The 56,947-nt window shown below is 69.4% G+C and carries 55 protein-coding genes and 1 riboswitch (2 of these 56 only partly in view); of the genes, 22 read left to right on the plus strand and 33 right to left on the minus strand.

Annotated features, from left to right (window positions below; all coding sequences use genetic code 11):
• From IJ15_RS0112135 to IJ15_RS0112145, 3 genes are all read left to right on the plus strand, one after another.
• A protein-coding gene (locus IJ15_RS0112135; RefSeq protein WP_031938605.1) for a phospho-sugar mutase crosses the window boundary here: on the plus strand, positions 1-1,326 show its 3' portion. It extends 180 nt beyond the left edge of the window; 1,326 of the gene's 1,506 nt are visible here — the last part of the coding sequence; its start codon lies beyond the left edge, outside the window; it ends in the stop codon at positions 1,324-1,326.
• 92 nt (positions 1,327-1,418) lie between these two features.
• The gene (locus tag IJ15_RS0112140) at positions 1,419-1,985 is read left to right on the plus strand and encodes a PepSY domain-containing protein (RefSeq protein ID WP_231569514.1); all 567 of its coding nucleotides are present in this window, start codon (positions 1,419-1,421) and stop codon (positions 1,983-1,985) included.
• Between the two features lie 98 nt (positions 1,986-2,083).
• Positions 2,084-2,761, plus strand: a complete 678-nt coding sequence (locus IJ15_RS0112145; RefSeq protein WP_031938607.1) for a PepSY domain-containing protein — start codon at positions 2,084-2,086, stop codon at positions 2,759-2,761.
• Here the strand turns inward: IJ15_RS0112145 and upp are convergent.
• A complete protein-coding gene (upp, locus tag IJ15_RS0112150; RefSeq protein WP_031938608.1) occupies positions 2,758-3,381 on the minus strand; it encodes a uracil phosphoribosyltransferase in 624 nt (207 codons plus the stop codon). The genes IJ15_RS0112145 and upp overlap by 4 nt on opposite strands.
• A gap of 129 nt (positions 3,382-3,510) precedes the next feature.
• On the opposite strand from upp, the gene IJ15_RS0112155 reads away from it, so the two are divergent.
• Genes IJ15_RS0112155 through IJ15_RS0112175 form a run of 5 tightly spaced genes read left to right on the plus strand, consistent with a single transcriptional unit; the run spans position 3,511 to position 6,935 of the window.
• Entirely contained in the window at positions 3,511-3,837 is a 327-nt protein-coding gene (locus IJ15_RS0112155; RefSeq protein WP_231569515.1) for a type VII secretion target, read from the plus strand.
• A complete protein-coding gene (locus IJ15_RS0112160) occupies positions 3,834-5,000 on the plus strand; it encodes a C40 family peptidase (RefSeq protein WP_031938610.1) in 1,167 nt (388 codons plus the stop codon). Before IJ15_RS0112155 ends, IJ15_RS0112160 begins: the two co-directional genes overlap by 4 nt.
• Positions 5,001-5,010: 10 nt before the next feature.
• Positions 5,011-5,355, plus strand: a complete 345-nt coding sequence (locus IJ15_RS0112165) for a hypothetical protein (protein WP_031938611.1) — start codon at positions 5,011-5,013, stop codon at positions 5,353-5,355.
• Positions 5,352-5,657, plus strand: coding sequence for a YbaB/EbfC family nucleoid-associated protein (locus IJ15_RS0112170; protein WP_031938612.1), 306 nt, complete (start codon positions 5,352-5,354; stop codon positions 5,655-5,657). Before IJ15_RS0112165 ends, IJ15_RS0112170 begins: the two co-directional genes overlap by 4 nt.
• Before the next feature lie 48 nt (positions 5,658-5,705).
• On the plus strand, positions 5,706-6,935 hold the full coding sequence (locus tag IJ15_RS0112175; protein WP_031938613.1) for a hypothetical protein: 1,230 nt from the start codon (positions 5,706-5,708) through the stop codon (positions 6,933-6,935).
• An 18-nt stretch (positions 6,936-6,953) separates the two neighbouring features.
• Here IJ15_RS0112175 and IJ15_RS0112180 read toward each other — a convergent pair whose 3' ends face one another.
• Positions 6,954-8,042: an adenosine deaminase gene (locus tag IJ15_RS0112180; RefSeq protein ID WP_031938614.1), complete on the minus strand. Its 1,089-nt coding sequence runs from the start codon at positions 8,040-8,042 to the stop codon at positions 6,954-6,956.
• A 555-nt stretch (positions 8,043-8,597) separates the two neighbouring features.
• Here IJ15_RS0112180 and sdhC point away from each other — a divergent pair.
• The 5 genes from sdhC to IJ15_RS0112205 all read left to right on the plus strand — a co-directional run bounded on the left by sdhC (position 8,598) and on the right by IJ15_RS0112205 (position 13,440).
• Complete coding sequence (gene sdhC, locus IJ15_RS0112185) at positions 8,598-9,002, plus strand: succinate dehydrogenase, cytochrome b556 subunit (protein WP_081880709.1); 405 nt, start codon at positions 8,598-8,600, stop codon at positions 9,000-9,002.
• A gap of 1 nt (position 9,003) precedes the next feature.
• A complete protein-coding gene (locus IJ15_RS0112190) occupies positions 9,004-9,447 on the plus strand; it encodes a succinate dehydrogenase hydrophobic membrane anchor subunit (RefSeq protein WP_031938616.1) in 444 nt (147 codons plus the stop codon).
• Between the two features lie 15 nt (positions 9,448-9,462).
• Positions 9,463-11,214 carry a succinate dehydrogenase flavoprotein subunit gene (gene sdhA / locus IJ15_RS0112195; protein WP_031938617.1) on the plus strand — a complete coding sequence of 584 codons (1,752 nt, stop codon included), beginning with the start codon at positions 9,463-9,465 and terminating at the stop codon, positions 11,212-11,214.
• A complete protein-coding gene (locus IJ15_RS0112200; RefSeq protein WP_031938618.1) occupies positions 11,214-11,990 on the plus strand; it encodes a succinate dehydrogenase iron-sulfur subunit in 777 nt (258 codons plus the stop codon). Before sdhA ends, IJ15_RS0112200 begins: the two co-directional genes overlap by 1 nt.
• A 112-nt stretch (positions 11,991-12,102) precedes the next feature.
• Entirely contained in the window at positions 12,103-13,440 is a 1,338-nt protein-coding gene (locus tag IJ15_RS0112205) for a D-alanyl-D-alanine carboxypeptidase family protein (protein WP_031938619.1), read from the plus strand.
• A gap of 6 nt (positions 13,441-13,446) precedes the next feature.
• On the opposite strand, the gene yhjD is transcribed toward IJ15_RS0112205, so the two are convergent.
• The 8 genes from yhjD to IJ15_RS0112245 form a co-directional block, all read right to left on the minus strand.
• Entirely contained in the window at positions 13,447-14,472 is a 1,026-nt protein-coding gene (gene yhjD / locus IJ15_RS0112210) for an inner membrane protein YhjD (protein WP_031938620.1), read from the minus strand.
• Positions 14,473-14,479: 7 nt separating this feature from the next.
• Positions 14,480-15,523: a tryptophan--tRNA ligase gene (gene trpS / locus IJ15_RS0112215; RefSeq protein WP_031938621.1), complete on the minus strand. Its 1,044-nt coding sequence runs from the start codon at positions 15,521-15,523 to the stop codon at positions 14,480-14,482.
• A gap of 14 nt (positions 15,524-15,537) precedes the next feature.
• Positions 15,538-15,978, minus strand: coding sequence for a barstar family protein (locus IJ15_RS0112220; protein ID WP_031938622.1), 441 nt, complete (start codon positions 15,976-15,978; stop codon positions 15,538-15,540).
• Positions 15,978-16,493 carry a ribonuclease domain-containing protein gene (locus tag IJ15_RS0112225; protein ID WP_031938623.1) on the minus strand — a complete coding sequence of 172 codons (516 nt, stop codon included), beginning with the start codon at positions 16,491-16,493 and terminating at the stop codon, positions 15,978-15,980. The genes IJ15_RS0112220 and IJ15_RS0112225 overlap by 1 nt, the downstream gene beginning before the upstream one ends.
• On the minus strand, positions 16,493-17,296 hold the full coding sequence (locus IJ15_RS0112230) for an exodeoxyribonuclease III (protein WP_031938624.1): 804 nt from the start codon (positions 17,294-17,296) through the stop codon (positions 16,493-16,495). Before IJ15_RS0112230 ends, IJ15_RS0112225 begins: the two co-directional genes overlap by 1 nt.
• Before the next feature lie 29 nt (positions 17,297-17,325).
• Positions 17,326-18,456 carry an MFS transporter gene (locus tag IJ15_RS0112235; protein ID WP_197059812.1) on the minus strand — a complete coding sequence of 377 codons (1,131 nt, stop codon included), beginning with the start codon at positions 18,454-18,456 and terminating at the stop codon, positions 17,326-17,328.
• A 188-nt stretch (positions 18,457-18,644) separates the two neighbouring features.
• Positions 18,645-19,868 (minus strand): NADP-dependent isocitrate dehydrogenase, encoded by a 1,224-nt coding sequence (locus IJ15_RS0112240; protein WP_031938626.1) that lies wholly within the window; start codon positions 19,866-19,868, stop codon positions 18,645-18,647.
• A gap of 189 nt (positions 19,869-20,057) precedes the next feature.
• Positions 20,058-21,449, minus strand: a complete 1,392-nt coding sequence (locus IJ15_RS0112245; RefSeq protein ID WP_031938627.1) for an amino acid permease — start codon at positions 21,447-21,449, stop codon at positions 20,058-20,060.
• A 203-nt stretch (positions 21,450-21,652) separates the two neighbouring features.
• A riboswitch (SAM riboswitch) is annotated at positions 21,653-21,768 on the plus strand.
• 139 nt (positions 21,769-21,907) lie between these two features.
• Between IJ15_RS0112245 and IJ15_RS0112250 the strand changes: the two genes are divergently transcribed.
• On the plus strand, positions 21,908-23,221 hold the full coding sequence (locus tag IJ15_RS0112250; protein WP_051918805.1) for a bifunctional o-acetylhomoserine/o-acetylserine sulfhydrylase: 1,314 nt from the start codon (positions 21,908-21,910) through the stop codon (positions 23,219-23,221).
• Positions 23,218-24,357 carry a homoserine O-acetyltransferase MetX gene (gene metX, locus IJ15_RS0112255; protein ID WP_031938629.1) on the plus strand — a complete coding sequence of 380 codons (1,140 nt, stop codon included), beginning with the start codon at positions 23,218-23,220 and terminating at the stop codon, positions 24,355-24,357. The genes IJ15_RS0112250 and metX overlap by 4 nt, the downstream gene beginning before the upstream one ends.
• Positions 24,358-24,394: 37 nt before the next feature.
• On the opposite strand, the gene IJ15_RS0112260 is transcribed toward metX, so the two are convergent.
• Positions 24,395-24,640, minus strand: a complete 246-nt coding sequence (locus IJ15_RS0112260; RefSeq protein ID WP_051918818.1) for a DUF3017 domain-containing protein — start codon at positions 24,638-24,640, stop codon at positions 24,395-24,397.
• Positions 24,641-24,679: 39 nt separating this feature from the next.
• Positions 24,680-25,540 (minus strand): bifunctional methylenetetrahydrofolate dehydrogenase/methenyltetrahydrofolate cyclohydrolase, encoded by an 861-nt coding sequence (locus tag IJ15_RS0112265; RefSeq protein WP_197059809.1) that lies wholly within the window; start codon positions 25,538-25,540, stop codon positions 24,680-24,682.
• Between the two features lie 31 nt (positions 25,541-25,571).
• Here IJ15_RS0112265 and IJ15_RS0112270 point away from each other — a divergent pair, with 31 nt between their 5' ends.
• Positions 25,572-26,078 carry a GNAT family N-acetyltransferase gene (locus IJ15_RS0112270; RefSeq protein WP_031938632.1) on the plus strand — a complete coding sequence of 169 codons (507 nt, stop codon included), beginning with the start codon at positions 25,572-25,574 and terminating at the stop codon, positions 26,076-26,078.
• Between the two features lie 9 nt (positions 26,079-26,087).
• On the opposite strand, the gene IJ15_RS0112275 is transcribed toward IJ15_RS0112270, so the two are convergent.
• Entirely contained in the window at positions 26,088-26,696 is a 609-nt protein-coding gene (locus IJ15_RS0112275) for a pentapeptide repeat-containing protein (RefSeq protein WP_031938633.1), read from the minus strand.
• A gap of 115 nt (positions 26,697-26,811) precedes the next feature.
• Between IJ15_RS0112275 and IJ15_RS0112280 the strand changes: the two genes are divergently transcribed.
• Positions 26,812-27,276: a tRNA (cytidine(34)-2'-O)-methyltransferase gene (locus tag IJ15_RS0112280; RefSeq protein ID WP_031938634.1), complete on the plus strand. Its 465-nt coding sequence runs from the start codon at positions 26,812-26,814 to the stop codon at positions 27,274-27,276.
• Between the two features lie 12 nt (positions 27,277-27,288).
• Here IJ15_RS0112280 and IJ15_RS0112285 read toward each other — a convergent pair whose 3' ends face one another.
• Positions 27,289-28,182 (minus strand): LysR family transcriptional regulator, encoded by an 894-nt coding sequence (locus IJ15_RS0112285; protein ID WP_031938635.1) that lies wholly within the window; start codon positions 28,180-28,182, stop codon positions 27,289-27,291.
• A 91-nt stretch (positions 28,183-28,273) separates the two neighbouring features.
• On the opposite strand from IJ15_RS0112285, the gene IJ15_RS0112290 reads away from it, so the two are divergent.
• The gene (locus IJ15_RS0112290) at positions 28,274-29,338 is read left to right on the plus strand and encodes a TDT family transporter (RefSeq protein WP_031938636.1); all 1,065 of its coding nucleotides are present in this window, start codon (positions 28,274-28,276) and stop codon (positions 29,336-29,338) included.
• 18 nt (positions 29,339-29,356) lie between these two features.
• Here IJ15_RS0112290 and IJ15_RS0112295 read toward each other — a convergent pair whose 3' ends face one another.
• From IJ15_RS0112295 to IJ15_RS0112330, 8 genes are all read right to left on the minus strand, one after another.
• Positions 29,357-29,743 (minus strand): DUF302 domain-containing protein, encoded by a 387-nt coding sequence (locus IJ15_RS0112295; protein ID WP_031938637.1) that lies wholly within the window; start codon positions 29,741-29,743, stop codon positions 29,357-29,359.
• A 49-nt stretch (positions 29,744-29,792) separates the two neighbouring features.
• On the minus strand, positions 29,793-30,059 hold the full coding sequence (locus IJ15_RS0112300) for a metal-sensitive transcriptional regulator (RefSeq protein WP_031938638.1): 267 nt from the start codon (positions 30,057-30,059) through the stop codon (positions 29,793-29,795).
• Positions 30,060-30,152: 93 nt separating this feature from the next.
• Positions 30,153-32,318, minus strand: coding sequence for an MMPL family transporter (locus tag IJ15_RS0112305; protein WP_031938639.1), 2,166 nt, complete (start codon positions 32,316-32,318; stop codon positions 30,153-30,155).
• Between the two features lie 208 nt (positions 32,319-32,526).
• Positions 32,527-32,835 carry a rhodanese-like domain-containing protein gene (locus tag IJ15_RS0112310; protein ID WP_031938640.1) on the minus strand — a complete coding sequence of 103 codons (309 nt, stop codon included), beginning with the start codon at positions 32,833-32,835 and terminating at the stop codon, positions 32,527-32,529.
• Positions 32,836-32,861: 26 nt separating this feature from the next.
• Positions 32,862-34,505: an FAD-dependent oxidoreductase gene (locus tag IJ15_RS0112315; protein WP_197059813.1), complete on the minus strand. Its 1,644-nt coding sequence runs from the start codon at positions 34,503-34,505 to the stop codon at positions 32,862-32,864.
• A gap of 72 nt (positions 34,506-34,577) precedes the next feature.
• Positions 34,578-37,856: an error-prone DNA polymerase gene (locus tag IJ15_RS0112320; protein WP_031938642.1), complete on the minus strand. Its 3,279-nt coding sequence runs from the start codon at positions 37,854-37,856 to the stop codon at positions 34,578-34,580.
• 121 nt (positions 37,857-37,977) lie between these two features.
• Positions 37,978-38,580 carry a GDSL-type esterase/lipase family protein gene (locus IJ15_RS0112325; RefSeq protein WP_031938643.1) on the minus strand — a complete coding sequence of 201 codons (603 nt, stop codon included), beginning with the start codon at positions 38,578-38,580 and terminating at the stop codon, positions 37,978-37,980.
• A 7-nt stretch (positions 38,581-38,587) separates the two neighbouring features.
• Positions 38,588-39,808, minus strand: a complete 1,221-nt coding sequence (locus IJ15_RS0112330; RefSeq protein WP_231569516.1) for a globin domain-containing protein — start codon at positions 39,806-39,808, stop codon at positions 38,588-38,590.
• Positions 39,809-40,080: 272 nt separating this feature from the next.
• On the opposite strand from IJ15_RS0112330, the gene IJ15_RS0112340 reads away from it, so the two are divergent.
• Positions 40,081-42,081, plus strand: a complete 2,001-nt coding sequence (locus IJ15_RS0112340) for an SDR family oxidoreductase (RefSeq protein WP_031938645.1) — start codon at positions 40,081-40,083, stop codon at positions 42,079-42,081.
• 139 nt (positions 42,082-42,220) lie between these two features.
• Positions 42,221-43,702 carry a flavin-containing monooxygenase gene (locus IJ15_RS0112345; protein ID WP_051918807.1) on the plus strand — a complete coding sequence of 494 codons (1,482 nt, stop codon included), beginning with the start codon at positions 42,221-42,223 and terminating at the stop codon, positions 43,700-43,702.
• A 10-nt stretch (positions 43,703-43,712) separates the two neighbouring features.
• On the opposite strand, the gene IJ15_RS0112350 is transcribed toward IJ15_RS0112345, so the two are convergent.
• From IJ15_RS0112350 to IJ15_RS0112390, 9 genes are all read right to left on the minus strand, one after another.
• Positions 43,713-44,603 (minus strand): sucrase ferredoxin, encoded by an 891-nt coding sequence (locus IJ15_RS0112350; RefSeq protein ID WP_031938647.1) that lies wholly within the window; start codon positions 44,601-44,603, stop codon positions 43,713-43,715.
• A gap of 55 nt (positions 44,604-44,658) precedes the next feature.
• A complete protein-coding gene (locus tag IJ15_RS0112355) occupies positions 44,659-45,723 on the minus strand; it encodes an NAD(P)H-dependent flavin oxidoreductase (protein WP_031938648.1) in 1,065 nt (354 codons plus the stop codon).
• 80 nt (positions 45,724-45,803) lie between these two features.
• Positions 45,804-46,796, minus strand: a complete 993-nt coding sequence (locus tag IJ15_RS0112360; protein ID WP_031938649.1) for a hypothetical protein — start codon at positions 46,794-46,796, stop codon at positions 45,804-45,806.
• Positions 46,793-47,371, minus strand: coding sequence for a YdeI/OmpD-associated family protein (locus IJ15_RS0112365; RefSeq protein ID WP_031938650.1), 579 nt, complete (start codon positions 47,369-47,371; stop codon positions 46,793-46,795). The genes IJ15_RS0112360 and IJ15_RS0112365 overlap by 4 nt, the downstream gene beginning before the upstream one ends.
• Before the next feature lies 1 nt (position 47,372).
• Positions 47,373-47,873, minus strand: coding sequence for a hypothetical protein (locus IJ15_RS0112370; RefSeq protein ID WP_031938651.1), 501 nt, complete (start codon positions 47,871-47,873; stop codon positions 47,373-47,375).
• A 29-nt stretch (positions 47,874-47,902) separates the two neighbouring features.
• A complete protein-coding gene (locus IJ15_RS0112375; protein WP_231569517.1) occupies positions 47,903-48,670 on the minus strand; it encodes an alpha/beta fold hydrolase in 768 nt (255 codons plus the stop codon).
• Positions 48,671-48,672: 2 nt separating this feature from the next.
• Complete coding sequence (locus tag IJ15_RS0112380) at positions 48,673-50,823, minus strand: heavy metal translocating P-type ATPase (protein WP_031938653.1); 2,151 nt, start codon at positions 50,821-50,823, stop codon at positions 48,673-48,675.
• A gap of 61 nt (positions 50,824-50,884) precedes the next feature.
• Positions 50,885-52,441 carry a DNA polymerase Y family protein gene (locus IJ15_RS0112385; protein WP_031938654.1) on the minus strand — a complete coding sequence of 519 codons (1,557 nt, stop codon included), beginning with the start codon at positions 52,439-52,441 and terminating at the stop codon, positions 50,885-50,887.
• Positions 52,438-53,241, minus strand: coding sequence for a hypothetical protein (locus IJ15_RS0112390; protein ID WP_081880713.1), 804 nt, complete (start codon positions 53,239-53,241; stop codon positions 52,438-52,440). Before IJ15_RS0112390 ends, IJ15_RS0112385 begins: the two co-directional genes overlap by 4 nt.
• Positions 53,242-53,470: 229 nt before the next feature.
• Here IJ15_RS0112390 and IJ15_RS0112395 point away from each other — a divergent pair, with 229 nt between their 5' ends.
• Positions 53,471-54,643, plus strand: coding sequence for a serine/threonine-protein kinase (locus IJ15_RS0112395; protein ID WP_197059815.1), 1,173 nt, complete (start codon positions 53,471-53,473; stop codon positions 54,641-54,643).
• 9 nt (positions 54,644-54,652) lie between these two features.
• Here IJ15_RS0112395 and IJ15_RS0112400 read toward each other — a convergent pair whose 3' ends face one another.
• Positions 54,653-55,327 (minus strand): response regulator, encoded by a 675-nt coding sequence (locus IJ15_RS0112400; protein WP_031938657.1) that lies wholly within the window; start codon positions 55,325-55,327, stop codon positions 54,653-54,655.
• A 9-nt stretch (positions 55,328-55,336) separates the two neighbouring features.
• On the minus strand, positions 55,337-56,677 hold the full coding sequence (locus tag IJ15_RS0112405) for an ATP-binding protein (RefSeq protein WP_031938658.1): 1,341 nt from the start codon (positions 56,675-56,677) through the stop codon (positions 55,337-55,339).
• Between the two features lie 103 nt (positions 56,678-56,780).
• Between IJ15_RS0112405 and IJ15_RS0112410 the strand changes: the two genes are divergently transcribed.
• On the plus strand, positions 56,781-56,947 hold the 5' end (the start) of the coding sequence (locus tag IJ15_RS0112410) for a PspC domain-containing protein (protein WP_031938659.1). Its footprint extends 1,156 nt past the window's final position; only the first 167 of its 1,323 coding nucleotides appear in the window; its start codon is at positions 56,781-56,783; the stop codon falls past the right edge of the window.

The following is a 56,947-nucleotide window of genomic DNA, read 5'->3' on the forward strand; positions in this document are numbered from 1 at the left end:
GCGGAGTTCGCCCGCGCCGCCGCGGAGGTCCTGGCCGCGGAGGGGTTCGCGGTGACCCTGCTGCCGCGACCGCTACCCACGCCGCTGGTCGCGTTCGCGGTGCGCCGCCTCGGTGCGGTGGCCGGCGTCCAGATCACCGCGTCGCACAATCCGCCCACCGACAACGGCTACAAGGTGTACCTGTCGGGTGGCGCGCCGCTCGCCGCGCCCGCCGACCGCGAGATCGAGGACGCGATCGGGCGGGTCGAGCAGATCCGGCGCAGCCCGGTCGCACCGGTCGACGACGCACTGCTCGACGACTATCTCGCGCGCGTCGCCACCCTGCCCCGCGGCGACAGCCGAACGATCCGGATCGCACTGACCGCACTGCACGGGGCCGGTGGCGAGACCGCGGTGGCCGCGCTGCGCGCCGCCGGATTCACCGACATCCACACCGTCGCTGCGCAGTTCGAACCCGACCCGGACTTCCCCACCGTCACCTTCCCCAATCCCGAGGAGCCCGGCACGACGGATGCACTGCTGGCCCTGGCCGCCGAGATCGACGCGGACGTCGCGATCGCCCTCGACCCCGACGCCGACCGATGCGCCGTCGGAATCCCCGACGGGGACGGCTGGCGGATGCTCACCGGCGACGAGACCGGCGCCCTGCTCGGGCAGCGGATCCTGCAACACGCCCCGCCCGGATCGCTCGTCGCGACCACGATCGTGTCGTCGACGCTGCTCGGAAAGATCGCGACCGCCCGCGGATTCCGGTCGGCCCGCACCCTGACCGGCTTCAAATGGCTCGTCCGCGCCGGCGACGGCCTGGTCTACGCGTACGAGGAGGCCGTCGGGCACTGCGTGGACCCCGATGTCGTGCGCGACAAGGACGGCATCTCGGCATCGGTCCTCATCGCCGACCTGGTCGCCGACCTCGCGGCGTCCGGCCGCACCGTGCAGAGCACACTCGACGCCCTGGCCGTCGAATTCGGTGTCCACGTCACCGGTCAGGTGTCGCGTCGCACCGAGGACGTCGCCGACATCGCCCGGATCATGGAACGACTGCGTACCGACCCCCCGGCCGACATCGCCGGAACTGCCGTCGAGGCAACCGATCTCGCCGCGGCGCGGGGACCGCTTCGCACCGACGCCGTCACCCTGTCCGGCCCCGGACTGCACGTAACGGTCCGGCCGTCGGGTACCGAGCCGAAGCTCAAGGCCTACTTCGAGGTGATCGAACCGGTGCCGAGCGCCGGGCACCTCACGGCCGCGCGTGCCGCCGCCCGGGCCCGCGCCGACCTGATCCGGACACGACTTGCGGCGGCCGATCGACCCGGCACATCCTGAAGGGCCGAGAACTCCCACCCGAAGACCACGGAACGGAGAACAAGATGCCTCGCCCGAACAGATCGACATCGAGAACCAGGACCGCAGCGCTCGTGATCGCGGGGGCCGCACTCGTCGCTCTCGCCGGGTGCGGTGACGACGACGGTGCCCAGGACTCCACCACGACCACCACGACCACCAGCGCGACCGCTGCCACGACCACGGGCGCGGCCGGCACCGCCGCCCCGAGCACCGGGACACTCGAGCGGGCCGCCGTCACCGCGGTCGCGGCGGTACCCGGCAGCGTCCTGGTGTCGATCGAATCGGAGCACGACCGGACGTGGGAGACCCAGGTCGTCACGCCCGACGGGGTGGAACACCATGTCGACGTGTCCGCCGACGGAGCCACCGTCGTCGGCACGCCCCGGATCGACGACGAGGACGAAGCCGACCGCGCGGAGCACCGCGCCCGCGTGCAGGCAGCGACGCTCGACGTCGCCGCGGCCGCGGCCGCCGTCCTCACCGAAGTCCCGGGCGGCACCGTCACCGAACTGAACCTCGACACCGACAAGGGCACCACGGTGTGGGAGGCCGACGTGATCGACGGATCCGGCACCAGACACGAAGTCACGATCGACGCCGCCACCGGCGTGGTTCTCGCGAACTCGACCGGCCGCTGACCGTTCGACCACCGCCGATTTCCACCCGCCCACATGAGTCGAACTCTGGTACAAACATTTCGACAGATGTGAGCGGCTATATGAGGGGTTTCGGCGATATGAGAATTTTCCGCAACAGCGTCACGTCACGGGTGGGCACGGCCGCAGTGGCCGGCTTCGCAGTCGTGGCCCTCGTCGGCTGCAGCAGCGACGACAGCAGCAGCAGCGCCGCCACCACGACCTCGGCTGCGGCCGCCACGACGAGCACGTCCAAGGCCTCCGGCGCGCCGGGTTCCGCCGGCGCCGAAGCCGCGGCGTCGACCGCGACGTCACCGGCCGGTGCGACCGGTGCGGCAGGCGCCACGCAGACCCGCGCACCGGGCTGGAACGCGAAGGTCTTCGAGCACGCCGGCCGGACCGCGGTCGCGGCGGTTCCCGGCAGCTCGCTGATCTCCATCGAGGAGAACATCGACGGCAGTTGGGAGGTCCGCGTCGCCAACGCCGACGGGACCATCATCATCGTCGGCCTCTCCCCCGACGGCGACAGCGTCATCGCAGGACCGTCGCCCGCCGGGGAACGGAACACGAGCAGCCAGGAAGCGAACCTCGACTACAGCGCGGCCACCGGCATCGTCCTCGGAGAGGTCCCGGGCGGCCGGATCGTCGACCTGGAACTCGTCGTGGAGAAGGGCGGCACGTACGTGTGGGAGGCCGACGTGATCGACGCCTCCGGAGCGCAGCGCGCAGTGGACGTCGACGCGGTCTCCGGTCGAGTCCTGCAGAACGCGCCGCGCTAGCGGGGACCGAACTGCCGGTCGCCGGCGTCGCCGAGTCCGGGAACGATGAAGGCGTTCTCGTCGAGGCGCTCGTCCACGGTCGCCGTGATCAGCCGCACCGGGTGGCCGGAGTTCGCGAGTGCGTCCACACCCGGCGGGGCCGCGACGACGCACACGGCGGTGACGTCGGTGGCGCCACGGGCGACCAGCAGGTCGATCGTGTGCACCATCGAACCACCGGTCGCGAGCATCGGATCGAGCACGTAGACGGGCAGACCGGACAGGTCGGCGGGCAGCGACTCCAGATACGGCACCGGCTGGTGCGTCTCCTCGTCCCGCGCCATGCCGACGAACCCGACCCGGGACTGCGGGATCATCGAGCTGGCCTGCTCCACCATGCCGAGACCGGCCCGCAGCACCGGGACCAGCAGCGGCGGCTGCGCCAACCGGATGCCGGTGGTCACCGCCACCGGCGTCCGGACCTCGAACTCCTCGACCGGGGCGTCGCGGATGGCCTCGTAGATCAACATCTGGGTGAGTTCACGCAACGCGGACCGGAACGTGGCGTTGCTGCTGCGTTCGTCCCGCATCGTCGTGAGGAGTGCCGCTGCGAGCGGATGGTCGACTACGTGCGTTTCCATGACTTAACAGGATAGTGGGGTGCCCTGCCCCGCCGAACTCGCCCGGAAAATCGCCGGAACCGAATGAATCGCCCGTGCGTCCAACCTTGCAACGGAACCAGTTTCGACGGGGATGCACGGGGGGATGCGATGAGCGAGTTGTCGGAGTTCTCAGCGGCGACGGAGGGAATCGCCGCGTTCGGCGTGACCGCCGCCGCCATGGCAGGCCGGACCGAGGCCGCGCGGGCGGGGGCCGCGGCGGCAGGACCTGCTGCGCTCGGGCCGGTGTTCGGACTTGTCGGCGGCGACTTCGTCACGGCGTTCGGGGCCGCCCAGGCCGCGCACGCGGCGGAACTCGGACGCCTGGCGTCCGCCTGGTCGGCGATGAGCGCGGCAGCGGCGACCACTGCCGCCGCCTACGACGCCACCGACACCGGGACCGCGACGGCCCTGGGGGCGACCGGAGTCGCGCCGTGATCGACCTCCTCGCCCGCCCCGTCGTCGACCTCCTCGGATCCTTCGGTTCCGGCGCCCTGCCCGGCGGATCCCCCGCCGACGCCATCCGCGCCGCATCCGATGCCGTCGACGCCGTCCACGCGCTCGGCCGCACCGGGATCAGCGACCTCGGCGGCGTCTGGACCGGGACCGCCGCCGATGCGGCGATCGACAAGGCCGAGGCGACGCAGGCCGCGTCGGTGCACCTGTCCGACCGGGGCCGGGAGATCGCGGTGGTCGTCGAGGCCGCGTCCGAGTGCGTCCGCGTCGGCACCGCCGAACTGCAGGGCATCCTCGAGTCCTTCCTGTCGATCGCCTCCTCAGCGCTGCCGCTGCTCGCGACACCGGTCGGACAGACCATGCTGATCAGCGCCGCGGTCGAACACCTCGGACGGGCCCTGGCCGTGGTGGAACGGGTCCGCGGCGAACTGGCCGGGCACACCGGCCGGATGATCGAACTCACCACGCCGGACCCCGTGCCGAGCGATGCGCGCACCGTCGCGGCCTCGGTCGGTGCGCCGGCACCGGTTACACCCGCTGCCACCGTGCCGTCCGCGGTCACCCCGCAGTCCGACGCGGCGGGCCGCGTCGTGTCGGCGTTCGCCGGTTCCTACGGTCGACCGGCCCCGGCGGCCGGCCCCGCACCCGCCCGCACCGTCTCCCACGCCCCGTCCGCGGGATCCACAGGATCCGGCGGATCCACCGAGACCGGCAGCGGGTCCGGCTCGTACGACCCCCGGTTCGGTGGCAGCGGCGTCGAGATCCTGCTGCCCGACGGCAGCACCGCCGTCGCCCCCAACGAGGAGGCCGCCAACGCCGTCCGCAACGCCCTCACCCAGCAGGGCGTCCCCTATCAGTGGGGCGGCACCACCCCCGGCCAGGGACTGGACTGCAGCGGCCTCACGCAGTGGGCGTACGGCGAGGCCGGCATCGAACTGCCGCGACTCGCGCAGGAACAGAGCGTCGGAGTACCCGTCGACCAGGACAACCTCATGCCCGGTGATCTCGCCGTGTGGGACGGCCACGTGGCCATGGTGATCGGCAACGGCCAGATGGTCGAGGCCGGCGATCCGGTCTCGGTGAGCTCGATCCGTACGACGAACAGCGGCATGGGCTTCCACGGCTTCTACCGCCCCACCGAGTGACCGGAGGATCATGACCCACGAACCACCACTTCCGCCCGCACCCGAGGTCGCGACCGCGGTCAACCGCCCTCGGACCGTCGCGGTCCGCGCCACCGAGACCGGTCTGCCCCTCGACATTCGCATCGACGAACGCGAACTGCGGTACGGCGGCGCACGTCTGGCCGACGAGATCCTCCGCCTGTGCCGGGAGGCCGCGCGGGAGGCGGGGACGCGCCGACGCGAGCAGCTCGCGTACGACGGTATGCCCGCCGACGTCCTCGACCGGCTCGGGTTGCCGACCCGCGAGCAGGTCGCCGTCGCCCAGCAGGCCGAGGACGAGGACCACGCCCCGACGAGCTGGATGCGACCGGTATGAGCGGGCACGACATGGACGCGATCGTGGCGCGCGCGTCGGCGCAGTTGAATCTGTTCGACGACGCCCTGTCGGGGCTGCGGTCCATTCGGGCCCACGCGGTCAGCGACGACGGCGTCGTCCGCGTCGAGGTCGACGGGAACGGCAGTCCGACCGGGATGTGGCTCAGCGATTCACTGCTCGGGCTCGACGCCAGGGCCCTCGCCCGGACGATCACCCACACCGCGCACCGGGCGGCGGCCGCCGCTGCGGAGGAACGGAACCGGATCACCGCAGCGCTGTTCACCGACTTCACGAACAGCTGACCGGTGTCCGGCTATATCTTTGCCCGCGAGCTGGCTAGGCTTCCGGCCATGGCTGGAGACATCGTCCCGATCGAACTCGGTCTCACCCGAGGCGACCTCGTCACGCTGTGGGCTCCTCGCTGGCGCGAGGGCGACGACGAGTGGGAGGCGTTCCTCGGCCACGAGGAGGACCTGTACGGGTTCACCACCGTCGCCGAGCTGGCCGCCTTCATCCGCACCGACGACGACAACGACCTCGTCGAGCACCCGTCGTGGCCGGTCGTCTCCAAGCTGGCCGCCCCCGAACTCGAACCGGACGAGAGCTTCGCGTTCGATCTGATCGGTGTGCCCGAACTGGCCGCCGGCGATCCGGAGGGACTGACCGTCTCGGAGCTCGAGAGCACGCTGGCGATGGTGCGCAACATCGGCGAGGTGTGCGATCTCGAACCGGTGATCAAGTTCTTCGAGAACCACCCCGAACTCGCCTACCTGCGCGGCGGGGTCGACGAGTTCGCCGGCCGCGAGGGCGAGGCCCTGTGGGACCGGATCGGTTCCGCGGTCGCCGAGGACTGGGATGCCGTCCTCGACGCGATCGATTCGATTGTCACCACCCCGGACGTCGACGCCGACGCGCTGGCGGTCGCGGAGGCCGAGATCCTCGCGGCGGAGGAGAACGTGGTCGACGCCGACGACGACGCCGAGTCGGACGAGGACTACGAGGAGTACGACGCCGACGGGACCGAGGACGAAGAGACCTTCTGGACTCTCGTCGGAATCGACCCGATCAAGATCATCACGTCGGAGACGACGTACTACTCCCTGCGCTGCTACCTGGACGACCACGCGGTGTTCCTCGGTCGTGGCGGCAAGATCTCGGTGTTCGGTTCCGAGCGCGCACTCGCCCGCTACCTCGCCGACAACCACGACCACGATCTGGCGCGGGTCAGCACGTACGAGCAGGTGCAGACGGCCGCGGTCGACGGATCGCTCGAGGTCGAGGTCACCGACGAGAACGTCTACGTGCTGCCGGGGCTGGTCGACGACCTCGCCGCGGGCCCCGACAGCGTCGACGCCGATCAGCTCGAGCTGGCCGTCGAACTGTTCACCGATGCGGCGGACTTCGCGAAGGACGACGCCACCGACGCCGCGCTGGCGCCGTCCACCCCGCTGGGCTGGTACGTCTCGTTCATCATCGATCCCACCCCGAGCCGGATGACGCCGAATCCTCCGTTCCAAGCGGAGGCCGAGACGTGGCGTGCGCTCGAGAGCGAGTTCGAGAGCCGGCTGCGCCCGGAATAGGCCGGCCGACGGTCCGGATCAGCCGATCAGGACCGCGTAGCCGGGCTTGATGACGTCGTCGATCAGCGCCAGTCGCTGGTCGAACGGGATGAACGCGGACTTCATCGCGTTGATGGTGAAGCGTTCGAGGTCACTCCAGCCGTATCCGAAGGTGTTCACCAGCGCCAGCATCTCGCGGCTCATCGAGGTGTCGCTCATCAGCCGGTTGTCGGTGTTCACGGTGACCCGGAAGCGGAGCCGCGCGAGCAGGTCGAACGGGTGCTCCTCGAGATTGGCGACCGCCCCGGTCTGCACGTTGGAACTGGGGCACAGCTCCAGCGGAATCCGCTTGTCACGCACGTAGTCCGCGAGCAGTCCGAGGGTGGCCTCGCCGTCCGGGCCGATCGTGATGTCGTCGGTGATCCGGACCCCGTGCCCCAGCCTGTCGGTGCCGCAGAACGCGATCGCCTCGTGGATGGACGGCAGCCCGAACGCCTCACCTGCGTGAATCGTGAAATGGGCGTTGCATGTCCGCATGTATTCGAAGGCATCGAGGTGCCGGCTCGGCGGATACCCGGCCTCCGCGCCGGCGATGTCGAAGCCGACCACGCCGCGGTCCCGGAAGCGGACCGCCAGTTCGGCGATCTCGCGGGAGCGCGCCGCGTGCCGCATCGCGGTGAGCAGGCACCCGATGCGGATGTCGTGCCCGGCGGCCCGGGCCACGTCGGCACCCTCCGCGAAACCGGCCAGGACGTGCTCGACCACCTCGTCGAGGGTCAGTCCTTCGTCGAGATGTTGTTCGGGCGCGAACCGCACCTCGGCGTACACGACGCCGTCGGCCGCGAGGTCCTCCGCGCACTCACGCGCCACCCGACGCAGACCCGACGGCGTCTGCATCACCGCGACGGTGTGCGCGAAGGTTTCGAGGTAGCGCTCGAGCGATCCGCTGTCGGCGGCGGCCCGGAACCACACGGCCAGTTCGTCGGGGGTGTCCGCGGGCAGCTCGGTGTATCCGCACTCGGCGGCCAACTCCGCGACGGTGGCGGGCCGCAGACCACCGTCCAGGTGGTCGTGCAGCAGCACCTTCGGCGCGCGGGCGAGATAGTCCAGGTCCAGCGGCGCTGTCATGGCTAGACGGTAGCCGCGGTAGGTGTCGAACGGGCGGCATCGACGTGCCGGATGTCGGAACGCGGGGTGTCCGGGGACGGGCGTCGACCCGCTCCCACCACCCGAAATCAAGTTACCGGCGAGTAGATACTCGATACCCGATCGTCACGCGCATGAGACATTTTCCACATTGCATACGACGGCGCTATACCCGTCGTTCACCGTCGCCGCCACCGGCCGGGCCCATCCGGACACACCCCGACAACACCGCCACTTCTCCGATCATCATTGTCGCGCAACAACTTCCGGCACGATAGGGCCGAAAGCCCCCACCTCGTCGCGAGCACTGAATGCATGCAGAGAATCGCCGGACGCCGCGAAACCCGTTATGGGAAGGCAAACCTAACAACTATTTCCGACACCGTACGAACCGCACGGGGAATTAGTTCCCGGAATCGGTTGGGTTTAGAGTTCACAGGAGTCGGTTTAGGTTCTCGTCGAGCCCGAGCTGCGGTACTCCCGAACAGTGTTGCAGGCTCGACGCGCCCACCAAAGACGTTGGAGGCACAGCACTCGATGAGCAGCACGACGGAAGCCGCTCCCGCTAAGGAGCGCACCCGGTCGCTATACCGGGGCGACCCCGGAATGTGGTCCTGGGTTCTACACCGGATCACCGGCGTCGCAACATTCTTCTTTCTCTTCGTCCATGTCCTGGACACCGCGCTCGTGCGCGTCAACCCGGACACCTACGACCGAGTCATCGAGACCTACAAGAACCCCCTTGTCGGTCTCATGGAGCTCGCGCTCGTTGCCATGGTGCTGTACCACGCACTGAACGGGCTCCGGGTGATGTTGGTGGACTTCTGGTCGAAGGGCCCCCAGTACCAGCGCGTCATGCTCTGGGTCATTCTCGCGATCTGGTTCGTGGTGATGATCCCGGCCGCAGGTCGCATCTTCTACAACATGTTTGCGGGGCACTGACATGACGACAGAAGCCAAGTCGCTGGGCACGGCGTTCGACCGCCCTGCCAGCCTGGACAACCCCCGCTCGCCCCGCAAGGCGGCGAAGAACAACTTCGAGCTCTACGCATGGCTGTTCATGCGGTTCTCCGGCGTGGCACTCATCGTGCTCGTCCTGGGCCACCTGTTCATCATGCTGATGCTCGACGACGGCGTGCACCGCATCAACTTCGCCTTCGTCGCGGGTCGCTGGTCCAGCCCGTTCTGGCAGATGTGGGACCTCACCATGCTCTGGCTCGCCCAGCTGCACGGCGGTAACGGCCTGCGCACGGTCATCGCGGACTACTCGCGTAAGGACTCCACCCGGTTCTGGCTCAACACGGTTCTCGCCGTGTCGATGATCCTGATCATGGCGCTGGGTACCTACGTCATCTTCACCTTCGACCCCAACATCTCGGCGAGCTAGGGGAGCAGAGACTTCATGCAGGAACATCGTTATGACGTCGTCATCGTCGGCGCCGGCGGCGCGGGCATGCGTGCAGCCATCGAGTCCGGGCCGCGCGTCCGGACTGCGGTCCTGACCAAGCTGTACCCCACTCGCAGCCACACCGGTGCCGCGCAGGGCGGCATGTGCGCCGCGCTCGCGAACGTCGAGGAAGACAACTGGGAGTGGCACACCTTCGACACCGTCAAGGGCGGCGACTACCTCGCCGACCAGGACGCCGTCGAGATCATGGCCAAGGAAGCCATCGACGCGGTGCTGGACCTGGAGAAGATGGGTCTTCCGTTCAACCGCACCCCCGAGGGCAAGATCGACCAGCGTCGTTTCGGTGGTCATACCCGCGATCACGGCAAGGCTCCGGTTCGCCGCGCCTGCTACGCCGCCGACCGCACCGGTCACATGATCCTGCAGACGCTCTACCAGAACTGCGTCAAGCACGACGTCGAGTTCTTCAACGAGTTCTACGCGCTCGACATCGCGCTGACGGAGACCCCCGAGGGCCCCGTCGCCACCGGTGTCATCGCCTACGAGCTGTCGACCGGCGAGATCCACGTCTTCCACGCGAAGTCGATCGTCTTCGCCACGGGTGGCTCGGGCCGCATGTACAAGACGACGTCCAACGCGCACACCCTCACCGGTGACGGCATGGGCATCATCTTCCGCAAGGGCCTGCCGCTCGAGGACATGGAATTCCACCAGTTCCATCCCACGGGACTGGCTGGGCTCGGAATTCTTATCTCCGAGGCAGTGCGAGGCGAGGGCGGCATCCTCCGCAACGCCGACGGTGAGCGCTTCATGGAGCGCTACGCCCCCACCATCAAGGACCTCGCGCCGCGTGACATCGTCGCCCGCTCGATGGTTCTCGAGGTGCTCGAAGGTCGCGGTGCCGGCCCGAACAAGGACTACGTCTACATCGACGTCACGCACCTCGGCGAGGACGTGCTCGAGGAGAAGCTCCCCGACATCACCGAGTTCGCCCGCACCTACCTGGGCGTCGACCCGGTCACCGAGCTCGTCCCGGTGTACCCGACGTGCCACTACGTGATGGGCGGCATCCCCACCAAGATCCGTGGTGAGGTGCTGCGTAACAACGAGGACATCGTCCCCGGCCTGTACGCCGCCGGCGAGTGCGCCTGCGTCTCGGTGCACGGCGCGAACCGTCTCGGCACCAACTCGCTGCTCGACATCAACGTCTTCGGTCGCCGCGCCGGTATCGCCGCCGCGGAGCACGCCGAGAACACCGATTTCGTGCCGCTGCCGGAGGACCCGGCGAAGATGGTCGAGGAGTGGCTCGAGGTCATCCTGTCCGACCACGGTCACGAGCGTGTCGCCGACATCCGGACCGAACTGCAGCAGTCCATGGACAACAACGCGTCGGTGTTCCGCACCGAGGCCACGCTGACCCAGGCGCTGAAGGATGTGCGTGCCCTCAAGGAGCGCTACAACCACATCACGGTCCAGGACAAGGGCAAGCGCTACAACAGCGACCTGCTCGAGGCCGTCGAGCTCGGCTTCCTGCTCGAGATGGCCGAGGTCACCGTCGTCGGTGCACTCAACCGCAAGGAATCGCGTGGCGGCCACGCCCGCGAGGACTACCCGGATCGCAACGACGCCGAGTACATGCAGCACACCATGGCCTACAAGGTGGGCGACGGTCTGCTCTCCGACATCCGTCTCGACTACAAGCCGGTGGTCCAGACCCGCTACGAGCCCATGGAGCGTAAGTACTGATGTCCGCACCTGTCTTGGACAAGGACGCACCCGCGCTGCCGCCCGTTCCCGAGGGCGCCGTCATGGTCACCCTCAAGATCGCCCGGTTCAACCCGGAGGACGGCGAGGGTCAGCGCTGGGAGAGCTTCCAGGTTCCCACGCTGCCGACCGACCGTCTGCTGAACCTGCTGCTGTACGTGAAGGGCTACCTGGACGGCACCCTGACGTTCCGCCGCTCCTGCGCGCACGGCGTGTGTGGTTCGGACGCGATGCGGATCAACGGCGTCAACCGTCTGGCCTGCAAGGTCCTGATGCGCGACATGCTGCCCAAGGACGGCAAGCCGATCACGATCACCGTCGAGCCCATCAAGGGTCTGCCGGTCGAGAAGGATCTGCTGGTCGACATGGAGCCGTTCTTCGACGCGTTCCGCGCCGTGAAGCCGTTCCTGATGACCACGGGCAACGAGCCGACCCGCGAGCGCATCCAGTCGCAGGCGGATCGTGCACGCTTCGACGACACCACCAAGTGCATCCTGTGCGCGTGCTGCACCACGTCGTGCCCGGTGTACTGGAGCGACGGCACGTACTTCGGCCCGGCCGCGATCGTGAACGCACACCGCTTCATCTTCGACAGCCGTGACGAGGGCGCCGCCGAGCGTCTCGACATCCTGAACGACAAGGACGGCGTGTGGCGCTGCCGCACGACGTTCAACTGCACCGACGCGTGCCCCCGTGGCATCCAGGTGACGAAGGCGATCCAGGAAGTCAAGCGCGCGCTGCTGTTCGCCCGCAAGTGACGCCGTAAGGCCCACAGCACCACCGTTTTGCGCACTTGACGCTGTTCCCGACACGTTCGGGACAGCGGCAAGTGCGCAAAACGCGTTTCAGGGCCTACCCTGGAATGTCGTTATGGCTGCACACCCGAAGTCCACACGGCGGCGAATTCTCCTGACCGCCACGGCCTCCGCACTCGTCCTCGGTGCCGGGGTCGCTCCGGCGACGGCCGTGCCCCTCGCCGGTCAGGCTCCCCTGATCGCCGACCCGGGTGTCGCGCCCACCACCACTCCCCCGTACAGCACCCCGAGCACCGACGACTGTCCGCACCGGCAGTCGCCACCGCCGGCGATCGACCTGTCGGAGGTTCCGCGGCCCGGGGAGACGGCGCCCCCGCCGGTCCCGGTGCCGGCCGACCCGGTCGGCGGCGACGCGCTCGGCAACTGCGGCGTCGTCACCGCCCCGGGCACCCCGCCGCTGCCCGCCGACATCTCTGCGACCGGTTGGCTGCTCTCCGACCTGGACACCGGTCAGGTGCTGGCCGCGAAGGACCCGCACGGCCGCTACCGGCCCGCCAGCACCATCAAGGTGCTGCTCGCGCTGGTCGCACTCGACGAACTCGATCTGGACACCAGCGTCGTCGTGGACGCCGCGACGGCCTCCGTGGAGGGCAGTTCCGCGGGTCTGGGCGCCGGTGGCACGTACACCAATCTCCAGTTGATGCAGGGCCTGGTGATGCGGTCCGGCAACGACACCGCCCACGCCCTCGCACAGCAACTCGGGGGCGAGCAGGCCACGGTCGCGAAGATGAACGAGAAGGCTGCGTCCCTGGGCGCGCTGGACACCCGGACGGCATCGGTGTCGGGTCTCGACGGACCCGGAATGTCGACGTCGCCGTACGACCTCGCGCTGTTCTTCCGGGCGGCGATGCAGAACCCGACGTTCGCGCAGTTGATCTCCACCGATCAGGTGATGTTCCCCGGGCATCCCGCGGATCCGACGATGCCCGACAGCACTCCGGTCGAGCCCTACCCGATCCACAACGACAACCTGCTGCTCACCAACTACGCGGGGGCGCTCGGCGGCAAGACCGGCTACACCGACGACGCCCGTCAGACGTTCGTCGGGGGCGCCGACCGCGACGGCCGACGGCTGGCGGTCACGCTGACGGCCGCGGACGTGCTGCCCATCCGTCCGTGGGAGCAGGTCGCCCGACTGCTCGACTACGGGTACGCCCTCGACCCCACCACCACGGTGGGCACCCTGGTGGATCCGCAGGCCCCGTCGGAAGCCCGGGCCGTGGAGGTCGCCGGACCCGACACGCACGGTCCCGGTGGTATGGATCTGGCGTCGGGTTCGGATCTGCCGAACAAGGACGCCGCCGGACGCGTCGCCGTGGGCATCGTCGGGTCGGGCATCGTCGTCGGCCTGCTGGGCTGGGCCCGCGTGATCACCCGCCGCAAACGACGCTGATCCGGCTCAGTCGCCCCGGCGCTTCCACAGGCCGGCCAGTCCGATCGCCGCGAGCGCGCCGGCGCCGGTGAACGCCAGCGCCTCCCTCACGGTCGGGCCCGCCCGTAGTTGGACACGCGGGCGGATCACCGCGGAGTCCGGCGGCGGCACGAACGCGTTCTTCAGGTTGTCCCGCGCGGTCGCGGCCCACGCGGTGGCGAACAGGATCAGGCGGGCGGTGAGGTTGCTGAACACGAGCAGACCCAGGATCGGTCCGAACGCCACTCCCGCCGGTCCCTGACTGACCGCGGCCAGATAGATCGCGCCGACCTGACGGAAGATCTCGAACACGATCGCGGCGGCGAGGGCCGCCCGGGCGGCGCTGCGCAGCGTCACCGGTTCGCGGGGCAGGCGCGCGATCACCCAGGTCAGCACCGCCCAGGTCGCGAGCAGGCCGACCACGAGCGACGCGATCCGCACCGCCACCCCGACACCGGTGATGTTCTCGGCACCGAGCCATTCGACGAACCTGCCCGCGAGCGGCCCGTTGCTGAGGGCGGACAGTCCGAACGACACGAGCATCGTCAGGCCCAGGCCGAGGAGGGCCGCGAGATCCTTGATCTTGGTGACGAGGAAGTTCCCGGACTCGCGGGTGGTCTCCCACATCGCGGTCAGCGCATCGCGCAGGTTCGCCATCCAGCCGAGCCCCGCGTAGGCGGCGCCGAGCAGGCCGAGCACACCGACACCGGTACGGGCCGAGACCGCCGAGTCGATCAGGGAGTTGACGGTCTCCCCGAGCCCGCCCGGCATGTTCTTGCTGACCTGCTCCTGGATGTCGATGATCCACTCGGGATTACCGGCCAGCACGAAACCGGCGACGGCGAACGCCACCATGAGGATCGGCACGATCGCGAGGATCGTGAAGTACGTGATCCCGGCGGCGTAGTAGTCGCCCTTCTGCTGCTGGTAGCGTCCGCCCGCGCGGACGAGGTGATCGAGCCACGGCCGCGCCGCTCGCTGCCTGTCGAGAAAGCTCGGCGCGCCGTCGGCCATGTGTCGATTACCTCCCGGTGGTCAGGAATCCCACCTTCTCATAGACCTGGCCGAGCGTCCGGGCAGCGACCTCGCGGGCCCGCGCGGCACCGGCCGCGAGGATGCGGTCCAGTTCGGCACGGTCGGAGAGATAGCCGTCGACCTTCTGCCGCAGCGGCGTGACGAACTCGGCGAGGACCTCCGCGGTGTCGGTCTTGAGGTCGCCGTAGCCCTTGCCCTCGTAGCCTGCGACGAGGTCGTCGACACTCTTGCCCGACAGCGCCGACTGGATCGTGAGCAGGTTGCTCACGCCCGCCTTGTTCTCCGGGTCGAACCGGATCTCGCGCTCGTTGTCGGTGACCGCGGACTTGATCTTCTTCGCCGACACCTTGGGATCGTCGAGCAGGTTGATCAGGCCGGACTCCGTCGCCGCGGACTTGCTCATCTTGGCGTGCGGGTCCTGCAGGTCGTAGATCTTCGCGGTGCCCTTGATGATCTGCGGCTCCGGGATCACGAACGTCTTGCCGTACCGGGTGTTGAAGCGGCCGGCGAGGTCACGGGCCAGTTCGAGGTGCTGGCGCTGGTCCTCGCCCACCGGGACCCGCTGCGGACGGTAGAGCAGGATGTCGGCGGCCATCAGCACCGGGTAGGTGAACAGTCCGACGCTGGCCTGCTCGCTGCCCTGCCGCGCCGACTTGTCCTTGAACTGCGTCATGCGACTGGCCTCACCGAAACCGGTGATGCAGTTGAGCACCCACGCCAGTTCGGCGTGCTCGGGCACCTGGCTCTGCACGAACAGCGTCGCCCGCTCGGGGTCGATGCCCAGCGCCAGCAACTGCGCGACGGCCCGCAGCGTCCGCTGCCGCAGTTGCTTGGGATCCTGCGGCACCGTGATCGCATGCAGGTCGGGGATGAAGTAGAAGGCGTCGAAGTCGTCCTGCAGAGGCACCCACTGCTGCAACGCACCGAGGAAATTGCCGAGGTGGAACGAGTCGGCGGTCGGCTGGATGCCCGACAGGACGCGAGGCTTCGCGGTCGGAGGGGTCGCGGTGTTCTCTGCAGTACTCGACATAATTCCCGATCCTGTCACGCGTCGCGATCGGCGATGCGAGGGAGGTGCACGCCGACGGCCCGGCACCGGCCGACCAAGGCGTCCGCGTGACCGGGCCGCACCTGCAACACGATCGACGCGGCCGCGGTGCCGACGGCCGCAGCGAACCACGACAGTTCCCCCGACTGTTCGTCCAACAGCACGTCGGCGTCGAGCACGAACACCACCGGGTCGGCGCCGACGGTGTCGCCGATCTCGCCGAAGCACTCGTCGAACGCGTCCTTGTTACGGCCGAAGTAGTACGGGAACTGCAACGCCGCCGCGAACTCGTCGAACAGCGCCCGCACCGTCGCCATCCGACGTCCGCGCACGTGCCGCACCGGACGTCCGGCGGCGCGCAGGTCCTCCTCGATGCCGGCGGCGCGAGCGGGATCCACGACCAGCAACGACAGGCCCTGCGGCGGCGACAGCAGCATCAGCGCATCCTCACGAACGTCTCGTAGTGGTCGGAGGTGTACCACGCGGAGCCGTCGTCGCCGGTGACGATGCGTTCGGCGTCGCGGCCCCGACCGTCACGCTTCCGGTTGACGTCCCACTCCTGGTAGCGGACCTTCCGGCCGCCGTCCGACGTCGCGGGCAGCCGGCCCTCGTGGTTGCCGAACGTCCGCCCGCCCTGCGTGCCGGGCGAGTCTGCGGGCGGCCAGCCGCCGGCGTCGATCGCGGCCAGCGTGGTCCACACGTAGTCGGGGACGGCGCTGTTCTTCGCCACACTCGAGGTCGCACCGGGTTTGGGGGCGGTGGGCTTCGCGGTGGCGGCCTTGGGGGTCGTGGTCGTCGCGGAACTCGTCACCGACGTGACCGAGGTGACCGACGCCGCAGCCGGGGCCTGGTCGTCTCCCCCGCCCTGGGTTCCGACGAACACCGCCACGGCGAGGCCCGCGAGGGCGACGAGCAGCGCGATGATCGGGTTCTTCGATCGGGGCGCGGCCATCAGCGGAACTGGACCGTGACGGGCGCGTGGTCCGACCAGCGCTCGGCGTACGTCGCGGCCCGCTCGACCCGCGCCTCCTTGGCCCGCTCGGCCAGGCCGGGCGTGGTGAGGTGGTAGTCGATGCGCCAGCCGGCGTCGGTGTCGAAGGCCTTGCCGCGGTACGACCACCACGAGTACGGGCCGTCGACGTCCGGGTGCAGGGTCCGCACGACGTCGACCCACGTGCCGTCGGCGAGGAGGCCGTCGACCCAGGCCCGCTCGCTCGGCAGGAATCCGGACTTCTTGACGTTGCCCTTCCAGTTCTTGATGTCCCGCTCGGTGTGGGCGATGTTCCAGTCGCCACACACCAGCACCTCGCGTCCCGTCGCTGCGGCCGCCGCGGCGCTGCGGCCGAGGTGCGTCGCGAACGACGCCATGAAGCGTTCCTTCTGCTCCTGCTTGGGCGTCTCGGCCTCGCCGGTCGGCAGGTACAGGCTGCCGACGGTCAGGGCGTCGAAGTCGGCCTCGATGTAGCGTCCGGCGTCGGCGAACTCGTCGTCACCGAACCCGATGCGCACGGCGTCCGCCGGACGTCGCGACAGCACCGCGACACCGTTGCGGCCCTTCGCGGACGGCTCGGCGGAGGCCAGGTGCCAACCGGCGTCGAGCGCGGGCGCGAGCGCCTGGTGGAGCTGCTCGTCCGACGCGCGGGTCTCCTGCAGGCAGACGACATCCGCCTGCGAGCCCTCGATCCACTCGAGCAGGCCCTTCTTGACCGCCGCGCGGACGCCGTTGACATTGACCGTGGTGATGATGTGTGGCACGCGAAGAACCGTAGCCGAACGGGCCGACGCTATCGCCGGGCCGTCACCACCGCGACGCCGAGGACCGCGATGCCCGACAGGGCGAGTACCGAGCCCACGAGGGCGGGAGCGGTGTAGCCGAATCCGGCGGCGATGACGGCGCCGCCGATCCACGCGCCGAAGGCGTTCGCGATGTTGAGCGCGGAGTGGTTGAGGGCGGCGGCGAGGGTCTGAGCGTCGGCGGCGACGTCCATCAGCCGGGTCTGGAGGCCGGGTACCAGTGCCGATCCGGCGGCGGCGACGAGGAACAGCACGATCATCGCGGTGTAGGGGTTGTGGGCGGCGACGGCGAACGTCGCGAGCAGCACCACGAGCGCGCCCATCATGGCGAACAGCCCGCGGGTGAGGGCCCGGTCCGCGAGCCGGCCGCCGAGGATGTTCCCGGCGACCATGCCGAGCCCGTAGACCATCAGTGCGAGCGGCACCAGCGACATCGGCAGCCCGGCGACCTCCGTCATGGTGAAGCTGACGTACGTGTAGACGGCGAACATGCCGCCGAACCCGACCATGCCCACCACCAGGGTCAGCCACACCTGGCCGCGCCGCAGTGCGCCGAGTTCGGTGGCCGGGTTGCTGGCACGCAGCGCGTGCAGTGGCGGAACCCACACGGTGATCGCGGCGACGGTGACGGCGCCGATGACCGCGACGACCGCGAAGGCGGCGCGCCAGCCCAGCGCCTGGCCGATCCAGGTGGCGGCCGGCACTCCGACGACGTTGGCGACCGCGAGACCCGACATCACCATCGCCACCGACTTGGCGCGGTGGCCGCGTCCGGCGAGATGCGCCGCCACGAGGGACGCCACGCCGAAGTAGGCGCCGTGCGGCAGGCCCGCGACGAAACGGGCGACCAGCAGCCCGCCGTAGTCCGGGGCCACGATCGTCGCCGCGTTCCCGACGGTGAACGCGACCATCAGGCCGATCAGCAGCGCCCGGCGGGGCAGCCGCGCGGTGAGCGCCGCGATCAGCGGTGCGCCCACCACGACGCCCAGTGCGTACGCGGTGATGACATGACCGGCGGTGGACTCCGAGACGCCCACACCGCCCGCGATCTGCGGCAGCAGCCCCATCGCGACGAACTCGGTGGTGCCGATACCGAAGCCGCCCATCGCGAGCGCCAGCATCGCGCGGCGGCGCCCGGAGCGTGAGAGGGACGCGCCGGTGGGCGCCTGGGCGGGGGCAGAGATGGTCAAGAAGACGTTGCCTTTCGGGGGGCACGGTGGAGACGGCAGACGTTCGACGGTACCGACCGAAAGAAAACGGGACGTTCCCACGAGGGGAACGTCCCGTTTCAGCTGAAGTCAGCGGCGCATCAGCGTGACGCGCGAGCCTTCTGCAGGTTCTCGTCCAGCGTGGAGAGGAACTCCTCGGTGGTCTGCCAACCCTGGTCGGGTCCGATCAGCAGAGCGAGGTCCTTGGTCATCTGGCCGTTCTCGACGGTCTTGATGACGACGTCCTCGAGCTGCTGCGCGAAGTCGATGACCTCGGGGGTGTTGTCCAGCTTGCCGCGGTGCTCGAGACCCCGGGTCCACGCGAAGATGGACGCGATCGGGTTCGTCGAGGTGGGCTTGCCCTGCTGGTGCTGACGGTAGTGGCGCGTGACGGTGCCGTGTGCGGCCTCCGCCTCGACCGTGCGGCCGTCCGGGGTCATCAGCACGGAGGTCATCAGACCCAGCGAGCCGTAGCCCTGTGCGACGGTGTCGGACTGGACGTCGCCGTCGTAGTTCTTGCAGGCCCAGACGTAGCCACCCTCCCACTTGAGCGAGGAAGCGACCATGTCGTCGATGAGGCGGTGCTCGTAGGTGAGACCGGCAGCGTCGAACTCAGCCTTGAACTCGGTCTCGTAGATGTTCTGGAACTCGTCCTTGAACATGCCGTCGTAGGCCTTGAGGATGGTGTTCTTCGTGGAGAGGTACACCGGGTAGTTCTGCTGCAGGCCGTACGCGAGCGAGGCACGGGCGAAGTCCTGGATGGACTTCTTGTAGTTGTACATACCCATGACGACGCCGCCGTCCTCGGGAATGCGGCACACCTCGTGCTGGATCGGCTCGGAGCCGTCCTCGGGGGTGTACGTGATGGTGACGGTGCCGGCGCCGGGGACCTTGAAGTCGGTGGCGCGGTACTGGTCACCGAACGCGTGACGTCCGACGATGACCGGCTTGGTCCAACCGGGGACCAGACGCGGGACGTTGGAGATCAGGATCGGCGCACGGAAGATCGTTCCGCCCAGGATGTTACGGATGGTGCCGTTCGGGGAACGCCACATCTTCTTCAGGCCGAATTCCGTGACCCGGTCCTCGTCCGGCGTGATCGTCGCGCACTTGACGCCGACGCCGTGCTTCTTGATGGCTTCGGCTGCGTCGATCGTCACCTGGTCGTCGGTCGCATCGCGATGCTCGATCCCCAGGTCGTAGTACTCCAGGTCGACATCCAGGTAGGGATGGACCAGCTTGTCTTTGATGAACTGCCAGATGATGCGAGTCATCTCGTCGCCGTCGAGTTCGACGACCTTACCTTCGACCTTGATCTTGGACATGGGGGCTTCGCGTCCTCCTAGGAAGTTTTCCCTGGTTCCACGTGAACGGACCACTTTGTGGGCGGGTCCGCCAACGGTTCAATTATCAAACGTATACGGTCCGAATCTCCCGCGTAGGGGCCGACCCAAACATGACGAGCGTACTGCTATTCGCACGGACCGCAACCACCGGGCCGGGAGCCGCACACCCTACTGCCGGGTAACTTTTCCCGCCTCGACGTCGGCGGACTTCGCCGCGACCCATCGCCGGTAGGCCAGGGTGAGCATGCCCAGCCACACCCCGCCGACCACGAGGGCCAGCCTGGTATCGGCGTCGAAAGCCAGCACGACGACCACGAAGAGCAGGAACGCGATGGCCACCAACTGCCCGTACGGCCAGAACGGCACCGGGAACTTCAGCGCCGCGGTCTCCTCCGGCGTCATCTGCTTCCGCGAGCGGTACTGCGCAAACAGGATCATCAACCAGACGAAGATGGTGGCGAAGGTCGCAATCGACGCGATGACGAGGAACACCCGATCCGGGATCAGGTAGTTGAGCAACACCCCGACCAGCAGCGTCGCGATCATGATGACCACCGTCATCCACGGGACCCCGTTGCGGGACACCTGACGCATCACCGCGGGCGCCTGACCGCGCTGCGCCATGCCGTACATCATCCGGCCGGCGCCGAAGATGTCACTGTTGATCGCCGACAGCGCCGCGGTGATCACCACGACGTTCAGCACCGCGGCGGCCCCACCGATGCCGAGACTCTGGAAGATCTCGACGAACGGGCTGCCCTCCGACCCGATCTCCGGCCACGGGGTGATCGCCATGATCACTGCCAGGGTCAGCACGTAGAACAGGATGATCCGGACGGGCACGGTGTTGATCGCCCGGGGCACCGTCCGTTCCGGGTCCTCCGCCTCGCCCGCCGTGACGCCGATGATCTCCGTGCCGCCGAAGGCGAACATCACGATCGCGAAGCAACCGATGAACCCGCCGAACCCGGTGGCGAAGAACCCGCCGTTGTCCCACAGGTTCGACACGCCCTCGCTGGTGTCGTGGAGCCCGAAGCCGAACACCAGGACCGCGATACCGCCGGCGATCATCGCCACGATCGCGACGACCTTGACGATCGTGAACCAGAACTCCACCTCGCCGAAGACCTTGACGCTGAGCAGGTTGATCGCCCCGATGAAGAAGACCGCCGCCAGCACCCAGATCCACCGCGGCACGTCGGGAAACCAGAAGCCCATGTAGACGCCGAGGGCGGTCACGTCGGCCAGGCAGACGACGATCATCTCGAAGGTGTAGGTCCAGCCCGTCACGAAGCCGGCGAGCGGTCCCAGGTGCTTGCCGGCGTATTCGCCGAACGAACCCGACACCGGGTTGCTCACCGCCATCTCGCCCAGCGCGCGGAGCACGATGTAGATCGCCGCGCCGCCGATGAGGTACGCCAACAGCACGGACGGTCCCGCCCGGTGGATGGCCTCCGAGGAGCCGTAGAACAGCCCGGTCCCGATCGCGGACCCGAGTGCGATGAAGCGGATGTGGCGCGCTGTGAGGCCGCGGGTCAGTGCCGCGGCGGTGTCTTTCACAATCGAACTCTCTGGAATCTGGGGGTAACGGCTGGGCGCAGCGTCGACCGAAAGACTACGTCTGTGGGCCGCGTCACCGGTCGTGCGATATGTCCGGCCCCGAATCCACGCCGATGTCGGGAGGAACTCGTCACATTCCCCCCGGCCCGTTTCTCCCCGCCCTCCTTCCAACTGCGCGGTCGATACCGCTACTATCGGCGGCAGGTCATGAGTGCCAGCGTCAAGCCCCGGCTCGCTGGTCGGCAACCCTCCATCCGCGGTGGGGTGCCCCGGGTGATGACCAGGTTTCCCGGCGAGAGCCGGGTGACAAGCGCGGGTCCGCTGGGACGGACCCACTGACAGGGCCATGCCCCACCGGAGGTTTCTCATGTGTTGTTGTCGCACTTAGCTCAGTCATTCCGGCGCGCGGACGCCGCCGCGCCGTCTCATCACCTCCCGAAACCTGGAGTAGACGACTCATGACCGACATCACCGACGCCGCCACCGATCCGACGGCCGACTGGAGCTTCGAGACCAAGCAGGTCCATGCCGGCCAGTCGCCCGACGGCACCACCAATGCGCGCGCGTTGCCGATCTACCAGACCACCTCGTACACGTTCAACAACACCGATCACGCCGCCGCGCTGTTCGGGTTGGCCGAGCCGGGCAACATCTACACCCGCATCATGAACCCGACGCAGGACGCCGTCGAGCAGCGGATCGCCGCGCTCGAGGGTGGCGTCGCGGCGCTGCTGCTGTCGTCCGGCCAGGCCGCCGAGACGTTCGCGATCCTCAACCTCGCCGAGGCCGGGGATCACATCGTGTCGAGCCCGCGCCTGTACGGCGGCACGTACAACCTGTTCCACTACTCGCTGCGCAAGCTGGGCATCGAGGTCTCGTTCGTCGAGGATCCCGACGACATCGAGCAGTGGCGTGCCGCGATCCGCCCGAACACGAAGGCGTTCTACGGCGAGTCGATCTCCAACCCGCGCAACGACATCCTCGACATCCCGGGGATCTCGAAGGTCGCGCACGAGAACGGCATCCCGCTGATCGTCGACAACACGGTCGCGTCCCCGTACCTGATCCGTCCGTTCGAGCACGGCGCCGACATCGTCGTCCACTCGGCCACCAAGTACCTCGGCGGCCACGGCACCGCGGTCGCCGGTGTCATCGTCGACAGTGGCAAGTTCGACTGGACGCAGGGCCGCCACACCAACTTCACCACCGCCGACCCGAGCTACCACGGCGTCGTCTACGCCGATCTGGGCGCTCCGGCGTTCGCACTCAAGGCGCGGGTGCAGTTGCTGCGCGACCTGGGGTCGGCCATCTCGCCGTTCAACGCCTTCCTCATCGCGCAGGGCATCGAGACCTTGAGCCTGCGGATGGAGCGCCACGTCGCGAACGCGAAGGCCGTCGCCGAGTACCTCGAGGCCCGTCCGGAGGTCGCCTCGGTGGCGTACGCCGGGCTGCCGTCGTCGCCGTGGCACGAGCGTTCCAAGACGATCGCCCCGCGCGGCGCCGGCGCGATCGTCGCATTCGAACTGGCCGGCGGCGTCGACGCGGGCAAGAAGTTCGTCAATGCCCTGTCGCTGCACAGCCATGTCGCCAACATCGGTGACGTGCGCTCGCTGGTGATCCACCCGGCCTCCACCACGCACTCGCAGCTGAGCCCGGCGCAGCAGCTCGCGTCCGGCGTCACCCCCGGCCTGGTCCGTCTCGCTGTCGGCATCGAAGGCATCGACGACATCCTCGCCGACCTCGATGCCGGGTTCGCGGCGGCCGCGTCTTGACCGTCAGCTCCGTTCGCAACGCCCGTCCGGCCGGATTCCCTCCGCCGGACGGGCGGTTGGGCAATGTCCACATCGGCTCGATCGAACTCGAGAGCGGTGCGGTGCTGCCCGACGTCACGCTGACCGTCCAGCGGTGGGGGGAACTGGCCCCCAACCGCGACAACGTGATCCTGGTCGAGCACGCGCTGACCGGCGATTCGCACGTCACCGGGTCGGCGGACGACGAACACCCCTCCCCCGGCTGGTGGGACGGAATGATCGGCCCCGGTTCGCCGGTCGACACCGACGAGTGGTGTGTGATCGCCACCAACGTGCTCGGCGGCTGCCGCGGCACCACCGGTCCCGGTTCGCTCGCGGCCGACGGCGCGCCGTGGGGTTCACGGTTCCCCTCCATCTCCATCCGCGATCAGGTGACCGCGGAGGTCGCGCTCGCGGACCTGCTCGGCATCGAGCGCCTGGCATCCGTCGTCGGCGGGTCGATGGGTGGCATGCGCGCACTCGAATGGGTTGTCGGGTATCCCGACCGGGTCGATTCGGCGTTGGTCCTCGCGGTGGGCGCGCGGGCGACCGCCGACCAGATCGGTACCCAGACCACCCAGATCGCGGCCATCGAAGCGGACCCCGACTGGCAGGGCGGGAACTACCACGGCACCGGGCGTGTGCCGACGACCGGTCTGCGGCTGGCCCGCCGGATCGCACACCTGACGTACCGCACCGAAAGCGAACTGGATTCGCGTTTCGCGAACGACAGCCAGGGTGACGAGAACCCTTGGAACGGTGGACGTTACGCCGTTCAGAGCTATCTCGAACACCAGGCCGACAAGCTGGTCGCCCGGTTCGACCCGAGCACCTACGTGCTGCTGACCGAGGCCATGAACCGGCACGACATCGGGCGCGGACGCGGCGGTGTCGCCGCGGCACTCGCGTCGACGGATGTCCCGGTGATCGTCGGCGGCGTCGACTCGGATCGGCTGTACCCGCTGCGGTTGCAGCAGGAACTCGCCGACGGCCTGCCCGGCAGCGACCGCCTGCGGGTCCTCGAGTCGAAGGACGGCCACGACGGCTTCCTCACCGAGGCCGACGCGGTGGCCGAATTGCTGAAGGAGACGATGGAGTTGGCGCGCGCCGCGCGCTGATCCCACGTAGACGGGTACCGGTGATCCGCTCGGCGGGTCAGTCGGTACCGAGCGGATCGATCGAGACCGCCAGCGCGAGGATGGCGACGCCGACGACCGTCATGGCCGCGACGTCGAACCCCTTGCCCCGCACTTCGAGCAACCCCACCCGATCGGGTGAGAGAACTCCACGCAGGAATGCCGCGAGCAGCATGGCGCCCCCGAGGACGAAGGCGCCTCGCCGCCAGCGGTCGGCGAGGACCAACACCAATGCGGCCGCCACCACGAGGAGGACGGCCAGCATCGGTAGGTTCCGTCGCACGAACTGCGCCACCGGGCGAACCTAGTCGCGCAGACCGGCGAGCTTCTCGGCCCGCTCGACGACGTTGGCGAGCAGGAACGCGCGGGTGAGCGGTCCGACACCGCCGGGGTTCGGCGAGACGAAGCCGGCGACCTCGCGGACGTCGTCGGCGACGTCGCCCTTCAGTCCGTCGGCGGTGCGGCTGACACCCACGTCGAGGACCGCGGCACCCGGCTTGACCATGTCGGCGGTGATCAGCCCGGCGACACCGGCGGCGGCGACGACGATGTCGGCGCGGCGCACCTCGGCGGCCAGGTCCTTGGTGCCGGTGTGGCACAGCGTGACCGTCGCGTTCTCCGAACGGCGGGTCAGCAGCAGTCCGATGGGGCGGCCGATGGTGACGCCACGACCGACGACGGTGACGTGGGCGCCGTCGATCGGCACCTCGTAGCGGCGCAGCAGGTGCACGACGCCACGCGGGGTGCAGGGCAGCGTCGCCTCCTTGCCCAGGACCAGGCGACCCAGGTTCACCGGGTGCAGGCCGTCGGCGTCCTTGTCGGGGTCGATGCGCTCGAGGGCGGCGTTCTCGTCGAGGTGCTTGGGCAGCGGCAGCTGCACGATGTAGCCGGTGCACTCGGGGTTGGCGTTGAGCTCGTCGATGACGGCCTCGAGTTCGGCCTGGGTGATGTCGGCGGGCAGGTCGCGGCGGATCGAGGCGACACCGAGCTTGGCGCAGTCGTTGTGCTTGCCGCGCACGTAGGACGCGGATCCGGGGTCGTCACCGACGAGGATCGTGCCGAGTCCGGGCGTGATGCCCTTCTCCTTCAAGGCCGCCACCCTGGCCTCGAGGTCGATGAAAATCTCGTCGCGGGTCGCTTTGCCGTCCAGGATCGTTGCAGTCACGGCGACCATTGTTCCAGGCTAGGGTGACCGCGTGACATCCGCTCCGGATCTTCGCGGTCCGCGTGTCCTGCTGACGCCCGTCCGGCCCGTCCATCGCGACCGGTTGCGTGAGATCCACAACTCCCCCGCGGTGCGCCGGTGGTGGCAGGTTCCCGCCGACGATTGGCCCTCGCCCGAGCCCGGCACCGTCGGATACGCCGTGCTGCTCGACGACCGCGTCGTGGGGTTCGTGCAGTGGTACGAGGAGGCGGACCCCGAGTTCCGGCACGCCGGTGTGGACCTGTTCCTCGATGCGGCCGTGCACGGCCGCGGGCTGGGCACCGAGGTGGTGCGGGTGCTGTGCACGCATCTGGTGGACGACCACGGCTTCCATCGGATCGTCATCGACCCCGAGGCCGCGAACACGGTGGCGGTCGCGTGCTACCGCAAGGTGGGGTTCCGGGACGTCGGTGTCATGCGCGAGTACAGCAAGGGCGCGGACGGCGTGTGGCGCGACGGACTGCTGATGGATCTGCTGGCCCGCGAACTCGTGCGCTGACCCCCGTCCTCACCACGGTTCGACGACGAGTCCGTGCGCCGCCGCGTAGGCGACCGCCTGCGTCAACTCCACCTGGGTCTTGTCGAGCTTCGCGGCCGTCCACAGTCCGGCGTCGACGTGCGCCCCGCGCAGGTCCGCGCCCTCGAGGCGGGTGCCTTCGACGCGGGCACCCAGCAGATCCACCGACCGCAGGATCGCGCCGCGCAGGTCCGCCTGCACCAGGTTGGCTTCACGGAACCGGGAATCGGCGAAGTCCAGCCCACGCAGGTCGGCGCCGCCCATCGACACCAGCGTGAAGTCCACCTCGTCGATCTGCAGAGGTCGCAACTGACAGTCGACGAACACCGACCCGAGCAGGCTGCAGCTACGGAAGCTGCTGTGCCACAAAGTGGTCCGCGCAAACATGCACGACCGGAACGCGCTGCCGTGGTGATGCGAGTCGGTGAGATCGGCCCCGGTGAAATCGCACTCGGTGAAAACCGCGAACTCGGTCCGCAACTCGGACAGGTCGGCGTCCCGGAACGAGCACGCGGTGTAGCGGTGCCGGCTCCAGTTCTCGCGCGACATACGGGCGTCGGAGAAGTCCTCCCCCACGATCTCCACGAGTTCACCTGTCATACGTCCATGCTGCCCCCGGGCACCGACATTTACGACCGTCGCACCCAGCGGGCGGTGACGGTCGCCGCCGCGCCCGCGTGCCGGCGCACCCTCGGCGCCTGGCAAGCTGAACGCCGTGTTTCGAGTGATGTTCCACGAGCCCCGGATCCCGCCCAATACCGGCAACGCGATCCGCATGGTCGCCGGTACCGGCTGCGAACTGCATCTCGTCGGCCCGCTCGGGTTCGACCTGTCCGAGCCGAAGCTGAAGCGGGCGGGTCTGGACTACCACGACCTCGCCTCGGTCACGGTGCACGAGAATCTCGAGGCCGCGTGGGCGGCGCTGAATCCCGACCGCGTGTTCGCGTTCACCGCGCACGCGTCGACGTCGTACGCCGACATCGAGTACCGGGCCGGCGACGTCCTGCTGTTCGGCCCCGAGCCGACGGGGCTGTCGGAGGAGGTCCTCGCCGACCCGCACGTGACCGCGCACGTGCGGATCCCGATGGTGCCGGGCCGGCGGTCGCTGAACCTGTCGAATGCGGCGGCGGTCGTCACGTACGAGGCGTGGCGCCAGCACGGCTTCGAGGGAGGCGTCTAGCTTCGGCGGCGTCTAGCCTCCGGCGCGCGCGATGTCGAGGAAGTCGCGGGCGGCGCCGCGCAGTCCGCGGGATTCGTCCCACACCGCGAGCAGCCGTCGCGGCATCCGCAGGCCTTCGACCTCGACGGCGGAGAGTCGTCCGTCCCCCAGGTCTGCCTCGACCGCGAGGGACGACACGACGGCGGGTGCGTTGCCGGCGACGACTGCCGCTTTGACGGCGGTGCACGAGGTCAGTTCCAGCAGTGGTTCGACGCATCCGGGCACGGCGTGTTCGAGTGTCGTTCGGGTGCCGGAGCCCGATTCGCGCTGGATCAGTGCGGTGGATGCGAGTTCGCTCGCGGCGATCGGCGAGCGGGAGATCCAGTGGTGGCCGGGTGGGACGATCACGACGAGCTCGTCACGTGCCACCTCGAGTGATCGCAGTCCGTCCGGGATCGCGGGGCCTTCGACGAATCCGAGGTCGGCGTCGCCCGCTCGGACCTGCGCGGCGACGTCGGTGGAGTTGAGCAGGCGCACCGAGGTGACGACGTTCGGGTGTTTGCGTCGCATCGTGACCGTCCACGCCGGTACGAGGTATTCGGCGATGGTCATGCTGGCGGCGACGGTGAGGTTGGCGTCCATCTCGCCGCGCAGGGCGACGACGCCGGACGCGAGTTCCTCGGCGGAGTCGAGGATCGCGGACGCCCATTCCAGGATCAGTGCGCCCTCTGCGGTGGGTTGGACGCCGCCGGAGCCGCGGTCGAACACGCGGATCCCGAGCTGACGTTCCGCGGAGCGCACCCGTGCGCTGACGGCCTGCTGACTGAGCCCGTGTTCGCGTCCGGCCGCCCCCATGCTCCCGAGCCGACCCACCGCGACCAGCACGTCCAGCGCGGCGAGTTCGGGAACGCGGTTCGAGAGCGGCATACCCCCAAGGCTAGCCCCACAAGTTGCGTTTGTACCCCGTCCACCCCGAGGCTGCTACCGGGGACAACGATGAAACGGAAGAGTTGATGTCATGCTCACAGCTTCACGTCTGGCCCATCTGACGCCCAACTGGTTCGCCGTGGTGATGGGGACCGGCATCATCGCCGTCGCCACCGCCGCACTGCCGGTGAATCTTCCCGGCCGGCAGGCGATCGCGCTGGCCTTCTGGCTGCTGGCGACGGCCCTGCTCGTGGTGATCGCGACCGCGTTCGTCGTCCACTGGGTCCGGCACACCGAGCATGCCCGCGACTACGCCCGCAGCGTGACGATGTTCCCGTTCTACGGGGCGCTGCCGATGGCGGTGCTCACCGTCGGTGCGGGCACCGCCGCGGTCGGCTCGACCGTGCTCGACCCGAACATTGCGTTCGCGGTCGCGGGGGTGCTGTGGACGCTGGGCACCGGCGCCGGACTCGCGACCTTCACGGTGATGGCGCGGCGGCTGCAGACGGTCGCCGACCGCGGCAACCCGAGCCCGGCCTGGCTGATGCCGGTGGTGCCGCCGATGGTGTCGGCCGCGACCGGTGCGGCACTGGTGGAACACGTTCCCGCGGGATGGCCCCGGGTCACGATGCTCGGCGGTTGCTACACGCTCTTCACGCTCGCGCTGGTCTTCGGGCTGTGCATCCTCACCATGGTCGGCCGCGAGATCGCCGAGCGCGGACTGCCGCCGCTGCAGGCCCTGCCCACGATGTGGATTCCGCTCGGCATCATGGGCCAGTCGATCGCGGCCGCGAATCTGCTCGGCACCGCGGCCGAGCACGCCGTCGGCCACGACGTCGCCGCCGCCCTGCACGTCGCCGGCCTGGGCTACGGACTCGTCATGGGCACGTTCATGATCGTCGCGTTCACCGCGGTCGGGGTGGTCACGGCCCGGGCCTTCCGGCGGGGCCTGACGTTCACCATGAGCTGGTGGAGCTTCACCTTCCCGGTGGGCGCGTGCGCCGTCGGGATGGGGGCATTCGGTGTCGCGGGCGACTTCGAGATCCCGCGACTGCTGTCAGCCGGACTGCTGGGCGCCCTGGTCCTCGCCTGGTGCGTGGTCGCAATTCACACCGCACACCGGGTTCGGACCAGGGCGCTTCCGGCTCCGGCCTGAGCCGGGCCGAACAGTCGGTCAGGCCAGGGCGCCGATCGCGGCCTGCAGCCGGGTCGTGGCCTCGGCGGCGACCGCCTCGAGTTCCGGTTCTTTGGTCACCTCGACCATGATCGCCGGATTCATCGCCTCGACGATCACGCCGTCACCGTCGCCGCGGACGACGACGTTGCACGGCAGCAGCAGCCCGATCTGGCGATCCACGCCGACCGCCCGGTGGGCGAGTTGCGGATTGCACGCGCCGAGAATGACGTACGGCTCCATCTCGGCGCCGATCTTCGTCTTCAGCGTGGCCTGCATGTCGATCTCGGTGAGGACACCGAAACCCTGCTCGGCCAACGCGGCCCGGGTCTTGGCGATCGCGTCGTCGAACTCGGTGTTCAAACGGGTCGAGATTCCCAGATCCATCACGAACTCCTCACGGTTGTCGGTTCGGTTCCCGGCCTCGGGCCGGATGTCACGCCAGGGCCAGGAACAGCTTCTCCAGCTCGGCTTCGGTCAGCGGCTCGGACGCCGTGCCGTCGCCGGTCATGCACTCACGCAGACCGGTGGCGACGATCTTGAATCCGGCCCGGTCCAGGGCCCGGGACACCGCCGCCAACTGCGTGACGATGTCCTTGCACTCGCGGCCGCTCTCGATCATCGAGATGACGCCCGCCAGCTGCCCCTGCGCGCGGCGCAGTCGGTTGAGCACCAGGGCGATGCTCTCTTCGTCTCCGGTCATGGGACCTCCTCGTTCTTCGTCCAGATTACCCACAGGGGTATCCCGGCCGGATCCGGCTGTGACCACGGTCATCAGTCGGATCCGGCACGTGGATCACCCGTGCGAGAACGTGATGTTCGGCAGCGCCTTGCGCAGCCAGCGCGGGGACCACCAGGCGGCGTTGCCGGTCAGGCGCAGCAGCACCGGCAGCAGCACCAGTCGGATCAGCACCGCGTCGAGCAGCACCGCGACACCGAGCAGGATGCCCATTTCCTTCGGCGGCAACGGTTCGGCCAGCGCGAAGCTGAAGAACACGCCCACCATGACGGCGGCCGCCGCGAAGATCACCCTGCCGGAGTGCGCCATGCCACCGATCTGGGCCTTGCGGGCGTCACCGGTCTTCTCGTACTGCTCCTTGACCGTCGACAGCAGGAACACCGTGTAGTCCATCGCGATCGCGAAGATCATCGCGAAGAAGAACACCGGACCCCAGCCGTCGAGGAAGCCCTGCGGAGTGAAGCCGAGCAGCCCGGACAGGTGACCGTCCTGGAAGATCAGCTTCGCGACACCGAACGCGGCGGCGGTCGACAGCAGGCTCACCACGGTGCCGATCAGCGAGACCAGCGGTGCCTGCAGCGCCACCAGCAGCAGCAGGAAGCCGAGCACCAGGATCACGCCGATGACGATCGGCAGGTAGTCGTTCAGGGCCTGCTGCAGGTCCAGGTTCTCCGCCGGCGCACCGCCGACCAGCGCACTGTCCGGCAGTTCGGCCCGCAGGGCGTCCAGCGTGCCACCGAGCACCGGGTCCGACGGGTCGACCGTCGGCAGCGCCTGCATCATCACCAGTCCGGAACCGTCCGGCGCCGGCATTGCGGGCGTCACTGCGGCGACCCCCTCGACGGCTGCAGCAGCCTCGGCCGCCGCAGGCGCGTCGGCCTCGGGGACCACGATCTGCAGCGCACCCGGTGCGCCGATGCCCATCTGTTCCTGCACCAGTTCGTAGCCCTGGCGGACGGGGGCGTCCTCCGGGACCACCTGGATGGACGGCATCGCGACCTTGAGCCCGAACACCGGGATCGCGAGCCCGACCAGGATCACGACGGCACCGACCGCGAACGGCCACGGGTGCCGGTCCAGCAGCTTGCCCCACTTGGTGAACAACGGGGAGCCGCCGGTCTGCTCCTGCTGCTTCTTGGCGTACGGCAGCGAGCCGGCGTTGACCTTGCGGCCCAGCTTGGCGAGGACCGCAGGCAGCAGCGTCAGTGTCGCCGCGAGGACGAACACGACCGCGAGCATGATGCCGACCGCCATCGTCCGGACCGCGGGCGCGGGGACCAGCAGCACGGCGGACAGGCTCACCAGCACCGTCAGCCCGGACAGCAGCACGGCCTTGCCGGCGGTGTCCATCGTCTCGGCGACCGCGAGTCGCGCATCAGCCTTCGCACGCAACGCCTCCCGGAAGCGGACGACGAGGAACAGCGCGTAGTCGATGCCGAGCGCGAGCGCGAACATCATCGCGAAGTTCATGGCCCACACCGAGATCGGCGTGATCTCGTTGAGGAGCACCAGCGCACCGGCGGAGGCGACCAGACCGGCCATCGTCAGCAGCAGCGGCAGACCGGCCGCGACCAACGAGCCGAACGCGAGCACCATGATGCCGAGCGTGACGGGCCACGACACCATCTCGGCCTTGATCATCGCCTCGTGGTTGGCCTTGTTGAAGTCGCTCCACAGCGCCGACGCGCCGGTCGGGTAGACCTCGATGCCGTCGCCGGACAGCGCCGTCAGGGCGGCGCCGAGGTCGTCGACTGCGCGCACCATGTCGTCGGTGTTCGCGTTCGCGCCGGCAACAAGGATGCCGGTGTGCCCGTCGGGGCTGATGGTCATGCCGGGCTGCGGCGGGATCACCTCGCCGATGCGGCCGTCCGCGGTCAGGATCGACGTGGCCTCGCCCAGCACCTGCTGCATCGCGGGATCCTCGAGCGGCTTGTCGTCGGAGTGGACGACGACCTGGATCGCGGACGACGCGTTGCCGCCGAAGTGTTCCTGCGCGAGTTCGCGCACCTTGACGGACTCGGAACCGTTGGCCTGCCAGCCGGCACCGGCCAGCGAGCTGAACACCGACGGTGCGGCGGCGCCGAGAGCGACGACGAGCACGAGCCAGGCGGTGATCACCCATTTGAAGTTGTCGGCCATCGCAGCGCCGAGTCGGGCCAGAGGCCCGCCGACGGACGCGGTGGATGGCGGCGGGGAATCCTGCCGCTGTCCGGTGGTGGTCATGGGAGATGCCTTTCGGGGTTGTGGGTGTCTGGTTCCGGTGGTTCCGGTGGTTCCGGTCCCGCGTTTTGCGCACTTGTCGCGGTTTCACGCGTGGGATTCGCGCGACAAGTGCGCAAAACGCGAGGGGGAGAAATACGGGTGGGGGTATATGCGAGGGAAAAAGAGAACCCGGTCGGGAACCTCTCGGCCCCGACCGGGCTCGGGGGAGCTAGTTGCCGGACTCCACGACACGGCCGGACTGCAGCCAGGCCATGGTGCCGCCGGCGACGTTGACGGCGTCGACGCCGCGGGCCACCAGGTACTCGGCGGCCTGCGCGCTACGGCCACCGGCCGCGCAGATCAGGTACACGGCGCCCTCGGCCGGAACCTCGTCGACGCGTGAGACGAACTCGCTCAGCGGGATCGAGACCGCCCCGGGCACCCGGGCCTCGGCGAACTCGTCCGACTCACGGACGTCGACGAGCGGGGCGCCGGTGGCGAGCACCGCTTCGAGTTCGGTCACGTCAATTTCGCGCATGGGGTTCCTTCCGGAGGTTCTGTGATTCAGGAGATGCCGACAGCCGCGTTCACACGCCGCCCCGCATCCCACGTCTTGTAGCCGCCGTCGAGGTTGGCCGCGGGGCGGCCCAGCTGTCCGAGCAGGCGTGCCGCGGTGTGGCCGCGCTGGCCCACCTGGCAGTGCACGATCAGGTCACCGGCGGGCAGTTCGCCGACCCGGTCCCTGAGCTCGTCGAGCGGGACGTTGACGGCGCCGGGGATGGCGCCGGCCGCGAACTCGTCGGCGGTGCGGACGTCGACGAGCGACGCGCCACCGGCGACCAGGGTATCGAGTTCGTGCCACTGGACGGTACGGGTGGAGTCGGTGCGCAGGTTGTCGGCGATGTAGCCGAGCATGTTCACCGGGTCCTTGGCCGAACCGAACTGTGGTGCGTAGGCCAGTTCCAGATCGGCCAGGTCCGACGCGGTCAGCCCACCGGCCATCGCGGTGGCGATGATGTCGATGCGCTTGTCCACGCCCTCGCCGCCCACGGCCTGGGCGCCGAGGATGGCGTCGGTCTCGGGATCGACGAGCAGCTTGATCGCCATCTGCTGCGCACCCGGGTAGTACCCGGCGTGCGACTGCGGATGGGTGTGAATCGCCTGGTAGGGACGACCCGCCGCGCGCAACCGCTTCTCGTTCCAGCCGGTCGCGGTGACGATCAGCCCGAACACGCCGACGACTGCGGTGCCGGTGGACGACTTGGCGCGCACCGGGCGTCCGGCGATGACGTCGGCGACCAGCCGACCCTGCCGGTTGGCCGGGTTGGCGAGCGGAATCATCGCGACGCCGCCGCCGACCGCGTCCCGCTTCTCGACGGCGTCACCGACCGCGAAGATGTGCGGGACGGAGGTGCGCATCTGGTCGTCGACGACGACGCCACCCCGCTCCCCCAGATCGGCACCGACCATCTTCGCCAGCGCGTTTTCGGGCCGGACGCCGATCGCCATGATGACGACGTCGGCCGGGACGGTGCGCCCGTCCGCCAGTTCGGCGGTGGCCCTGCCGATCGAGGTCAGCTGGGTGCCGAGCTCGAGCCGCACGCCGTTCTCGCGCATGCGGTCGGCGACCGGGGCCGCCATCTCGGGGTCGAGCGGGGCGAGGACCTGGTCGGCCAGTTCGACGACGGTGACGTCGAGATTGCGGTGACGCAGGTTCTCGGCCAGTTCGACGCCGATGAAGCCGGCGCCGACGATGACGGCGCTGCGGGCAGACGACATCTGCGACACGAGCCGGTCGACGTCCTCGACGTCACGCAGGATCAGGGCACGCTCGACGCCGGGCAGCGGCGGCACGATGGGGCTCGCGCCGGTGCTCAGGACCAGTTCGTCGTAGCTTTCGACGTAGGTGTCGCCGGACTCGAGGTTGCGCACGGTCACGGTGCGGGCGTCGGCGTCGATCGCGGCGACCTCGCTGCGGACGCGGACGTCGAGCCGGAACCGGGCGCCGAGGCTCTCCGGCGTCTGCAGCAGCAGTTCGTCGCGGTCCTCGATGACACCACCGGCGTAGTAGGGCAGACCGCAGTTCGCGAACGAGACGTGCGCGCCGCGCTCGAACACGATGATCTCCGCGGACTCGTCCAGACGACGCATGCGGGTGGCCGCGGACATTCCTCCGGCGACGCCTCCGACGATGACAACCTTCACGATCTACCTCCTCGATGTTGCGGTCGACTATACCCCAGGGGGTATCCAGGACGACGGCCTCAGCTGTGAGTCTGCTCACCGGAAATCCCGCGACCTACTCGACATCCGCAGGTCCATGAGCTGGAGATGATCCGCGACCACGGTCACCGCACCCTCCGCGTTCTGCACCCGCCCACGCACCAGCAGCGCCGGGGCGCCGGTCGCGAGCCTGCGGTACCTCGCCCACAGTCCAACCGAGCACACGACGTTGACCATTCCGGTCTCGTCCTCGAGGTTGACGAAGGTCACCCCGGCCGCGGTCGCGGGTCGCTGCCGGTGCGTCACCGCTCCCCCGACCAGCACCCGGTCCCCGTCCGGCACGTCCAGCAGTCGCGACGCCGGGAGCACCCCCAGTGCGTCGAGTTGCGGACGCAGGAACTCGGTCGGGTAGCTGTCCGGGGAGACCCCGGTGGCCCAGACGTCGGCGGCGGCGAGTTCGAGGTCGCTCATGCCGGGCAGCGCGGGTGCCCGGGTGGACGCCCCGGTCCCCGGCAGTCGGTCCGGGCGCTCCCCCGCCGCGGCGCCGGCCGCCCACAACGCCTCCCGCCGGGACAGGCCGAAGCAGCCGAGGGCACCGGCGGTCGCGAGGGACTCGACCTGCGCGGTGGTCAGTTCGATCCGACCGGTCAGGTCCAGGATCGAGAGGTACGGCCCGTCCTCCTCCCGGGCCGCGACGATGCGTTCCGCGAGCGGGGTGCCGATGCCGCGTACCTCCCCCAACCCCAACCGGACCTCGGTGCCGCCCGCCTCGAGGGTGGCGTGCGCGAGGCTCGCGTTGACGTCGGCCCCGTGCACCCGCACCCCGTGCCGGCGGGCGTCGGCGACGAGGGACTGCGGCGAGTAGAACCCCATCGGCTGCGCTCGCAGCAGTCCCGCGCAGAAGGCCGCCGGATGGTGCAGCTTGAACCACGACGAGTAGAAGACCAGCGACGCGAAACTCTGCGAATGGCTTTCGGGGAAACCGAAATTCGCGAACGCGTACAGCTTCTCGTAGATCCGGTCGGCCACGTCGCCGGTGATGCCGTGCAGCTCCCGCATGCCGTCGTAGAGCCGTCCACGCAGGCGTTCCATCTTCTCCGGCGAGCGTTTGGAGCCCATCGCGCGCCGCAACTGGTCGGCCTCGGCGGCACTGAATCCGGCCACGTCGACGGCCATCTGCATCAGTTGCTCCTGGAACAGCGGCACCCCCAGCGTGCGCTTCAACGCCTTCTCCAGGCAGGGGTGGTCGTAGACGACGGGTTCGCGGCCATTGCGGCGCCGGATGTAGGGGTGCACCGAGCCGCCCTGGATCGGTCCGGGCCGGATGAGCGCCACCTCGACGACGAGGTCGTAGAAGTTGCGGGGCTTCAGCCGCGGCAGCGTCGCCATCTGGGCGCGCGACTCCACCTGGAACACCCCCACCGAGTCGGCCCGCTGCAGCATCTCGTAGACCGCCTGCTCGGACAGGTCCAGTTGCGCCAGGTCCACCTCGAGTCCCTCGTGTTCGGCGACCAGGTCGATCATGTAGTGCAGCGCCGACAGCATGCCGAGGCCCAGTAGGTCGAACTTCACCAATCCCACTGCGGCGCAGTCATCCTTGTCCCACTGCAGGACGCTGCGGTTCTCCATGCGCGCCCACTCGACCGGGCACACGTCGGCGATGGGACGGTCGCAGATCACCATGCCGCCGGAGTGGATGCCGAGGTGCCGGGGGAAGCCCTCGATCTGCGCGGCCAACTCCAGCACGGCAGGCGGGATGTCGGTCCCCGTTTCGTCGCCGACACCGCTCCACCGGCTGACCTGCTTACTCCACGCGTCCTGCTGCCCCTGCGAGAACCCGAGCGCCCGCGCCATGTCCCGCACCGACGACTTGCCGCGGTAGGTGATGACGTTGGCGACCTGCGCGGCGTACTCGCGGCCGTACTTGGCATAGACGTGCTGGATGGCCTCCTCGCGGCGGTCGGATTCGATGTCGACGTCGATGTCGGGCGGGCCGTCGCGTTCGGGTGAGAGGAACCGCTCGAACAGCAACTGGTTGCGGACCGGATCGACGTTGGTGATGCCGATCGCGTAGCAGACCGCCGAGTTGGCGGCCGATCCCCTTCCCTGACAGAGGATGTCGTTGTCCTTGCAGAACGAGACGATGTCGTGGACCACCAGGAAGTAGCCCGGGAAGGTGAGGCGTTCGATGATCGCGAGTTCGTGTTCGATCTGCGCGTACGCGGCCGGGTTCTGTGGCGGTGGCCCGTAGCGCCGGCGTGCGCCCCGCATGGTCAGTTCGCGCAGCCAGCTCGCCTCGGTGTGCCCGTCCGGCACGTCGAACGGCGGCAGTTTCGGTGCGATGAGCCGCAGGTCGAACGCGCACTCGAGCCCCAGTTCGGCGGCCCCCGCAACAGCCTGCGGACAGTGCGCGAACAGGCGTGCCATCTCGGCCCCGGACCGCAGGTGCGCCCCGCCGGTGGGCGCGAGCCAGCCCGCGGCCTCGTCCAGGCTCTGCCGCGCCCGCACCGCGGCCATCGCCATCGCGAGCCGGCGCCGGGACGGGCCCGCGAAGTGCGCGGCCGTGGAGGCGATCACGGGGAGCGACCGGCGCGCCGCGATGTCCGCGAGTTGCGCGTTGACCTCGTCGTCCTCGGGCAGACCGCGATGGGTCAGTTCGACGGTGACCCGGTCGACGCCGAACCGGTCGACGAGGTCGGCCAGCGCTGCCTCGGCCGCATCGGGGCCACCCGCCGCGAGAGCACTGCGCACGTGCCCCTTGCGGCAACCGGTGAGGATCTGCCAATGCCCACCGGCCGCCTCGGTGAGCGCGTCGTAGTCGTAGCGGAGTTTGCCCTTCTCCCCGCCGGCGAGGTGCGCGGCCGCGATCTGCCGGGACAGCCGCCGATACCCCTCCTGACCGCGGGCCAGCACCAGCAGGTGCGTGCCGTCGGGATCGGGGGTGCCGGTGCGCGGAGCGGCGTCGAGGGACAACTCGGCCCCGAACACCGTCCGCATGCCCAGTTCCTTGGCGGCCTCGGCGAACCGCACCACGCCGTACATTCCGTCGTGGTCGGTCAGCGCGATCGCATCGAGGCCGAGGCGCACCGCCTCCTCCACGAGTTCCTCGGGCGAACTGGCGCCGTCGAGGAAACTGAACGCGGAATGAGTGTGCAGTTCCGCATACGGGACGGTGGCGCCGACCGGCCGCGACGTCTCACCGCGATACTCGCCGCGTTTACGCGACCACGCCGGACTGTCGCCGCCGTCGCCGGGGAACTGCGCCTCGCGACGCGGACGCCCCGACAGCACCCGCTCCATCTCCGCCCACGTCGGCGGACCATTGCCCCAACCCATCCAGCTGCCACCTTCCCGCAGAACCCGGATCGGAGCATGGGCCTGCGTGCACGGGAAGACGCGGAGGGGAAGACGCATCTTTCGAACTCATGTTCGATGATGCCACGACTCGTCGGCGGGATCAACGCCCCGCGATCCACCGCTCCCACTGCGGGCGCACCAGGTCGGCCAGGGCTCGGTACCCCTCCTTGTCGGGGTGGGCGCCGTCGCAGTCGTGGACCTGCCGCGTCCAGACCGCGTCATCCGACAACTCCGCGAACACCCCGACGTACGGCACCCCGGCACCGAGGCACACGTCGGCGAAGGCCCGGTCCAACCGTGCGGTCCGCTCGTTCTGCCCGACGTCCGCGATCGGCGGCGGTCCGACGACCAGCGTCCGCCACCCGACGCTGCCGCATTCCTTCAGTACCGCGGCCAGATTCTCCGCCGATCGATCCGGGCCGACCCGGACCGATCCGTGCTCGACGGTGGTGTCGTTGACGCCGAACGAGAACACCACGCGCCCGTCGCACCCGGACGGCAGCCGGGGCGTGCACTCTCCCAGCCAGCGGTCGCGGATCTCACTCGACGTCTGCCGGCGCACCCCGAGGTTGTAAGTCGTCAGCGCCACCTCCCGCGCCGTTCCCGCCGCGAGTCGGCCCGCCCATCCGAGGCACTCGGAGTCACCGACCCCCGCGACGAAGGAGTCGCCGACGAAACACACCCGCACATCATCCACGGTCATGATGATGTCAGTCGAACCCGAACCACGAGTCGGGGGCGAACACCTCGTAGTGGATCCTCTCCGGCGCAATACCTTTGACCACGGCGACCCGGCGGACCCGGCGCATGAATCGCGGCGATCCGCACAGGTACACCTCGGCGCCGCTGTCCCATTCGCGACCCTGCAGGAGCGGTACCGCCTCCTCCGGGTCGTCCACGTAGTAGGTTTCCAGCCACGAATAGCCCGGGTACGCCTCGAGAAGTTCGAGGATCCGACTCCGATGAGCGAACGAGGCCTCGTCCGCGTCGACGTGCACCACGTAGACCGGGCGGGTGTCCCGCACTGCGATCATCTTCTGCAGGATCGCGACGGTGAGCGCGGACCCGACGCTGGACGAGCCGATGACGACCGGATTGTCGTTCCGGATCGGGTACTCCGTCCCGGCCGGGACGGACACCACCAGCGGATACCCGATCCCGGCCTCGCCGATCAGCTTGTTCGACACGAGGCCTCCCGGGACGGCCTCGACGGTGATCTCCCACGTGTCCGGCGCGTCCCCCAGCATCACGGTGTACTGACGGATCTGCCGAGTGCCGTCCCCGACGACCATCGCGATCGAAACATACTGTCCGGCAGCGTATTTCCCCATCGGAGTACCGGGACGTCCGGCCAGCGTGAACGTCCACACGCCCGGCGCGACCTCGCGACGGCCGATCACCGTGAGCACGTGCCACACGTGCCCTGCCGGAACCTCGGCCCGGCCGTACAGCGCCGACTCCTGCGCGATCAGCGAGTCGGCCATCAGCCAGTACACCTCGTCCCAGGCAGCCGCGACCTCGGAGGTCACGGCGTCACCGAGCACGTCCGCGATGGCCCGGAACAGCGCCCGGTGCACCAGGTCGTAGTGCACGCGCGAGATACCGAGGGAGGCATGCTTGGCGGCGATCCGCGACATCACCAGGTCGACCGGCGGCGCGTCCTCGGTGACGAGCAGGGTGGCGAACGCCGCGATCGCACCGGCCAGAGCCTTCTGCTGCTCACCGTTCTCCTGATTCGACCTGTTGAACAGGTCGGACTCCAGCGCGGGCACCCCGTCGAACAGGTGACGGTAGAAGACCTCACTGATCTCACCGAGACGCGCACCCACGACCGGCAACGTCGCCTCGATGATCGGACGCGAATCCGGCGACAGCAGAGACGAATTCGGCTCGGCAGCAGAGATGCCGACGGGGGCGGCTACGGTAGACATGGGGAAATCAGAGACCTTTCGGGACCGGCCGGTTACCGCGATACAGCATCACCGATCCCCGCACGTCAGGCAATTTGCACGATACGGGTCGTTTGCCCGGTTTCAGCGCCGGCGAGTCCGTCCGTTCATCGGCGTCTGTCATTGCGATCCGGCGGCGTAACCACATGTTCCTGCAGCGGTACGTGGTGGACGCCGTCGTCCGGTCCGGACCGAAGCAGGAACCGTCCGAATTGCCCCTGGCACGCCTCCTTACTTCGGAGTAAGTTCCGGGTATGGCCACGTACATCGTCACGGGCGGCACCGGATTCCTGGGCAAGCACACGATCGAACGACTGCTCGAGTGCGATCCCGACTCCGAGATCCACGTCCTGGTCCGCCCGGGGTCGGTGGCGAAGCTGGAACGAATGTCGAGCGTGTGGCCGGGCGGCGACCGGGTCCACGCACTGGTCGGGGATCTCACCGAGCCCGGACTAGGGCTCGACGCCCCCGCGCCGGACGCCGAGCACGTGCTGCATCTCGGCGCGATCTACGACCTCACCGCCGGGGACGAGCAGGCGTCGACCAACATCGACGGCACCCGCGCGGTAGTCGAACTGGCCGCCGGGATCGGCGCGACGCTCCATCACGTCTCGTCGATCGCGGTGGCCGGCGATCACCGCGGACGCTTCACCGAGGACGACTTCGACCTGGGTCAGCGGTTCCCGACGCCCTACCATCGCACCAAGTTCGAGGCCGAGAAACTGGTGCGGGCCACAGCGGTGCCGTGGCGCATCTACCGACCGGCGGCGGTGGTGGGCAGTTCGGTCACCGGCGAGATGGACAAGATCGACGGCCCGTACTACTTCTTCCCGGCGCTCGCGACACTCGCGAAACTTCCGTCCGCTCTGCCCGTCGCGGTGCCGAGGCTCGGCTACACCAACATCGTTCCGGTGGACTTCGTCGCGGCCGCGATCGTCGAACTGATGCTCCGCCCCGGCCTCGACGGCCACGCGTTCCACCTCGCCTCCCCCGAGTCGCAGCCGGTCCGGCAGATCTATGCCGCACTCGCCCGGGCCGCTCATGCGCCGACACCGGTGGCCGACCTGCCCGGCGGACTGGCCGCACCGCTGCTGCACCCGCCGGATCGGTTGCGGCCCGCCCGCGACCTGGCGCTGCGTTCCATGGGCGTCCCGCCGGTGATGCTCGACCATCTCACCCTGCCGACCCGGTTCACCACGGACCGGTCTCGGGAAGCACTGCGCGGCAGCGGGATCGCGGTCCCACCGTTCCCGTCGTACGCGGCGAAGCTGTGGTCGTACTGGCGCGAGCACCTCGACCCCGACCGCGCCCGCCGGGACGATCCGGCCGGACCCCTCGTGAACCGTCACGTCGTCATCACCGGCGCCTCGTCCGGCATCGGACGGGCCGCCGCGATCGCCGCCGCCGCGAAAGGCGCGACCGTACTGCTCCTCGCGCGTCGTGCCGACGAACTGGACGCCGTGGTGTCACAGATCCGCGCAGCCGGCGGGTCCGCGTACGCCTATCCGTGCGACATCACCGACACCGAAGCCGTCGACCGGACGGTCAAGTCGATCCTCACCGAACACGATCACGTGGACATGCTCGTCAACAACGCGGGGCGGTCCATCCGCCGAGGCCTGTACGGCTCCACCGACCGCCTGCACGACTTCGAGCGCACGATGGCCGTCAACTACTTCGGCGCCGTCCGGATGGTCCTTGCACTGCTGCCACACATGCGCGAGCGACGCTTCGGTCACATCGTCGACATCAGCACCGCGGGCGTCCAGGCGCGGACTCCGCGCTTCGCGGCGTATGTCGCGAGCAAGGCCGCGCTGGACGCGTTCGCCGACGTGGCCGCGGCGGAGACGCTGTCGGACGGGATCACGTTCACCACCATCCACATGCCGCTCGTGGAAACCCCGATGATCGCACCGTCCGGTCGGTACAACGCCGGACGAGCGGTGAGCGCGGAGAAGGCCGCGGCGATGGTGGTCCGCGCCCTGATCGAACGCCCCAAGCGCATCGACGTCCCGGTCGGAACGCTGGCCGAGTTCGGTGCCATCTTCGCCCCGCGGATGAAGGACCGCGCCTTATCTCGGATGTATCACGCCTTCCCGGACTCGCCGGCCGCCCGCGGCGAGACGGACCCCGTGCCGCGGCCCGAGACGGCTCCCGAGGCCCCGCAGACGGCGCCGCGACCGGGCGCCGCCGCCCTCGCAGCGGCCCGGATCGGCCGTCGAGTGACCCATCTGATTCCCGGCGTGCACTGGTGACGCATATGCGCTGGTAAACCCCTATATCTCGCCCCAGAATTCGCACAGAATTTCGATTCCGAACGGCTCCACGAGTTCGCCAAACCATCTTTCGTTGTGCTAAGCAGGATAGGGGACCAACGAAAATAGGGAGAAGACTTTGACGCCAAGGATCGCGATTTTGGGAGCCGGTCCGAGCGGCCTCGCACAGTTGAGGGCATTCGAGTCGGCACGTAAATCAGGTCTTGGGTCGATGCCCGAAATTGTTTGTTACGAAAAGCAGAGCGATCTGGGCGGCATGTGGAACTACACGTGGCGCACGGGGCTCGACCAAAACGGCGAACCAGTACACGGAAGCATGTACCGCTTCCTCTGGTCGAACGGACCGAAGGAATGCCTGGAGTTCGCCGACTATTCTTTCGAGGAACATTTCGGCCGACCGATTCCGTCGTACCCGCCGCGTGCCGTGGTGCACGACTACATCATGGGACGGGTCGAGCAGAGCGACGTGCGCAAGTACATCCGCTTCGACACCGCCGTCCGCTGGGTGGAGTACATCCAACCGGAGAACGAGGGCGACACCGGAAAGTTCGCAGTGACCGTCGCCGACCACAAGTCAGGCTCGCTCGAGACCGAGCTGTTCGACTACGTCGTGGTCGGAACCGGACATTTCTCCACACCGAATGTTCCGGACTTCGAGGGCCTCGACGACTTCCCGGGCCGAGTACTGCACGCCCACGACTTCCGTGACGCCCGCGAATTCACAGGTAAACGACTGCTGCTGATCGGCAGCAGCTACTCGGCCGAGGACATCGGGACGCAGTGCTTCAAGTACGGCGCCGCCGAGGTCACCTTCAGCTACCGCTCGGCGCCGATGGGCCACGACTGGCCCGAGGGTTTCTCCGAGGTGCCGTTGCTGACCGAGATCGACGGTCACACCGTACGTTTCCAGGACGGCAGCACCCGCGAGGTCGACGCCATCGTCCTGTGCACCGGCTACCAGCACCACTTCCCGTTCCTGCCCGACGAGCTCGCGTTGCGCACGAACAACCGCCTGTACCCGACCGGCATGTACAAGGGCGTGGTCTCGCAGGAGAATTCACAACTGTTCTTCCTCGGCATGCAGGACCAGTACTTCACGTTCAACATGTTCGACGCGCAGGCCTGGTTTGCTCGCGACGTCATGCTCGGCCGAATCGAATTGCCCGACAACGAGACCCGGGAACGCGATATCCAGGAATGGCGGGCCCGCGAGGAAAAGCTGTCGACCGCCGTCGAGGAGATCGATTTCCAGGCCGCATACATTCGCGACCTCGTGGATCGGACCGACTATCCGGAATTCCATGTGGAAAAGCAGGGTGAGCTTTTCAAGCAGTGGAAGAAGGACAAGAAGGCCGACATCATGGGCTACCGGAATTGCAGCTACGTGTCGACGCTGACCGGCACGATTGCTCCGCCGTTGCACGACGAGTGGCTGAACATTCTCGACGATTCGGCAGAGTCGTTCCTGAACAACGATTTCGGCACGGGTAATACGCGGAAGCAGATTTCACCCGCGCCGCGGAACGTCACGCCCATCGGGCCCCGGATCGCGCGGGCGCACCCGACTCGGACCGCACGTTCCACCGAACTGTCCGGCTGAGCCGACGTCGTCAGGAACTCCCCGCAGGCACTTCGGCGGGGAGTTCCTGCACGCTCGTGGCGACCACCGGGCGCACGGGTTTGGCCACGGCACCGCAGCTCGCCGGGCGGGCCGCGAGCTCCCGCTGCTCGAGTGAGACTCGCCACCGTCGGCCGTCGCGGTGCACCACCACCGGGTCGGCGTCCCGTTCGTCGACCACCAGATCGTCCGGACCGACGGCGGGCACGTCCCGCCGGACCGCCACCTCGGCGACCTGGCCGCGTGGACCCCAGATGCTGCGTCCGCGCAGTCCGGGCAGGTAGACCTCGTCGTTGCGCGCGGCACGCACGGCGAGACCGCTCTCGTCCGGTCCCAGCCGCCCGTACGTGTTGCCGCCGGGCAGCAGGATCATCGACGGCGCGAACCGGTGTCCACCGGTGTGCGAGCACTCCCACACCGCGTCGCCGAACTCCGCGGTGAGCGCCGCCGCCACCGGACGTCCCAGGACCGCACAGCACTGGTCGCGTTTGCCGTGCGCGCACACCAGCACCACCGGCTCGGACACCCGCTCCCCCAGCCCCGGCGCGCGGCCACGGACCTGCATCAGATCGATATCCAGCAGGTCGGCGACATCGCCGATCTCGAGTCGCTCACACCACGAGTGGTCCGGATGCGAATTCGCCAACAGCACCGTGCGCGTACCGGGCGTCGTCTCACTGCGTCCCGGGCGACGGATGAACATGATGCGCACCCCGGCCGCGTCGGCGCGGCCGGACAACTCACCGGCCAGTTCCGCGCCCAGCGCGGTCCCGTCGAGCACGTCGCGGCCCCACGCACCCGGATACTCGATGCACACCCAGCCCGCGACCTGCGCCGCCGTACCCGGCAGCGGTTCATCCGCCGACAGCACGGAACACGTCATGGGGCCGGCCTGCGGTACCGATTCACTCACCCCGCCATTGTGTACCGACGGCCGGTCAGGAAGCCTGTCGGCCGGGCATCGCTCGCAGTTCGTCGAGCCGGCACTCGGCCTCGTGGACGATGCGTTCGACGAGTTCGGCCACGCTCGGCAGGTCGTCGATGAGCCCGACGACCTGACCCGACGCCAGCACCCCGGCGTCGGTGTTTCCCTCGACGAGCCCGGCCCGCAACAGCATCGGACTGTTGGCGGCCATCATCAACTGTGTGAGCGTGCGGTCTCCGTTACGCACGAGGGTCAGGCCCTCGCCTACGAGCGCCCGCCAGCCGATGCCGGTCAGCTTGCGGAAGCGGACCGTGTTGACTGCCGCGTGCGCGAGGGTGCGGACACCGTGCGAGCGTTCGAGCGAGTCGACCAGTTCTGTTCGGAGCACCCGGTGCGGCACTCCGTCGACCTTCTTGGTGACGACGGTGCCGTCGAGTCCGTGAGCGAGATACGCACGCTTCACCGAGTCCGGGACGGTGCTGTCACTGGTCAGGAGGAAGCGCGTTCCCATCGCGATACCCGATGCGCCGTAGGCCAGCGCCGCCGCGAGCCCGCTACCGTCGAAGAACCCACCGGAGGCGACGACCGGGATGTCGACGGCACGGATCACCGACGGCAGCAGCAGCGTGGTCGCCACGCCGCCGGTGTGCCCGCCGCCCTCACCGCCCTGCACGATCACCGCATCGGCACCCCAGCTCGCGACCTTCTCGGCATGGCGCGCGGCACCGACGGTCGGAATCACGAGGACGCCGGCATCCTTGAACCGCTCAATCATGTCCTTGCGTGGCGCGAGCGCGAACGAGGCCACGCGCACTCCCTCCCGGACGAGCAACTCCACGCGGGCCTGCGCGTCCTCGGCATCGGCGCGCAGGTTCACCCCGAACGGAGCGTCCGTGCGCTCCTTGACGTCACGGATCGCCGTCTCCAGTTCTCGGTAGGTCATCGTGGCCGACGCGATGATGCCCAGTCCGCCGGCGCGCGCCGTCGCAGTGACCAATCGCGACCCCGAGACCCACCCCATCCCCGTCTGCACGATCGGATGTTCGATCCCGACCAGGTCCGTCAACCGTGTCCGCATTCCGCCCCCTCGTTCATAGCAAGCAAGCACTTGCTTGGTATTGATACCACGGCGGTTACCCCATCTGCCCGACAAGGCGACTACCGCGGTGTTCCGTCCACGACGGCGAGCACGGAGGCCGGGGCGACAACGACTCCCAGGCCCCAGGACGATGCCCGTGTGCAGCCGTCGAGCTCGATCTCGATCCCCGCGCCGCCGGACCTGTCGGCGCGGTACAGCGGAATCACGGCGGTGCGGGTCGCGACGAGCGAACATGCCGGAGCTGCGGGGGCCGCCACCAAGTCGCGGACGACGTCGCGGCTCTGCTCGGCCGTCAGCCGTGACCGCGACTCCTGAACCGACTCCTCACCCTTCTCCACGTAGCGGCATACCTGCAGCCGTCCGACGTCGTCGATCGGGGATACGAGCGCGAAGCTCTCCGAGATCCGGGCGCGCCGCTCCGACTCGGTTTCCGGCCGCACGTCCTCGTCGGTCGTCGTGGCGAGCCACGCCCCGAACTTGGTGTCGCAGACGCCCGGATCGTCTGCCCGCAGTGCGGTGACGTGCTGTTGCCGATCCACCTCGTGCAGTTTCGCCAGAGCCGTGAGCGGACCAGGCTTCACACCACACGGCTGGGCCGGCCACGCCGGTCGCACCGCGCGGCCCACTTCGTCGACGAACCACACTCCGGACGAGGGGGTTTCAGGAAATGCACAGCCGGCCATGGTGCCGTCGGGGAACCGCTCGGATTCTTCACGAAAGGCATCCCACGCTGCCGCGACGTCGCCCTCGAGCCGGACACTGTCGATTGTCAGCGCGCCCGACGGGTTCTCGCCGCGCTCGCAGCGAACGACGGCGACCGGAGCGAAGTCTCCCGGCGGGTAGCCGATTCCCTCGGCGGGCGGACCGATGTCGACGTCGTCGGCGAGCACGGTCAGGCGACGTTGGATGTCGGGAGCCAGGCAATCAGCGCGGTCGAACGTCGTAGCGACCGGCGGGCGGTAGGAGACGTTGCCGCCGCTGCATGCAGCGAGGAAGCCGCACGTGAGCGCGCCGATCACCAGTCCGAAGGCGACATTCCGCGCCCGACTCACCCGTAGAACTTCCGGCCCTCGCCGAACTGCTCGACGAACGACGCGATCCGCCGGGCCCGGGTTTCGGGACGCTTGGCGTCCTGGATGCGGTAGAGCGCCGCGAAGCGGTTGCGGCTGTCGAGGGTCGCGAAGAACGCCTCCGCCGCGGGGTTCGCGGCGAGCGCGGCGAGCAGATCCGGCGGCACCTGCGCGTCCTTCGGTCCCGCGTAGGCACGTTCCCACCGTCCGTCGGACTTCGCGGCGTCCACCGCGGCGAACCCTTCTGCTTCCATCAGCCCGCGCTCCGTCAGATTCTCGACGGCCTCGCGGTTCCGCTTCGACCACGGGCTACGGGCGCGACGGGGCGTGAACCGCTGCAACCGGAAGTCGTCGTCGAGTCGGCGGGCCTGGCTGTCGATCCAGCCGAAGCACAGCGCCACCTCCACCGCCTCCGCATACGTGACGGTCGTGTGCGCCGACCCCTTCTTCGCGAGCTTCACCCACACACCGGGTGAGGTGGAGACGTTGCCGCGCAACCACTCCCGGAACGCCGACTGATCCGCGAAGGACTCGACCGGTAACTCCGCGGCGGCCACGTCAGCGCCTCGCCCACACCCGGACGAAGCCCCGCGCCAGGTACGCGAAGGTACCGAGTCCGAGCAGCCACTTGGTGGTGCTGACCGCGGTGGTCGCCCGGATGACGCCGTCGCCGATGCGGTCGCGGTGATCGAGCAGGTACAGGCCCGCGACGTTCTCGATGTAGTCCCCGGCCGCCGACACGATCGGCGCGGCGAGCAGCACCCGCCTGGCGGTCGGCGACAGCGGTGCCAGTTCGTCGAGGCGCCGGACCCCGACCCGCAGCGCGGTCGCATAGATGGCCGGGTGCACGAAGTCCGGATAGAAATGGCTGCGGTAGCGCACGATCTCGCCGGCATCCATCCCGTCGAGGACACCGGTGTAGACCCGTGCCGACGGCGCCGTCTGCGTCCTCAGCAGCTTCGACCCGACCGGGCCGAGTATTCGCAGGATGTTGACCTGCGACACCACGAAGACCGCGGACCACGCGACGAGCTTTCGATCCCCACCCAGGAAGGCCATGTCCCGCATACTGCCACGCGGGACCGACGTCAGTGCGCGTTCAGGAACGGCAGAACCGCAGCCTCGAAGTCCCGGTACCGATCACGGTGGATGCTGTGCCCGCTCGTGAAGGACACCACCTCGCAGTCCCCGATCGCGGCGACGGCGGCCTCGAGCAACACCGGATCGACCATGCCGGTGGGTCCGCCCCGCAGGATCAGCGTCCGCGCCTCGATGTCCGGAAGCCGCTGCCACCACACCGGATTCGGCTCGTGGAACTGGGTGAGCGCCGACGCCGTCATCGACCGGTCGAACGCCCACACCGCACGCGGACTGCGCACCATGCTGGACGCGGCATGCCACAGTTCCACCAACGACGGCATCCTGCCGCCGAAGTTCGGGATCGGGTCGCCCGGGCGCAACGGCAGTGGCGCCTCCTCGAGCACGAGACGCCGCACCAGGTCCGGACGCTGCTGCGCCACCAGCGAGACGGCGTGCCCGCCGAGCGAGTGCCCCACCATGTCCACGCTGCCGAACCCGAGGTCCTCGCACAGGCCGAGGATGTCGTCGGCGAACTCCCCGAACAGGTACGACTCGGCGTGGGCACTGCGGCCGTGGCCGCGCAGATCCACTGCCAGCACCCGACGCCCGCGTCCGGCGACGGCCCGCGCGAATCGGTCCCACGTCCGACTGTCCCCACCCATCCCGTGCACCAGGATCACCGGAACAGGCTGCACTGCAACGGGTCCGGCGTCACCACTGTCGCGGTAGGCGATCGTGTGACCGCTCCGGGTGACGGTCGTCTCGGTCATCTCCACGATCATCGAGCGTAGTCGTGCTCCCGTTCCGGAACCGAGGGGGTCAGGCGCTGCGGCTCGAGGTTCAGCCGCCTCAGCAACTGCGCATTGGCCGCGACGACGACGGTGGACGCCGACATCAGGATCGCACCCACCTCCATCGGCAGCACGAACCCGACCGGTGCGAGGACACCGGCCGCGAGCGGTACCGAGATCACGTTGTAGCCGGCGGCCCACACCAGGTTCTGCACCATCTTCCGGTACGTCGCGCGGGACAGTTCGATCACCGACACCACCGCTCGGGGGTCGTCGCTGACCAGCACCACCCCAGCCGAGGCGATCGCGACGTCCGTGCCGGCACCGATCGCGATCCCGACGTCGGCCTGTGCGAGTGCGGGTGCGTCGTTGACGCCGTCACCCACCATCGCGACCTTGCGGCCCGCGGCCTGCAACTCCTTGACCTTCGCGCCCTTGTCCTGCGGCAGCACGCCCGCGATCACCTCGTCGATACCGAGGTCGTCGCCGACGGCCCGCGCGACCGCCTGCGCGTCACCGGTGAGCATCACGACACGGACCCCGCGGGCGTGCAGCGCCTCGATCGCGTCCCGGGACTCGGGCCGGATCTCGTCGGCCAGCGCGACCGCACCGATCACCCGGCCGTCCCGCAGCACGTGCAGGACCGTCGACCCCTGCGACGCCCACTCCTCCGTCTCCGGCAGCGCGGCCGCCCCGTGGCTGTCGAGCATGCCGGGCCCGCCGACACTGACACTCGCCCCGCCGACGGTCGCGGTGACGCCGACGCCGTTGCGGGCCTGGAACTCGGTGGCCTGCGGGATCTGCAGCTCGCGATGCTCGGCGGACGCGACGATCGCCCGCCCCAGCGGATGCTCACTGTCCCGCTCCACGGCCGCCGCGAGCGCGACGACGGTGTCCTCGTCCCCGTCGACGGCGCTGACCGCCACCAGCGCCGGTTCGCCCTTGGTGAGCGTGCCGGTCTTGTCGAACAGCACGGTGTCGACGGTGCGCATCGCCTCGAGCGCCCGCCGGTCGGTGATCAGCACACCGGCACGGGCGGCGCGCTCGGTCGCGATCGACACCACCAGCGGGATGGCCAGGCCGAGCGCGTGCGGACACGCGATGACCAGGACCGTGATGGTGCGGGTGATCGCCTCGTCCGGTGTGCCGAAGATCGACCACACGGCCAGTGTGATCACCGCGGCGCCCAGCGCGAACCAGAACAGCATGGCCGCGGCCCGGTCGGCGAGCACCTGGGCTCGCGACGACGAGTTCTGCGCCTCGGTGACCAGACGCTGGATGCCGGCGAGCGCGGTGTCGGCGCCGACGGCGGTGATCTCGATCCGCAGCGCGGAATCCGTCGACACCGTACCCGCGACGACCGCGTCGCCCAGTTCGCGGCGCACCGTGCGCGACTCTCCGGTGATCATGGATTCGTCCAGGTCACCGGCGCCCTCGACGATTCGTCCGTCGGCGGGAATGCGGCCCCCGGGGCGCACCATCACGACGTCACCGGCGTCGAGATCCGCGGTCGGGACCGTGGTGACCGCGCCGTCGTCCCCGATGCGCTCGGCCTCGTCGGGCAGCAGGGCCGCGAGCGAATCGAGCGCGCTCGACGCCTGCCCCAGCGACCGCATCTCGATCCAGTGCCCGAGCAGCATGATCACGATGAGGAGCGCCAGCTCCCACCAGAAGTCGAGGTCGTGCCCGAGAATCCCGAGGCTCGATCCCCACGACGAGATGAACGCGACGGTGATCGCAAGCGCGATCAGCAGCATCATGCCGGGCTGCCGGGAGCGAAGTTCGCCGACCGCGCCGGTCAGGAACGGCCGTCCACCCCACACGAACATGACCGTGCCGAGCAGCGGTGAAATCCATTCCACCGCCGGATTGTCCGGGAGGTCGTAGCCGACGAGGTCGGCGAACATCATGTTCGCGCCCACCACGGGGATCGACAGGATCAACATGATCCAGAAGAGCCTGCGGAACTGGGCGACATGATCGCCGTGACCGGAATGACCACCGTGTCCGGAGTGGTCGGAGTGGTCGGAGTGGTCGCCGTGGCCTGGATGACCGGAATGATTCGCGTGTTCCGAACCCTCGTGACCGGAGGTACCCGTCACGTGGTGTCCGTGAACTGCTTCTCCACTTGGGTTCATACTCACCGAAGCTATACCCCCCATGGGTATAGAGCAAGGGGTGGATCGCCTACTCGTACGCCTACTCGTAGATGCCCTCCACACCCCACCTCCCGCCCTCCCAGATCAGAAGCAACGCCCGCGACTCGGCGAGCAGCACCTGCGCACGGGAGGCCGCCCGCGCCGCCGAGGCATCCCACCACCGCTCGTCCACCGGCCACGGCCCCGCCCGCCCCTGCACTTCCCAGTCCCGGCTCCCCCACCGCAGCCGGGCCGGGACGGCACCGAACTCCCCCCGCTCGGTGACCTGCACGGCCGCACCCGAGCGGTCCTCGAGCGACACCGCCGGGAGACTCGGCAGCACCGTCGCCGGCGCCGGTTGGGGCAGCCGCCCCGGCCACGGTGCAGCGGGGTCGCACTCCGGCACCAGCTCGTCTCCCAACGGCACCAACGTGATTCGCTCCATCGGCCCCCGACCGCCACTGAGCACCCCCACCTGCACCGACTCGCCGCCGAGCAGACCCTGCACCCGGACCAGGGCCCGGCGGGCCCGTTCGTCCTCCTCCCCGACACCACCCCAGAGCCCCAGCTGCAGAGCCCCGGCCGCCACCACCTCCACCGGTTCGAGGCGCAGGACCGCGATCCCGGCGGTGGGCCGGGACTCACTGCGGCCGGTGAGCCAGCCGTCCAGCTGCCAGCGCACCCGGTCCGCGGTGCCCTCCGGCGTCAACGGTTCGGCGCACCGCCACGTCCGGGTCAGGTGCTCCCCGTTTCCGGTGGTCGCCGACACCTGCAGTCGTGTACACGCGACCGCGGCGCCCGACAGTTTCGCGTGCAGGCGCTCGGCCATGGCCCGGCCCGCGAAGGCCGCGGCGTCGACCCGGTCGATGGGCGGATCGCACTGCCGCTCCACCTCCAGGTCCGGGGGCAGCGTCCGCGCCGACGGCGGCCGTTCCGGTTCCCCCCGAGCCGTCCGGTGCGCCCGGACGGCATCGGAGCCGAAGCGTGACGCCACGTCGACCGCGGACAACGCCGCGAAGGACCCGACAGTGCGCAGCCCGAGCCGACGCAGCAGATCGACCAGGTCCGCACGGTCCGTGGCCGCGAGGCTGGGCTCGGCCGCGATCTCGGCGATCGGGAGCGGGGCCAGGAACCGGGCGCCCTCCCCGACCGGCACCAACGCGGCACGGCGGGCCGCGATCACCGCGGTGGACAGTTCGTCGGCGATACCGATCTGGCATTCCGCACCGGCCGCCGCCACCGCGTCCACCAAACGTTCGGCCGCGGACTCCTCCGAACCGAAGTACCGGATCGCACCGCGCGCCGCCAGCACCAGCAGACCGGGGCGCAACACCTCCACTCCAGGCACGACCTCGTCCACGGCGGCGGCGACGGACTCGAACAGTCGCGCATCACGCTCCGGATCGGACTGCGCCACATGAAGTTCCGGACAGCGTGCCTGCGCCTCCCGACGCCGCAACCCTCGGCGCACCCCGTCCGCCCGGGCCGGCGCCGAACATGCGATCACCCGATTGGCCGACAGCACCGCCACCGGCCGCACGACCGGCAGGTCCGCCGCCGCGGCCGCGGCCACCGCGGGCCAGTCCGGACACCACACCGCCAGCACCCGCGTACTCATCGGGCGATCGCCTCCGGCGTGAACGCGACCGCCTCCGGCACCCATTCCACGCGCCCCTGCATCGAACGCACGTCCAGGCGCGTGGTCCGCGGCCGGAACGCCCGCCCCTGCGCCCGCACCGTCAACCGAACCGAGCACAACCGGCCACGCCCGGCGTCCGCTCCACGCCCCACCCCCTCGTAGCCGCGCACCCGCGCCTCCAAACGGACCTCGGCACCGTCCCAGTGCCCGTCGACGACCACCAGCGTGGCCTGTTTGCTGCGGGCCCGCGCCACCACGGCCCGGGCCCGCGACGGCGGCACCGACATTCCGCCCAGACCCAGCACCACCAGATCCATGCCGTCGAGCAGGACCGCCGCCACCTCCACCGGATCCGGCCCCGGATCCGGCACGAACGCCATCCGCCGCAGTTGAGCGCCCATCTCGGTGGCGGCGAGCAATCCGAGTTGCGGACGACCGATCACCGCGACGTGCCCACCCGCCGCCGTCACCGACGCCAACAACCCCAGCAGCAGCGACGACGCACCGGACACCGCGACCACGGAACCGCGGACCAGTCCGCCCTGCGGCAGGAGCGCGGCCAGCGGCCCGGGCACCGGCAGCACCGGCACCCGTTCGGTCACGTCGACGGCACTCGATTCGCCCCTCGCCGGCACCGCCGCGATCCGGCGGCGCAGGTATTCCAGACGCTGCTGACGCGTCAACCCGGATAACCCGGATAACCCAGATAACTCGGATGACCCCGATAACTCGGTGGACACGGCTGGTGAGGGCGCGGGCGACTGGGCCGGCTCGGTCATATCTGCTCCCCGGGGGCACACTTCTGGCTCTTCCGATGCCGGGCGCGCGCGGGGAAGACGCGGCACACAGCTCGACTCGAACATATTTTCGAATCACCTCCAGTAAAGCCCCCGCCCGTCAGCACGTCAAGGCGAACCCCGCCGATCCACTAACCTCGGGTATGTGACTGATCAGGAACCCACCCGAGCGGGCCGACGAAGCCGGGCCGTCATCGGGCCGGACTACCTGATGGCCGGCAGGTACCGATTGCGCTCCAAGCTCGGCGGCGGCGGCATGGGCGCGGTGTGGCTCGCCCACGACACGCTCCTCGACCGCGAGGTCGCCGTGAAACAGGTCACCTCCACCGTCGGCCTGGACGACGCCGCGGCCCGTGAGATCCGCAACCGCGCCCTGCGCGAGGGCCGCAACGCCGCGCAGCTGTCCCACGAGCACGCGATCGCGATGTACGACGTCGCGGTCGAGTCCGGCGAACCGTGGCTGGTCATGGAGTACCTGCCGTCACGCAGCCTCGCCGAGGCCATGAACCTCACCGACACCCTCCCGCCCCTCGAGGTCGCGCAGATCGGTGCGCAGATCGCGGCCGCCCTCACGGAGGCGCACGCGGCCGGCATCCTGCACCGCGACATCAAACCGGGCAACATCCTCGTCGCCGACCGCGGCGAGGATCTCGGCGTCGTCAAGATCAGCGACTTCGGGATCGCCCGCGCGAAGGGCGACGCACCCAGCGGCAAGCCGGGGGTCATCACCGGCACACCCGCCTACTTCGCCCCCGAGGTCGCCCGCGGCGACGACCCCACCGAGGCCAGCGACGTCTTCTCGCTCGGCGCGACGCTGTACACCGCTGTCGAGGGCCAACCCCCGTTCGGGCTCGACACCGACCCCATCGCCCTGCTGCACCGGGTCGCGAAGGCCGAGATCTACCGGCCGAGCCTCAGCGGTCCGCTCACCGACACGCTGCTGCATCTGCTCGAGCCCGACCCGACCCGGCGACCCACCATGGCGCAGGCCCGCGACGCCCTCGCCACCGTCGCGCTCGGATCCGACGCCCCGGCCGGGGCGGCCGTCGCCGACGCACTGATCGGCGCACCGGTGAAGTCCGCCGCCGGCACCGTCCCCAACTGGGCGCACCGGTCGGCCCCGGCCGCCATCCCGCGCCGCCGCGCGAACCCGACCACCGCGTCGGATCTTCCTGCTGCGCAATCGAACACGCCACTGAGCTCGGTGCCGCGTCCGGCGGGCCGGGCCTGGCTCCGCCAGCTCACCGACGGACTCACCGGCCCGCAGGCCCCCACCGACCTGCGCGGCAAGATCGTCGCGGCCGCGCCGCTCGCGATGGCCGTCATGGTCGGCGTCATCGTGCTCGCGTTCGTCGTGGTGGCGATCGTCGCGCTGGCGCTCTGAGCCGCGAACTCAGTCGATACGCCGCCGGTGCGCCCACCGGGTGAGCGCATTCCGATTGGACTGCTGGGTCTTTCGCAGCACGTTCGACGCGTGGGTCTCCACGGTCTTCACCGAGATCACCAGTTCCTCGGCGATCTCCCGGTAGGTGTACCCGCGGGCGAGCAGGCGCAGCACCTCGAGCTCACGCGGGGTGAGTGAGTCCAGTTCCGGATCCAGCGGCGGCTCCGGGACGCTCGACCGTCCGGTGAACGAGTCAAGGACGAATCCCGCGAGCCGCGGACCGAACACCGCGTCACCCCCGGCCACCCGACGGACACCGTCGGCCAGCTCGACACCCGAGATCGTCTTCGTCACGTACCCGCGGGCCCCCGCCCGGATCACCGCGATGACGTCCTCGGCGGCGTCGGACACGCTGAGCGCCAGGCACACAGGACCCGAGTCGATCCCGTTCAGCACCGCGACACCACCGCCGTCGGGCATGTGCACGTCGAGCAACACCACCTGGGGACGCACCGCGTTGATGCCGGCGATCGCCTCGGTGACGCCCCCGGCCTCACCGACGACCTCCATGTCGGACTCCCGGCCGAGTTCGGCACGCACCCCCGCCCTGAACACCGCATGGTCGTCGACGAGGAAGACCCGGAACTTGTCGGGGCTGGACGCAGCAGAGGCCGAGAGAGTCACGGCCCCACCCTAGGACATCGGTTCGGCCTGACTCGAGGGCGCGGACTCCGACTCGGCCGACATCGGCCGCGGCATGTGGATCCGCACCTCGGTGCCCTTGCCCACCGTCGAACGGACCTCCACCCGCCCGCCCCGACGCTCGATCCGTGCACGGATCGACTTGGCCAGACCCTGCCGGTCCTCGGGCACCGCGTCCTGATCGAACCCGACACCGCGGTCACGCACGAAGATGCTGACCTGGTCGCGCTCGGTCTCCGCGTACAGGTCGATGCTCGGGACCCCTGCATGCTTGGCGGCGTTGACCAGCGATTCCCGGGTCGCGCCGAGCAGTGCCGTGAAGCACTCCCGCGACAACCCGGACCCGGCCTGATCGTCGGTCGCCAGTTCCACGTCGCCGACGGTCACCGGGCGCACCGTCACCCCGTGCTGGTCCTCCACCTCACCGGCGATGGTCTGCAACGCCTCCGACAGGCTCGTGTGCGCGGTCTCACCACCGCCGAACAGCCACCGTCGCAGCTCGCGTTCCTGCCCCCGCGCCAGTCGGGTCACCTCCTGCGGGGAGTCCGCCTGCTTCTGGATCAACGCGAGGGTCTGCAGTACCGAGTCGTGCAGGTGCGACGCGATCTCCTCGCGTTCCTCGTTGCGGATGCGGGCGGCGCGTTCCTCCCCCAGCGCCCGCCACAACCGCAGCCACAGCGGCACCGTCAGCAGCCCCGCGCCGACCAACGTCACGACCACCGCCAGCAGCGACGACCGCAGCGCGTCGAGGTCGACCTGCGCGAGGATCACCACGCCGAGACCTGTGACGATCAGCGTCACACCACCGAGTATCCGCGCCCAGGTGAGCACCGTCGGACGGTGCGGCAGACCCAGCACCGAACGCGAACCGTCAGTGTCGAACTCCCGCCACACCAGCGCGGCCCCGACCGCGACGACGACGAACGGTGTGATCACCGACGCCGCCGTACCGCTGATCATCCAGCTCAGACCCGCGCTGATCGCGAGTCCGATCACGGCAAGGCCCAGCGCACGACGGCGCTCGGCGGCACTGGGCTTCTCGGTGTCGGTCCCCGGCGGGGTGAAGATCCACAGCAGCCCGTACGCGACGATGCCCGCACCCGCCAGCGCCGCCAGCAACGTGAACGCGATCCGCACCTTGAAGACGTCGACGTCGAGATGGTCCGCGAGGCCGCCGGCGACACCGCCCACGATGCGGCCCCCGACTCGACGCTCGAGCCGGGGCTGGAGGGTCTCGTCCCGCACGGGTTCGAGGGCCGAGTTCACAGCCTGATTCGGTTCGGCCAAAGGTTGCACAGTCCCGATCCTGGCACGCGCACGCCGCCCGGGCATCAGGGCCCGACCCTGAGATCCACACCGGCCCGACCGCCGGATCAGGGAAAGATCAGGGTAGTTCCCGATGGTGCAGACGGCGCCCGGTCGCGACGATGGTTCCATGACCACTGAAGGGACCACCGGGAGCTTCTCCGATCAGCTTCACGACCTGTGGCGGACCCGCCCGGTCCGGCTACCCGCCGACGGCCACATCGCGGGCGTCGCGGCCGGCATCGGCCACCGGTACGGCATCGACCCCGTCCTCGTGCGGGTCGCGTTCGTCGTGTC

This window comes from Prescottella defluvii, from assembly GCF_000738775.1.
GTDB classification, from domain to species: domain Bacteria; phylum Actinomycetota; class Actinomycetes; order Mycobacteriales; family Mycobacteriaceae; genus Prescottella; species Prescottella defluvii.

What these genes read in the sequence shown, in the direction of transcription:
- IJ15_RS0112385 (WP_031938654.1), bottom strand. Translation starts at nt 52,441, where the DNA reads ATGAGTACGCGGGTGCTGGCGGTGTGGTGTCCGGACTGGCCCGCGGTG.
- IJ15_RS0112395 (WP_197059815.1), top strand. Translation starts at nt 53,471, where the DNA reads ATGGCCGGCAGGTACCGATTGCGCTCCAAGCTCGGCGGCGGCGGCATG.
- IJ15_RS0112285 (WP_031938635.1), bottom strand. Translation starts at nt 28,182, where the DNA reads ATGCCGCTCTCGAACCGCGTTCCCGAACTCGCCGCGCTGGACGTGCTG.
- IJ15_RS0112170 (WP_031938612.1), top strand. Translation starts at nt 5,352, where the DNA reads ATGAGCGGGCACGACATGGACGCGATCGTGGCGCGCGCGTCGGCGCAG.
- sdhC (WP_081880709.1), top strand. Translation starts at nt 8,598, where the DNA reads ATGAGCAGCACGACGGAAGCCGCTCCCGCTAAGGAGCGCACCCGGTCG.
- IJ15_RS0112290 (WP_031938636.1), top strand. Translation starts at nt 28,274, where the DNA reads ATGCTCACAGCTTCACGTCTGGCCCATCTGACGCCCAACTGGTTCGCC.
- IJ15_RS0112225 (WP_031938623.1), bottom strand. Translation starts at nt 16,493, where the DNA reads ATGGCCGCGCCCCGATCGAAGAACCCGATCATCGCGCTGCTCGTCGCC.
- IJ15_RS0112330 (WP_231569516.1), bottom strand. Translation starts at nt 39,808, where the DNA reads ATGTCTACCGTAGCCGCCCCCGTCGGCATCTCTGCTGCCGAGCCGAAT.
- IJ15_RS0112220 (WP_031938622.1), bottom strand. Translation starts at nt 15,978, where the DNA reads ATGCTGCTGTCGCCGCCGCAGGGCCTGTCGTTGCTGGTCGTGGATCCC.
- IJ15_RS0112240 (WP_031938626.1), bottom strand. Translation starts at nt 19,868, where the DNA reads ATGTCCAAGATCAAGGTCGAAGGTAAGGTCGTCGAACTCGACGGCGAC.
- upp (WP_031938608.1), bottom strand. Translation starts at nt 3,381, where the DNA reads ATGGAAACGCACGTAGTCGACCATCCGCTCGCAGCGGCACTCCTCACG.
- IJ15_RS0112200 (WP_031938618.1), top strand. Translation starts at nt 11,214, where the DNA reads ATGTCCGCACCTGTCTTGGACAAGGACGCACCCGCGCTGCCGCCCGTT.
- IJ15_RS0112390 (WP_081880713.1), bottom strand. Translation starts at nt 53,241, where the DNA reads ATGACCGAGCCGGCCCAGTCGCCCGCGCCCTCACCAGCCGTGTCCACC.
- IJ15_RS0112235 (WP_197059812.1), bottom strand. Translation starts at nt 18,456, where the DNA reads ATGCTGGCGCTCGCGATGGGCGGCTTCGGTATCGGCACCACCGAGTTC.
- IJ15_RS0112205 (WP_031938619.1), top strand. Translation starts at nt 12,103, where the DNA reads ATGGCTGCACACCCGAAGTCCACACGGCGGCGAATTCTCCTGACCGCC.
- IJ15_RS0112380 (WP_031938653.1), bottom strand. Translation starts at nt 50,823, where the DNA reads ATGAACCCAAGTGGAGAAGCAGTTCACGGACACCACGTGACGGGTACC.
- IJ15_RS0112405 (WP_031938658.1), bottom strand. Translation starts at nt 56,677, where the DNA reads ATGCCCGGGCGGCGTGCGCGTGCCAGGATCGGGACTGTGCAACCTTTG.
- IJ15_RS0112180 (WP_031938614.1), bottom strand. Translation starts at nt 8,042, where the DNA reads ATGACAGCGCCGCTGGACCTGGACTATCTCGCCCGCGCGCCGAAGGTG.
- IJ15_RS0112350 (WP_031938647.1), bottom strand. Translation starts at nt 44,603, where the DNA reads ATGACGTGTTCCGTGCTGTCGGCGGATGAACCGCTGCCGGGTACGGCG.
- IJ15_RS0112325 (WP_031938643.1), bottom strand. Translation starts at nt 38,580, where the DNA reads ATGACCGTGGATGATGTGCGGGTGTGTTTCGTCGGCGACTCCTTCGTC.
- IJ15_RS0112155 (WP_231569515.1), top strand. Translation starts at nt 3,511, where the DNA reads ATGAGCGAGTTGTCGGAGTTCTCAGCGGCGACGGAGGGAATCGCCGCG.
- IJ15_RS0112145 (WP_031938607.1), top strand. Translation starts at nt 2,084, where the DNA reads ATGAGAATTTTCCGCAACAGCGTCACGTCACGGGTGGGCACGGCCGCA.
- IJ15_RS0112310 (WP_031938640.1), bottom strand. Translation starts at nt 32,835, where the DNA reads ATGCGCGAAATTGACGTGACCGAACTCGAAGCGGTGCTCGCCACCGGC.
- IJ15_RS0112320 (WP_031938642.1), bottom strand. Translation starts at nt 37,856, where the DNA reads ATGGGTTGGGGCAATGGTCCGCCGACGTGGGCGGAGATGGAGCGGGTG.
- IJ15_RS0112340 (WP_031938645.1), top strand. Translation starts at nt 40,081, where the DNA reads ATGGCCACGTACATCGTCACGGGCGGCACCGGATTCCTGGGCAAGCAC.
- IJ15_RS0112260 (WP_051918818.1), bottom strand. Translation starts at nt 24,640, where the DNA reads ATGCTGGCCGTCCTCCTCGTGGTGGCGGCCGCATTGGTGTTGGTCCTC.
- IJ15_RS0112175 (WP_031938613.1), top strand. Translation starts at nt 5,706, where the DNA reads ATGGCTGGAGACATCGTCCCGATCGAACTCGGTCTCACCCGAGGCGAC.
- yhjD (WP_031938620.1), bottom strand. Translation starts at nt 14,472, where the DNA reads ATGGCCGACGGCGCGCCGAGCTTTCTCGACAGGCAGCGAGCGGCGCGG.
- IJ15_RS0112295 (WP_031938637.1), bottom strand. Translation starts at nt 29,743, where the DNA reads ATGGATCTGGGAATCTCGACCCGTTTGAACACCGAGTTCGACGACGCG.
- IJ15_RS0112355 (WP_031938648.1), bottom strand. Translation starts at nt 45,723, where the DNA reads ATGCGGACACGGTTGACGGACCTGGTCGGGATCGAACATCCGATCGTG.
- IJ15_RS0112190 (WP_031938616.1), top strand. Translation starts at nt 9,004, where the DNA reads ATGACGACAGAAGCCAAGTCGCTGGGCACGGCGTTCGACCGCCCTGCC.
- sdhA (WP_031938617.1), top strand. Translation starts at nt 9,463, where the DNA reads ATGCAGGAACATCGTTATGACGTCGTCATCGTCGGCGCCGGCGGCGCG.
- IJ15_RS0112275 (WP_031938633.1), bottom strand. Translation starts at nt 26,696, where the DNA reads ATGACAGGTGAACTCGTGGAGATCGTGGGGGAGGACTTCTCCGACGCC.
- IJ15_RS0112370 (WP_031938651.1), bottom strand. Translation starts at nt 47,873, where the DNA reads ATGGCCTTCCTGGGTGGGGATCGAAAGCTCGTCGCGTGGTCCGCGGTC.
- IJ15_RS0112305 (WP_031938639.1), bottom strand. Translation starts at nt 32,318, where the DNA reads ATGACCACCACCGGACAGCGGCAGGATTCCCCGCCGCCATCCACCGCG.
- trpS (WP_031938621.1), bottom strand. Translation starts at nt 15,523, where the DNA reads ATGTCGAGTACTGCAGAGAACACCGCGACCCCTCCGACCGCGAAGCCT.
- IJ15_RS0112250 (WP_051918805.1), top strand. Translation starts at nt 21,908, where the DNA reads ATGACCGACATCACCGACGCCGCCACCGATCCGACGGCCGACTGGAGC.
- IJ15_RS0112300 (WP_031938638.1), bottom strand. Translation starts at nt 30,059, where the DNA reads ATGACCGGAGACGAAGAGAGCATCGCCCTGGTGCTCAACCGACTGCGC.
- IJ15_RS0112165 (WP_031938611.1), top strand. Translation starts at nt 5,011, where the DNA reads ATGACCCACGAACCACCACTTCCGCCCGCACCCGAGGTCGCGACCGCG.